This window comes from Pseudomonas sp. RV120224-01b (assembly GCF_003208145.1).
In the GTDB taxonomy this organism is placed as follows: domain Bacteria; phylum Pseudomonadota; class Gammaproteobacteria; order Pseudomonadales; family Pseudomonadaceae; genus Aquipseudomonas; species Aquipseudomonas monteilii.
In genome coordinates, this window is sequence record NZ_QKMQ01000015.1 from 57,672 (window position 1) to 115,342 (window position 57,671).

The 57,671-nt window shown below is 63.0% G+C and carries 43 protein-coding genes (2 of these 43 cut by a window edge); 20 read left to right on the top strand and 23 right to left on the bottom strand.

What is annotated here, in order from left to right; all coding sequences use genetic code 11:
* A protein-coding gene (locus N436_RS20945; protein ID WP_110741862.1) for a TonB-dependent receptor crosses the window boundary here: on the top strand, window positions 1-1,481 show its 3' portion. Its footprint begins 934 nt before the window's first position; only the last 1,481 of its 2,415 coding nucleotides appear in the window; its start codon lies off the left edge, out of view; the stop codon is at window positions 1,479-1,481.
* A 53-nt stretch (window positions 1,482-1,534) separates the two neighbouring features.
* Entirely contained in the window at window positions 1,535-1,822 is a 288-nt protein-coding gene (locus N436_RS20950) for a chorismate mutase (RefSeq protein WP_110741863.1), read from the top strand.
* 56 nt (window positions 1,823-1,878) lie between these two features.
* Here the strand turns inward: N436_RS20950 and N436_RS20955 are convergent, their stop codons facing one another.
* Window positions 1,879-13,218 carry a peroxidase family protein gene (locus N436_RS20955; RefSeq protein WP_110741864.1) on the bottom strand — a complete coding sequence of 3,780 codons (11,340 nt, stop codon included), beginning with the start codon at window positions 13,216-13,218 and terminating at the stop codon, window positions 1,879-1,881.
* Between the two features lie 543 nt (window positions 13,219-13,761).
* Here N436_RS20955 and N436_RS20960 point away from each other — a divergent pair.
* The 4 genes from N436_RS20960 (at window position 13,762) to N436_RS20975 (ending at window position 19,118) form a co-directional block, all read left to right on the top strand.
* Window positions 13,762-15,498 carry a type I secretion system permease/ATPase gene (locus N436_RS20960; protein ID WP_105946784.1) on the top strand — a complete coding sequence of 579 codons (1,737 nt, stop codon included), beginning with the start codon at window positions 13,762-13,764 and terminating at the stop codon, window positions 15,496-15,498.
* Between the two features lie 6 nt (window positions 15,499-15,504).
* Window positions 15,505-16,845, top strand: coding sequence for an HlyD family type I secretion periplasmic adaptor subunit (locus N436_RS20965; protein WP_110741865.1), 1,341 nt, complete (start codon window positions 15,505-15,507; stop codon window positions 16,843-16,845).
* 1 nt (window position 16,846) lies between these two features.
* Entirely contained in the window at window positions 16,847-18,175 is a 1,329-nt protein-coding gene (locus tag N436_RS20970; RefSeq protein WP_110741866.1) for a TolC family outer membrane protein, read from the top strand.
* Between the two features lie 79 nt (window positions 18,176-18,254).
* Complete coding sequence (locus N436_RS20975; protein ID WP_105946781.1) at window positions 18,255-19,118, top strand: sensor domain-containing diguanylate cyclase; 864 nt, start codon at window positions 18,255-18,257, stop codon at window positions 19,116-19,118.
* A gap of 32 nt (window positions 19,119-19,150) precedes the next feature.
* Here N436_RS20975 and N436_RS20980 read toward each other — a convergent pair whose 3' ends face one another.
* The 3 genes from N436_RS20980 to N436_RS20990 form a co-directional block, all read right to left on the bottom strand.
* Window positions 19,151-21,577, bottom strand: a complete 2,427-nt coding sequence (locus tag N436_RS20980) for a TonB-dependent receptor (protein ID WP_110741867.1) — start codon at window positions 21,575-21,577, stop codon at window positions 19,151-19,153.
* 105 nt (window positions 21,578-21,682) lie between these two features.
* Complete coding sequence (locus N436_RS20985) at window positions 21,683-22,666, bottom strand: FecR domain-containing protein (protein ID WP_110741868.1); 984 nt, start codon at window positions 22,664-22,666, stop codon at window positions 21,683-21,685.
* Window positions 22,667-23,179, bottom strand: coding sequence for a sigma-70 family RNA polymerase sigma factor (locus tag N436_RS20990; protein WP_110741869.1), 513 nt, complete (start codon window positions 23,177-23,179; stop codon window positions 22,667-22,669).
* A gap of 90 nt (window positions 23,180-23,269) precedes the next feature.
* Here N436_RS20990 and N436_RS20995 point away from each other — a divergent pair, with 90 nt between their 5' ends.
* On the top strand, window positions 23,270-23,938 hold the full coding sequence (locus N436_RS20995) for a bifunctional 2-polyprenyl-6-hydroxyphenol methylase/3-demethylubiquinol 3-O-methyltransferase UbiG (RefSeq protein WP_110741870.1): 669 nt from the start codon (window positions 23,270-23,272) through the stop codon (window positions 23,936-23,938).
* Window positions 23,939-23,966: 28 nt separating this feature from the next.
* Here N436_RS20995 and quiC read toward each other — a convergent pair whose 3' ends face one another.
* Complete coding sequence (gene quiC, locus N436_RS21000; protein WP_105946776.1) at window positions 23,967-25,874, bottom strand: 3-dehydroshikimate dehydratase QuiC; 1,908 nt, start codon at window positions 25,872-25,874, stop codon at window positions 23,967-23,969.
* Window positions 25,875-26,161: 287 nt separating this feature from the next.
* On the opposite strand from quiC, the gene N436_RS21005 reads away from it, so the two are divergent.
* Window positions 26,162-27,535 (top strand): MFS transporter, encoded by a 1,374-nt coding sequence (locus N436_RS21005; RefSeq protein WP_105946775.1) that lies wholly within the window; start codon window positions 26,162-26,164, stop codon window positions 27,533-27,535.
* 35 nt (window positions 27,536-27,570) lie between these two features.
* Here the strand turns inward: N436_RS21005 and N436_RS21010 are convergent, their stop codons facing one another.
* From N436_RS21010 to N436_RS21030, 5 genes are all read right to left on the bottom strand, one after another.
* Entirely contained in the window at window positions 27,571-28,983 is a 1,413-nt protein-coding gene (locus N436_RS21010; RefSeq protein WP_105946774.1) for a DOPA decarboxylase, read from the bottom strand.
* An 81-nt stretch (window positions 28,984-29,064) separates the two neighbouring features.
* Window positions 29,065-30,009, bottom strand: a complete 945-nt coding sequence (locus N436_RS21015) for a LysR family transcriptional regulator (protein WP_105946773.1) — start codon at window positions 30,007-30,009, stop codon at window positions 29,065-29,067.
* A gap of 144 nt (window positions 30,010-30,153) precedes the next feature.
* Window positions 30,154-30,864 (bottom strand): YebC/PmpR family DNA-binding transcriptional regulator, encoded by a 711-nt coding sequence (locus tag N436_RS21020; protein ID WP_019097814.1) that lies wholly within the window; start codon window positions 30,862-30,864, stop codon window positions 30,154-30,156.
* A gap of 97 nt (window positions 30,865-30,961) precedes the next feature.
* Window positions 30,962-32,353: an FAD-dependent oxidoreductase gene (locus N436_RS21025; RefSeq protein ID WP_110741871.1), complete on the bottom strand. Its 1,392-nt coding sequence runs from the start codon at window positions 32,351-32,353 to the stop codon at window positions 30,962-30,964.
* Window positions 32,354-32,367: 14 nt separating this feature from the next.
* A complete protein-coding gene (locus N436_RS21030; RefSeq protein ID WP_019097816.1) occupies window positions 32,368-33,684 on the bottom strand; it encodes an MFS transporter in 1,317 nt (438 codons plus the stop codon).
* Between the two features lie 243 nt (window positions 33,685-33,927).
* Here N436_RS21030 and N436_RS21035 point away from each other — a divergent pair, with 243 nt between their 5' ends.
* A complete protein-coding gene (locus N436_RS21035) occupies window positions 33,928-34,797 on the top strand; it encodes a LysR substrate-binding domain-containing protein (RefSeq protein WP_025752728.1) in 870 nt (289 codons plus the stop codon).
* Between the two features lie 155 nt (window positions 34,798-34,952).
* Window positions 34,953-35,324 (top strand): DUF2784 domain-containing protein, encoded by a 372-nt coding sequence (locus tag N436_RS21040; protein WP_110741872.1) that lies wholly within the window; start codon window positions 34,953-34,955, stop codon window positions 35,322-35,324.
* On the opposite strand, the gene tam is transcribed toward N436_RS21040, so the two are convergent.
* From tam to N436_RS21060, 4 genes are all read right to left on the bottom strand, one after another.
* Window positions 35,314-36,096, bottom strand: coding sequence for a trans-aconitate 2-methyltransferase (tam, locus tag N436_RS21045; RefSeq protein WP_105946769.1), 783 nt, complete (start codon window positions 36,094-36,096; stop codon window positions 35,314-35,316). The two genes, N436_RS21040 and tam, sit on opposite strands and share 11 nt — an antisense overlap.
* A gap of 90 nt (window positions 36,097-36,186) precedes the next feature.
* The gene (locus N436_RS21050; RefSeq protein WP_105946768.1) at window positions 36,187-38,592 is read right to left on the bottom strand and encodes a TonB-dependent siderophore receptor; all 2,406 of its coding nucleotides are present in this window, start codon (window positions 38,590-38,592) and stop codon (window positions 36,187-36,189) included.
* 184 nt (window positions 38,593-38,776) lie between these two features.
* Window positions 38,777-39,619: a FecR family protein gene (locus N436_RS21055; RefSeq protein ID WP_177410276.1), complete on the bottom strand. Its 843-nt coding sequence runs from the start codon at window positions 39,617-39,619 to the stop codon at window positions 38,777-38,779.
* Window positions 39,616-40,152, bottom strand: coding sequence for an RNA polymerase sigma factor (locus N436_RS21060; RefSeq protein ID WP_105946798.1), 537 nt, complete (start codon window positions 40,150-40,152; stop codon window positions 39,616-39,618). The genes N436_RS21055 and N436_RS21060 overlap by 4 nt, the downstream gene beginning before the upstream one ends.
* A 116-nt stretch (window positions 40,153-40,268) precedes the next feature.
* Between N436_RS21060 and N436_RS21065 the strand changes: the two genes are divergently transcribed.
* The gene (locus N436_RS21065; protein WP_105946767.1) at window positions 40,269-40,448 is read left to right on the top strand and encodes a hypothetical protein; all 180 of its coding nucleotides are present in this window, start codon (window positions 40,269-40,271) and stop codon (window positions 40,446-40,448) included.
* 3 nt (window positions 40,449-40,451) lie between these two features.
* Here the strand turns inward: N436_RS21065 and N436_RS21070 are convergent, their stop codons facing one another.
* Complete coding sequence (locus N436_RS21070; protein WP_019097820.1) at window positions 40,452-41,864, bottom strand: amino acid permease; 1,413 nt, start codon at window positions 41,862-41,864, stop codon at window positions 40,452-40,454.
* Between the two features lie 325 nt (window positions 41,865-42,189).
* Between N436_RS21070 and N436_RS21075 the strand changes: the two genes are divergently transcribed.
* Complete coding sequence (locus N436_RS21075; protein ID WP_105946766.1) at window positions 42,190-43,614, top strand: PLP-dependent aminotransferase family protein; 1,425 nt, start codon at window positions 42,190-42,192, stop codon at window positions 43,612-43,614.
* A gap of 123 nt (window positions 43,615-43,737) precedes the next feature.
* On the opposite strand, the gene N436_RS21080 is transcribed toward N436_RS21075, so the two are convergent.
* Window positions 43,738-44,103, bottom strand: coding sequence for a hypothetical protein (locus N436_RS21080; protein ID WP_105946765.1), 366 nt, complete (start codon window positions 44,101-44,103; stop codon window positions 43,738-43,740).
* A 336-nt stretch (window positions 44,104-44,439) separates the two neighbouring features.
* Window positions 44,440-45,450, bottom strand: a complete 1,011-nt coding sequence (locus tag N436_RS21085) for an aldo/keto reductase (RefSeq protein WP_105946764.1) — start codon at window positions 45,448-45,450, stop codon at window positions 44,440-44,442.
* 118 nt (window positions 45,451-45,568) lie between these two features.
* On the opposite strand from N436_RS21085, the gene N436_RS21090 reads away from it, so the two are divergent.
* The 6 genes from N436_RS21090 to N436_RS21115 all read left to right on the top strand — a co-directional run bounded on the left by N436_RS21090 (window position 45,569) and on the right by N436_RS21115 (window position 50,682).
* A complete protein-coding gene (locus N436_RS21090; RefSeq protein WP_105946762.1) occupies window positions 45,569-46,480 on the top strand; it encodes a LysR family transcriptional regulator in 912 nt (303 codons plus the stop codon).
* Between the two features lie 86 nt (window positions 46,481-46,566).
* Window positions 46,567-47,364: an SDR family NAD(P)-dependent oxidoreductase gene (locus N436_RS21095; protein WP_105946761.1), complete on the top strand. Its 798-nt coding sequence runs from the start codon at window positions 46,567-46,569 to the stop codon at window positions 47,362-47,364.
* A 21-nt stretch (window positions 47,365-47,385) separates the two neighbouring features.
* Window positions 47,386-47,793: an SRPBCC family protein gene (locus N436_RS21100; protein ID WP_105946760.1), complete on the top strand. Its 408-nt coding sequence runs from the start codon at window positions 47,386-47,388 to the stop codon at window positions 47,791-47,793.
* Window positions 47,794-47,923: 130 nt separating this feature from the next.
* On the top strand, window positions 47,924-48,910 hold the full coding sequence (locus tag N436_RS21105; protein WP_110741873.1) for a zinc-binding dehydrogenase: 987 nt from the start codon (window positions 47,924-47,926) through the stop codon (window positions 48,908-48,910).
* A 196-nt stretch (window positions 48,911-49,106) separates the two neighbouring features.
* Window positions 49,107-49,649 (top strand): WYL domain-containing protein, encoded by a 543-nt coding sequence (locus tag N436_RS21110; protein WP_110741874.1) that lies wholly within the window; start codon window positions 49,107-49,109, stop codon window positions 49,647-49,649.
* A gap of 97 nt (window positions 49,650-49,746) precedes the next feature.
* Window positions 49,747-50,682 (top strand): cyclase family protein, encoded by a 936-nt coding sequence (locus tag N436_RS21115; RefSeq protein WP_110741875.1) that lies wholly within the window; start codon window positions 49,747-49,749, stop codon window positions 50,680-50,682.
* A gap of 129 nt (window positions 50,683-50,811) precedes the next feature.
* Here N436_RS21115 and N436_RS21120 read toward each other — a convergent pair whose 3' ends face one another.
* Genes N436_RS21120 through N436_RS21130 form a run of 3 tightly spaced genes read right to left on the bottom strand, consistent with a single transcriptional unit; the run spans window position 50,812 to window position 53,121 of the window.
* A complete protein-coding gene (locus tag N436_RS21120; protein ID WP_110741876.1) occupies window positions 50,812-51,588 on the bottom strand; it encodes an SDR family oxidoreductase in 777 nt (258 codons plus the stop codon).
* Window positions 51,589-51,621: 33 nt separating this feature from the next.
* On the bottom strand, window positions 51,622-51,936 hold the full coding sequence (locus N436_RS21125; protein WP_105946755.1) for an NIPSNAP family protein: 315 nt from the start codon (window positions 51,934-51,936) through the stop codon (window positions 51,622-51,624).
* A 21-nt stretch (window positions 51,937-51,957) separates the two neighbouring features.
* The gene (locus tag N436_RS21130; protein ID WP_110741877.1) at window positions 51,958-53,121 is read right to left on the bottom strand and encodes an iron-containing alcohol dehydrogenase; all 1,164 of its coding nucleotides are present in this window, start codon (window positions 53,119-53,121) and stop codon (window positions 51,958-51,960) included.
* Between the two features lie 266 nt (window positions 53,122-53,387).
* Between N436_RS21130 and N436_RS21135 the strand changes: the two genes are divergently transcribed.
* Window positions 53,388-54,692, top strand: coding sequence for an MFS transporter (locus N436_RS21135; RefSeq protein ID WP_110741878.1), 1,305 nt, complete (start codon window positions 53,388-53,390; stop codon window positions 54,690-54,692).
* Between the two features lie 39 nt (window positions 54,693-54,731).
* On the opposite strand, the gene N436_RS21140 is transcribed toward N436_RS21135, so the two are convergent.
* The 3 genes from N436_RS21140 to N436_RS21150 form a co-directional block, all read right to left on the bottom strand.
* Window positions 54,732-55,652, bottom strand: a complete 921-nt coding sequence (locus N436_RS21140) for a LysR family transcriptional regulator (protein WP_110741879.1) — start codon at window positions 55,650-55,652, stop codon at window positions 54,732-54,734.
* Window positions 55,653-55,768: 116 nt separating this feature from the next.
* Complete coding sequence (locus tag N436_RS21145) at window positions 55,769-56,491, bottom strand: hypothetical protein (RefSeq protein WP_105946751.1); 723 nt, start codon at window positions 56,489-56,491, stop codon at window positions 55,769-55,771.
* Window positions 56,492-56,568: 77 nt separating this feature from the next.
* Window positions 56,569-56,871, bottom strand: coding sequence for a DUF3077 domain-containing protein (locus N436_RS21150; protein WP_060497247.1), 303 nt, complete (start codon window positions 56,869-56,871; stop codon window positions 56,569-56,571).
* 199 nt (window positions 56,872-57,070) lie between these two features.
* On the opposite strand from N436_RS21150, the gene N436_RS21155 reads away from it, so the two are divergent.
* Window positions 57,071-57,671: the 5' portion of a glutathione S-transferase family protein gene (locus tag N436_RS21155; RefSeq protein WP_060497248.1), read on the top strand. Its footprint extends 23 nt past the window's final position; only the first 601 of its 624 coding nucleotides appear in the window; its start codon is at window positions 57,071-57,073; its stop codon lies off the right edge, out of view.

The following is a 57,671-nucleotide window of genomic DNA, read 5'->3' on the forward strand; positions in this document are numbered from 1 at the left end:
TCATGGATTGGTACGACCAGAAGCGGGAGATCGTCTATGGGGTAGCCGAGGCCGACCTGACCGACACCACATTGGTGCGTCTTGGTGTCGACTACCAGAAATACCGGTCAACCGGTGCGCCTGGTGTACCGCTGATCTACAGCAATGGCCAGCAGACCCACTTCTCCCGCTCAACCAGCTCCGGTGCGCGGTGGATGTATGATGATTTCGAGACACTGAACTACACCGCGACCCTGGAGCAGCAACTGGCCGATGACTGGAAGCTGCGGGTGGTGAGCAATTACATGGATGTGGATCGCGATGCCGACCTGGGCTGGTTCCGCAGCACCACAGGTAACAGCTTCCTCAACCAGCAGACCGGGGTTGCCAGCGCCGAACGGGCAATGATATCTGCCAACCAGGTGCAGAAAGGTGTGGATGTAAACCTGCAGGGTAGCTATGAGCTGTTCGGTCGCTCCCACGACCTTGTGGTTGGCTACAACTATTCGGATTACAAGAACCACCATGACTCGCTGAGTGGTGGCAACACCGATTTCAACTTCTACACTTGGGACAACTACCTGGCCCGTGACGGTTATCGACCTTCGGTACTGCTGGATATCAAGACGCGACAAAGCGGGTATTTCGTCGCCAACCGCTTCAACCTGAGTGACGAGCTGCACTGGTTGCTGGGTGCACGGGTTTCGAACTACAGCTACGACTACAACTTCACCTCGCGGATCACAGGGCTCAATACGCCACGCAAGATGCGTGAAACAGGTGAAGTTACGCCCTATACCGGCCTGGTCTATGACCTGACACCTGAACAATCGATCTATGCCAGCTACACCGATATCTTCCAGCCCCAGTCATCACAAGACAAAAACGGCCAGGTACTCGCCCCGGTGATTGGCAAAAACTACGAAATGGGCTGGAAAGGCGAGTTCTACGAGGGTCGCCTGAATGCCAGCGCGGCACTGTTCGTGGTCGAGCGGGACAACTTTGCTGAACTGGACCCTGGGCAAATCACGCCGTCGCGTACATCCGCCTACCGAGCGGTGGACGGTGCCAAAACCAAAGGCTTCGACCTAGAAATCAGTGGCGAAGTCGCTCCGGGGTGGAACGTGCAGGCCGGGTACAGCCATGCTCGTACCGAAGACGCTGACGGCAAACGCCTGAACACCCAACTGCCGATGGACACCTTGCGCCTGTGGACGACCTACCGGCTTACAGGTCACTGGGACAAGCTGACCCTTGGCGGCGGTGTTAACTGGGACTCCAGCAAGTCCCTGACGTTTGCTGACCTGGACAATGCCAAGGCCAAGGATGAAGACTATGCCGTTGCAAGCCTCATGGCCCGTTACCAGGTGACTGATCACTTTGCGGCAACGCTGAACGTGAACAACCTGTTCGATGAGAAATACTACGCAGGCATGGCCGGCAGCTACGGGCATTACGGTGCACCGCGCAATGCGATGCTGGATTTGCGCTACGACTTCTGAAACGGGACATGTGCCGTAGTACTGTCCCGCAACCCCCTCAAGGAGCTTCACACATGGACGTACGCTGCACATCGATCGAAGACGTTCGCGCTCGCATCGATCACATCGATCAGAACCTGCTCGCCCAGCGCGGCCAGCTGGTAGCCCAGGCGGCCACTTTCAAAAAGACCACCGATGACGTTCGCGCACCCGCACGGGTCGAGCAAGTGATTGCCAAGGTGCGAGGGATTGCCGAAGAAACGGGGGCTTCGCCAGAGGTGGTGGAGCGGGTTTATCGGGCGATGATTGCAGCGTTCATCGATGAAGAGTTGAGCGTGCATGCCGGTTTGGCCGGTAAATAAACCGGGGCTGCTCGGCAGCCCCGGTATTTGAAGCCAACAACTTACCCTGGGGCTCCTCAACTGGCCAAGGTGAAGTCCGCTGCGGTTACTGTGGTTGCATCCGCCACCCCTACCAGGCGGATGGAGTCGGTGGCGCCAATGCTGACCAGCGTATCGTCGCCAACATCGGCGATGGTGACGCTGGCGGCAAAGGTAGCCGCAGTGATGTTGAAGGCAGTGATATCCAGCCGGTCCTGACCGCCCACCGCGTTGCTGTCGAAGTTGATGATCAGGTCATTGCCGAAGCCAGCGGCGAACTGGAAGACATCATTGCCGTCAGTGGCCATCATCGTGTCATCCCCGGCGCCGCCGTTGACGATGTCGTCGCCAACATCACCGTTGAGGAAGTCACTGCCGCTACCACCCGACAGGATGTCGTTGCCAGCGTCGCCGAACAACGTGTCGCTGCCAGCCCCACCGTTCAGGATGTCGTTGCCAAGGCCACCATCGAGGCTGTCGTTGTCATCGCCGCCGTTCAGGGTGTCGTTGCCACTGCCACCCAACAGTTGGTCGCTACCTGCACCACCGTTGAGTTGGTCGTTGCCAGCGCCTGAGGTGATGATGTTGTCCAGCGCGTTACCACTACCGCTGAAGTTACCCACCCCGGTATAGGTGAGGTTTTCGACGTTGGCACCCAAGGTGTAGCTGGCCAGCGCGGTACGCACGGTGTCCGTACCGGCTCCAGTGGCCTCAATCACCAGATCCCCAGCATTATCCACCACGTAAGTGTCGTTACCGAGACCACCCACCAGGCGGTCGGCACCTTCACCACCATTGAGCTGGTCGTTGCCAGCGCCGCCGAAGAGGATGTTGTCCAGCGTGTTGCCACCACCGATGAAGTTGCCTACCCCGGTATAGGTCAGGTTTTCGACATTGGAGCGCAGGATGTAGCTGGTCAACGTGGTACGCACGTCATCCGTACCGCCTCCCGCATTCTCGAACACCAGATCCCCTGCGTTATCCACCACGTAGGTATCGTTGCCGAGCCCCCCCACCAGGCGGTCAGCACCTTCACCACCATTGAGCTGGTCGTTACCAGCGCCGCCGAAGAGGATGTTGTCCAGCGTGTTGCCACCACCGACGAAGTTGCCCACCCCGGTATAGGTCAGGTTTTCGACGTTGGCACGCAGGATGTAGCTTGTCAGTGAGGTACGGACGTCATCCGTTCCGGCCCCCGCATCCTCGAACACCAGATCCCCAACGTTATCCACCACGTAGGTATCGTTGCCGAGACCGCCTACCAAACGGTCGGCACCTTCACCGCCATTGAGCCGATCGTTGCCAGTGCCACCGAAGAGGATGTTGTCCTGCGTATTGCCACCACCGACGAAGTTGCCCACCCCGATGTACGTCAGGTTTTCAAGGTTGGCACGCAGGATGTAGCTGGTCAGCGTGGTACGCACATCATCCGTACCGCCTCCCGCATTCTCGAACACCAGATCTCCAGCGTCATCCACCACGTAGGTATCATTGCCGAGCCCCCCCACCATCCGGTCTGCACCTGCGCCGCCATTGAGCCGATCGTTGCCAGCACCGCCGGTAATGGTGTTGGCCAGAGCGTTACCACCACCGATGAAGTTGCCCGCGCCGGTATAGGTCAGGTTTTCGACGTTGGCACCCAGGATGTAGCTGGCCAGGTTAGTCTGCACCAGGTCAACGCCGCCATTGAGCGCTTCGCTCACCGTGTCGCCGACGTTGTCGACCACGAAGGTGTCGTTGCCACCGCCGCCAGTCATGGCATCCGCGCCAAGCCCGCCGTCGAGGATGTCATTGCCAAGCCCACCAAACAGCTGGTCGGCGCCGTCCAGGCCCAAAATCACGTCATTGCCCGCGCTCCCGACCAGGATATCGGCACCGTTGGTGCCAACCAGTGCCAACCCTGGCACTGCCGTTGTCGCCGCCGAGGTGAGGGATTCCAGCGTGCCGAAGGCGTCGGTGTAACGCACAATCACCTGCAATTGCTGGCCGCCCTGGTTGAGGCCCGGGGTGAAGGTGGCCGCAGTGGCACCCACGATGTCGCTGAAGACGCCGCCAGTACCTTGCTGCCACTGGAAGCTGAATGCCCCCAGCCCATCCAGGTCGGCAATACTGCCGGTAAGTGCCGTCAGCGTCTGCCCGATGTCTGGCGTGGTGTCGCTGATCAACACCGCACCCGTCGGTGCATCATTGACGTTGGCCACCGGGTCGAGGATGTCGGAGGCAACACTTTCCTGCACACCGAAGTCATCCACGTAGTTCACCACTACGCGCATGTTCTGCCCCACTTGCGCCTGGGTCAGGACAAAGGTGCTGCTGATGGCGCCAGCGATGTTGACCCAACCAAGGCCCCGGTTGGACTGCCACTGGAAGGTGAACTGCGGGTTGCTCAGGCCGTCGGCATCGACAATGGTTGCCGTGTTGGCTGTCAACGTCTGGTTCTGCACCAGCAACCCGGTCACGGTCGGGCCGGCACTCGGCGCGCTGTTCGCCGACGAGTCGACGATTTCCAGCGTGCCCTTGGCGTCCTGATACACCGCGCGAACGCGGATGCTCAAGCCGGCCACGTCATCGGTTACGCGGTAGGTGGTGCCAATGGCCCGCGAGACCTCGCCTGCCGCAACGAAGGTGATGTCTTCGTAAACCCCCGACCCCGGCAGCGTTTCGACTTGCCAGTAGTACGCTACCGGGCCGTTGACTGCACCGGTAGGGTTGGCCGCACTGACGTTGTCCGCATCGCGCACTGCCAGCGGTGTTACACGCAGCAGCTGACCACTGACGGGGGTATCGTCACGTAAACCTGTGGCCGCATCGAGGATCGCCAGGTGCCCCGTAGGGCCGGCGTTCACGGCTGTGCCCACACCAGACGCCTGCGAGCGGTCAGAGAACTGCAGGCGCTCGATACCGGTCAGGCGGTCGACACCATCACGCCCGGCCACCAGGTCGGTGACGATCACCGCGTTGCCATCGACCACCACGCTGTAGTCGGTGGCCACCCCCGAGAACACCGCCGTGTCGTAGCTGTCGGTGCCATTGAGGATCTCCCGGATGATAACCAGCTGGCCCGGGTTGTAGGTGCCATTGAGCATGAACGGCACCATCGGCTCCATGCTGTCGAAACTGGCGATTTCCGGGCCGGTGCCATCGCTGTTGGCGCGCACGCTGATGCGCACGTTCAGCCACTTGTCACCGTCGAGGATGTCGTCGCCACCACGGCCTTCGATCAGGTCGCTGCCGCTGCCGCCGAGGATGATGTTGCCGCCATCGTAGAACGTCGCCCCGGCAGCCAGCAGGCTGGACAGGCCGTTGATCAGGTTGATGTTGGTCAGCACGCTGCCCGTGGCGCCATTGGTCGGCAGGCTCGCGGCGTCTTCGTTGTCACCGCGCAGGAAGTCGCCATGGGACGAGCCGGAAAGGCCTTCCATGATGTCGAAGCGCACCAGCGCCGACGCGCCCGAGCCCGGTACCGGCGGTACATCGAAGAAGCGGTCGCTGTAGTCGACGGTCACGCCCTGGGCCAGGTCCTTGAAGGTCGCCCAGTCGTAGCCGGAGCCGCCGATATAGCGGTCGCCGAAGCCCAGGCTGCCGACCATGATGTCGTCGCCGCCTTCACCGTTGAACTTGTCATTCTCGTTGCCGCCGATGAACACGTCGTTGCCGATGATCGGGTCGTTGCCGAGCGGGTCGAAGTTGTCGCCAGGCGCACCGTCCGAGGTGCCCTTCTCGATCCAGTCGTCGCCTTCGTTACCCATGTCCTGTTCGTTGGCCTTGCTGCCCAGGATAAAGTCGTTGCCCTGGCCGCCGATGGCTTCGGAAGCGTCCTCACCGGTGACGATGAAGTCGTTGCCGAAACCGCCGATGATCAGGTTGACGCCATTACCGCCGTGCAGCACATCGTTGCCGTCGCCGCCCTGGATATTGTCGTCACCGCCCATGTCGCTGATGATGTCGTCGCCGGCGCCACCGCGCAGCTGGTCGTTGCCGTCGCCACCCTCGATGCGGTCGTTGCCGCCATCGCCCCAGACCGTGTCGTCACCCTCGCTGGACACCAGGATGTCGTCACCGTTGGTGCCGCCCAGCACGATGTGCTCGGCACCGGCATAGCGGATGTAGTTGGTGTCCGGGCCAGCCGTCAGCGGGCTGTCGCGGAACACCACCTGCTCGCCGTTCTCGCCCAGCGGGTCGGCGTTGCCCAGGCCGTCGTTGTATTGCTTGCTCTGGTCCAGCTCCAGGTAGAAGCCCGGGTCGGAGAACACCAGGCCCGGCAGGTGGGTGGCCGAGGTGTTGGCCATGATCAGCTTGGCGAACGAGTTGCTTTCCAGCTCGGCGTTCATCGACAGGCCAGAGGTGCGCTCCAGGTAGTAGAAGCGGTCGCCGTCCTGCAGTTTCTCCATCTGGTTTTCGAACACGAAGTTGAAGGTACTGCCGAGCATGCCGCCGAACGGGGTTTTCGCTTCGGCCAGGCCGCCGATCCACAGGTCGATGGCATCGACACCGGTCACGGTCACAGCCTTCAGGTCATCGGCGGTACCCAGCACGCCATCCTTGCCCGGCAGGGTCACGTTGGCCCAGGCACCACTGCTGTTGAGGAAGTCCAGGCGATCGGCCGGCGCGCCATCGCCGCCGAACACCAGGGCCATGGCCGCCGCGCGTTTTTCCAGCAGGGTGGTGGCACCGGTGATGCTGCTGTGGGTGCCATAAGCCGCAATGAAGTTGATCAGCGACTCAGGGTGCTTCAGGTGCTGCACCAGGTCGACCCAGCTGGTGTACGGCTTGAGCTGGGTGTCGCCGGTTTGCCCGAAGATGTCGCGGCGCACGGCGTTCAGCGAGGGGATGCCGACATCACGGCCACGGGCGATGTTGATCGCCGGCAGGTCGAGCGGCAGGCCGAGCAGGTTGTTGCGCAGCGCCTCGGTGACGAACTCGTCGATTTCGTTACCGGCCTGGCGGGTGACCCCGCGCACGATGGCACTGGTGGCATCCTCGGGGGTGACGCCACTGGCGGCATAGGCCAGCGGGTTGAGGAACGCCGCGATCAGGCCCAGTTGCTGCTCGGGGTTGGCGCTGGCCGGGTCCTGGATGACGTTGAAGTCGACGTCAAAGCGGTCGACAGTTTCGGTCAGCATCGAGTGGCCGAAGCGGTACACGGTATGGGCGAACTCGGCCACGATCGACGCATCGAGGTCCACGTCGTACACCTGGGTCGGGGCGAAGAACAGGTCGACCCGAGGCTGCACGGTACGGGCGAACTCCTCGAACACCAGGTGCTGATACTGCATCTCGGTACCGAACTTGGCCGCCTGGAACAGGCGTTCGCCGTTCCATACCAAGGCGTCGATCTCGGCCGGGGTGACCGGCAAGGCGGTGACCGGGTTGAGCAGCCACTCGTTGAGGAACGCCAGGTCGCCCGAGTCGAGCACGGTGTCCATGGTCTGCGCCACCAGCCGGTTGTGCTCGGAGTGGAAGATGGCATGCACGGCGGTCAGGCCGATGTTCTCGTTAACCCGGCCATCACCGGCGATGTAGTGCGCATCCAGCAGTTCGTTGTCGTAGGCCAGGTTGGCACCGGTCTGCGGGTTGACGGGCACGGCGTTGCCGGCCACGTTGTCGGCATCCGGCGCCAGCACGCCACCGCTGAACACCGGCACAGCATTGTGTGCGATGTCGGCGAGGAACTGGTGCCCCGTGCGCACGGCGTTGGTCAGGTCGAGCGGCGCCAGCGGGTTGCCTTCGACCTGCTGGTCATCGGCCGTGCCGGCAATGCCGTCCAGGCCCTTCATCACCACCATCGGATAGCCGTTCGGCCCCTTGATGAAGTTGCCGTAGGCGTCGGTGGCCAGCAAAGGCACGTTGTCGACATCAGCGTCGGTCAGGTTGATGCCGAGCAGGTCGCGGGCCTGGGCCTTGACCACCTTCCAGGTGGCCATGCCACCGATTTCGGTGTCGTCGGCGGTGCCGAACTTGCCATCGGCGCCCAGGTCACGGTTGGTGATCAGGCGGCCTGTAGCGACAGGGCCATCATCGGTCATGATGTAGGCGCGCAGGAACACCTGGTGCGAGGGGTGCGAGCTGTAGGTCTGGTTCTGGTCCACGAACGGCGTGGTGGTGTTGGTGTGCTCGTGAATGTCATCGGCGTTGCCGAGGATGCCATCCGGCCCTGGCAGGTTGGTGGCGCGGGTTACCACCATGAAGTTGGTGAAGCCACCCTCCACGTACAGCGGGTCATCCGGCTGCAGCGGGATGTAGATGGTACCCGAGCCGCCCTTGGTGACCAGGTCCAGACCATGGTCGAAGAACTGCCCGAAGAAGGTCATCCAGGCGTTGAATGGCGCGGACAACCCGGCATCGGCAGCGGTGTTTTCGAACAGGTACACATCGTGGTCGTCGGTGGTACCGAACTGGCCATCCATGCCTGGGCTGGCGACGATGCGCACGCCATCCTTGAGCACGTCGTCATTGCCAGGCGTGCCGAAGTTGAGCACGCCATCCGCACCCGGGTCATAGGCGGTGGCATAGGCCGCCGGGTTGTTGGAAGTCTGGTCGACTACCAGGTTACTGATGACACGCGGCTGCGAGTCGAACACCGGGCCGCTGGTCTGCTGGTACGAAGAGCCGGGAATCGCCGGTGAGCCTGGGCCGAAGAAGCCGGCCGGGGCACCTTCTGCCGGGTTGAACACCGGGTCGGTCAAGCGCGGGAAGACGTTGTCGGCAGCACCAAACTGGGTGTTGTTGTTACCGTTGAGGTTCATCAGGTTGTTGTTCGAACCATCGACCGCGCGCAGGCCCAGAGGTGCACGGATGTTGGGGATGAGCGAGAGGATGTCCTGCCCGGCGGCATCAGCCTCGGCAATCTTGATCTGGGCAAGGATGAAGTTGAGGTCGGAGCGCACCATGTGCAGCCCCTCCCCGCCAGCAGTGGCGTCCACAACCGGGGTGGCCGGGGTCGGCACCACAGGTGCGCCCGGCTGTACCACGGCCGTGGGCTGCGAGAACAGCACTTCGGTGGTGCCATGGGCGTCCTGGTAGATCGCCTTGACCCGCAGGCTCAGCCCGGCCAGGTCTGGCGACACCTTGAACGACGTACCGTCGGCGCTCTGGAACGCCAGGTCGCCGGCCGGCAGCAGGATGATGTCCTGGAACACACCACTGCCCGGGTCGGCCTCGAACTGCCAGTAGTACGACACCGAACGGTCGGCAAGCGTGCCGGTCGGGTTGCCCGCACTGATGTTGTCGGCGTCGAGCACGCCCGCCACGCTCACTGTCAGCATGTCACCCACAATGATCGCACCGCCGTTGCCATCGAGCACGGTCGGGCTGCCGGTGGGTTGCGCGTTCACCCCTTCCACCAGCACGCGTTGGCTGTCGGCGAACTGCAGGCGCTCGATGTGCAGGAGGGTATCCACGCCATCGCGGCCGGCCACGGTATCGGTCACCGTCCACACGTCATCGGCAACGTCGGCGGTGCCTTTGGTGTTCTGGGTCACCACATATTCGCTCTGCACCCCGGAGAATATGGCGGTGTCAAAGGCCGCGCCGCCGGTCGAGGTACCCGGCAGGATTTCCCGCACGGCTTTGAGCTGACCTGGGTTGTAGGTGCGGTCGAGCATGAACGGGATCATGTCGACCATGCTGTCGAAGCTGGCGATCTCTGGCCCGGTGTGGTTGACGTCGCCTGGGGCATACACCGCAATGCGCACGTTCAGCCATTTATCGCCGTCGATCAGGTCATCGCCACCACGGCCTTCGATCAGGTCGCTGCCATTGCCGCCGAGCATGATGTTGCCGGTGGCAAAGCCGGTGGTCGGCAACCCGGCATCGGCCAGGAACTGCTGCAGGCCGCGGATCAGTGCCACGTTGGTCAGGGCGCTGCCGGTGGCACCGCCATGGTTGAGGATGGTCACAGCATCGACGTCATCGCCCTTGAGCACATCGGCGTAGTTCGAGCCGGACACCCCTTCCACCTCGGCGAAGCGGTCGAGGATGCTGGCCGGCGAGGCGCCGACCGGGTTGAATACACCAGCGTTCTGGTTTGGCGCATTGCCATGGGGCTGGGCCAGCGCGGCCAGGCTCAGGTCAACGGTAACGCCGACCTTGTCGTTCTTGTTGGTAATCCAGTCAAAGCCGGACATGCCGTCCATCTTGTCCTGGGCATCGCTGCCGACAAAGATGTCGTCGCCGCCTTCACCGATCATTTCGTCAAAGCCACCGCCACCGACGAAGATGTCGTTGCCGACCACTTCGTCACCCAGCAGCGGCGCAAAGTTGTCGCCGGGCGCACCGTCCTGGGTGCCCTTCTCGATCCAGTCGTCGCCCTCGTTGCCGGTGGGTGGCAGGTTGGTCTTGGCGCCGAGGATGAAGTCATCGCCCTGGCCACCGAAGGTGGTGGAAATGTCCTCGGTGGTGATGATGAAGTCCTGGCCGTCGCCGCCCAGGATCAGGTTGCCAGCCGCCAGCATGCTGCCGGCGACGATCACGTCGTTACCCGCGTTGCCTTCCAGCCGGTTGTCACCGAACGAGTCGGTGATGATGTCGTCGCCTGCGCCACCCAGTACGGCATCGTTGCCTGCGCCGCCTTCGAGCACGTCGTCGCCGGCATCGCCGTAAACGGTATCGTCACCTTCGCCGGAAATGATGATGTCGTTGCCGGCAGTGCCGCCCAGCACCACATGGTCTTCACCAGTGTAGTGCAGGAAGTTGCTGTCTGGCCCCACAGTGTCGGGGTTGTCGCGAATCACCAGCGGTACGATTTCCACGCCGTTGATTTCGATGCCGCCCGTTGGGTCGGCCTTGCCGTCGGCACCCAGCCCGGTGAACTGGTTGGCCTGGTTCACTTCCAGGGTGAAGGTGGGCGTGAGGAACACGGTGTTGGACAGGTGGGTGACGTCGGAGTTGGCCATGATCAGCTTGGCAAAGGAGTTGTTCTCCAGTTCCGTGCCGAAGTTCATGCCCGCCGTGCGCGACAGGTAGTAGAAGCGGTCACCGTTCTGCAACGCTTCCAGCTGGGTTTCGAAGACGAAGTTGAAGCTGGAACCCAGCATGCCGCCGAAGGGCATCTTCTTCTCGGCCAGGCCGCCCACCCAGAAATCGATGGCATCGACACCCGTCACCGTCACGCCGGCAATGTCGTCGGCCGTACCGGCGATACCGTCTTTGCCGGCCAGCGTCACGTTGGCATAGGCGCCGGTGCTGTTAAGGAAGTCCAGGCGATCGGCAGGTGCGCCGTCGCCGCCAAGCACCAGCGCCACGGCGGCGGCGCGCTTGGCCGCTTCGGTAGTGGCCCCGGTGATGGTGGCGTGGGTGCCGTAGGCAGCGATGAAGTTGATCAGCGACGCCGGGTGCTTGAGGTGGTCGGCAAAATCGACCCAGCTGATGTAGGCCTTGAGCTGGCTGTCGCCGGTTGCGCCATAGAACTCGCGGCGCGCCTCGTTCAGGCTGGGGATACCGGTGTCACGGCCACGGGCAATGTTCAGCGCAGGCAGGTCCAGCGGCAGGCCAAGCAGGTTGTTGCGCAGGGCCTCGGTGACGAACTCGTCGATTTCGTTGCCCAGCTGGCGGGTCACGCCGCGAATGATCGCACCGGCTGCCTCATCGGCGGTGGCACCGCTGCCGGCGAAGGCCAGCGGGTTGAGGAAGGCGGCGATCAGGCCCAGTTGCTGATCCGGGTTGGCGGGGTCTCCCGACACAGGGTTGAAGTCGGGGTCGAAGCGGTCGACGGTTTCGGTCAGCATCGAGTGGCCGAAGCGGTACACCACGTGGGCGAACTCGGCGAGGATGGCCGGGTTGATCGACGTGTCGTAGCCGTTGGGGGCCAGGAACTCATCGATCTGCGGCTGAATGGTGCGCGCGAACTCTTCGAACACCAGGTGCTGGTACTGCATTTCGGTGCCGAACTTGGCGGCCTGGAACAACCGCTCGCCGTCCCATACCAGCGCGGCGATGCCGGCTGGCGTGGTGGGTATGGCGGTGACATCGTCGACCAGCCACTCGTTGAGGAACGCCAGGTCGCCCGAGGCCAGCAAGGTGTCTTTGGTCTGCTGTACCAGGCGGTTGTGCTCGGAGTGGAACACATGGTGCACGGCCGTGAGGCCAATGTTTTCGTTCACCCGGCCGTCACCGGCGATGTAGTGGGCGTCGAGCAGTTCGTTGTCGTAGGTCAGGTTGTTGCCGCCTGGGCCAACTGGCTGGGCGTTGCCTACTGCGCTGTCGGCGTCAGCCTGCAACACGCCACCCACCACCACGGGCGCGGCGTTGTGGGCAATGTCGTCAAGGAAGCCATGCCCGGTGCTCACGGCGTTGGCCAGGCTGATCGGCGCGTTGCGGTCGCCTTCGACCAGTTGGGTGACGTCGTCGGCCGTGCCGGCAATGCCGTCGGCACCATTGTTCACCCGCATCACCACCTGCGGCATGCCATTGGGCCCGCGCAGGAAGTTGCCATAGGCATCGGTGGCCAGCAGCGGCACGCTGTGCACGTCGGCGTCGGTCAGGTTGATACCCAGCATGTCACGGGCCTGAGCCTTGACCACCGCCCAGGTGGCCATGCCGCCATTCTCGCTGTTGCCATCGTCGGCCGTGCCGAACTTGCCGTCCGCGCCCAGATCGCGATTAGTGATCAACCGCCCGGTGGCCACCGGGTCGCCTGCGGCATTCAACGCATATTCGCGCAGAAACACCTGGTGCGAGGGGTGCGAGCTGTAGGTCTGGCTCTGGTCAACGAACGGCGAGGTGGTGTTGGGCTGGCTATCGTCGGCGGTGCCCACCACTCCATCGGCGCCGGCGGTGCGTACGGCGCGTGACAGCACCATGAAGTTGGTCGGGCTGCCGGCCACGAACAGCGGGTCGTCCGGGCGCAGCGGAATGAACACGATATCGGTGCTGCTTTTGGTCACCAGGTCCAGACCGTGGTCGAAGAACTGGCCGAAGAAGGTCATCCAGGCGTTGAAGCCAGCCGTCAGGCCCACGTCGGGTGAGACATTGGGAATGAAGAACACAGGCTTGTCATCAGCGGTGCCGAACACCCCATCGATACCCGGGCTCATCACCGGGGCAGCGCCGCCATTGGCCTCGACCGCAGCCGGGTTGTTCGCCGTCTGGTCAACGATCAGGTTGCTGATGGTGCGCGGTTGCGAATCGACGACATTGCCGGTGCCCACATAGTTGGCGCGGTAGGAGGCATCGAGCAAGCGCAGGAACGCGTTGTCAGAGGCGCCAAACTCGCTTTGCCCGGCGACCAGGTTGTTGAAGCTGCCATCCACGGTGCGCAGGCCGAACGGCACCTGACTGTTGGGCAGCAGGTCGATCAGGCTGGCGCCATCTGCGTGGGCTTCGGCGATGAAGATCTGTTTGAGGATGAATTCCAGGTCTGACTTGCTGAAATTGGCCATTTCAATTGCCCTCGATCATTCAAGAGAAATCACAGGGCAACAGGGTCCTTCCCGCGCCCAGTCAGTGTTGACGTGCGCAGTATCTGGTTCTTTTTTAAGGGCTCGGCAGCTCAACGCTGTTGTGTTGGCGCCCCAGCCTCATTTCTCGAAAGCCGGCCCCACCGCTCCGGGAGGGCCTGTTAATCGTGCGATACAGGTGTAACGCACGTGCATCGACCCCAGCTTGCACAGGGCCCGAATACTTCAGACTAAAGTCGTAGGGCAAAAGCTTGTCAATATCCCGTCAAAAAAATCGTTCGATGATGATAATGCGATGCAACTAGCTGTTTTTCTGGTACTTATGAAAAGTTCAAAGTATTTATAGAGCAAAATGATATTACTGAATGTTTCGTTGCAACCTACGCTCCAGCATGTGGGAGCAACGCAGCGTTTTGGACTATTCGCCATAAGAGCGACCCGCCTGCGAGCCGACCAAGAAGCCACAACTACCGTTGTACGGGGCGCCGCAAGGGCTTCCCGACTTGTAACGAAGGGAGGCCCCCGATGCCTAAGCCACCACGCACCCGCTCCGAGCTGGCCGACGTGCTCTTTCGCTTGCGCCGCAGCTTCTATGCCTTGGCCGCCTTCAGCGGCGTGATAAACGTCATGATGTTGACGCCAGCTATTTATATGCTGCAGGTGTACGACCGCGCGCTGGTCAGCCGCAACGTCACCACCCTGGGCATGCTCACGCTGCTGGTGGTCGGGTTGTTCCTGTTGATGTCGGCACTGGAGATGACCCGTACCCGCGTGCTGATCCGGGTGGGCAACTGCCTGGACATGGACCTCAACCGGCGCATCTTCAGCGCCGCGTTCGAGCGCAACCTGAGCCGCGCCGGCGGCAACCCGGCCCAGGCCCTGCAGGACCTGGCGCAAGTGCGGCAGTTTCTGACCGGCAATGGTTTGTTCGCCTTTTTCGATGCGCCGTGGACGCCGATCTACCTGGTGGTCTGCTACCTGATCCACCCTTGGCTCGGGCTGGTCACGATGATTGGCTCGCTGATCCTGGTGGGCCTGGCCTACCTCACGGAGAAGGCTACGCAAAAGCCACTGGCCGAAGCCAATCAGGCCGCCATGTCGTCGGCCAGCTACGCCAACAACAACCTGCGCAACGCCGAAGTGATCGAGGCCATGGGCATGCTGCCGTCAATCGGCAAGCGCTGGTACCAAGGGCACTTGCGCATCCTGCAGATGCAGACCCTGGCCTCCGACCGCGCGGCGCTGATCAGCAGCACCGGGCGTTTCGTGCGCATCACCTTGCAGTCGTTGATCCTCGGTACCGGTGCGTTGCTGGCAATAGAGGGCAAGATCACCCCCGGCATGATGATCGCGTGTTCGATCCTGACCGGCCGCGCCTTAGGCCCGGTGGAGCAGGTGATTGCCTCCTGGAAGCAGTTGCTCGGTTGCCGCTTGGCCTGGGGCCGGCTCAACGACCTGCTGCAAGACTATCCGCAGCGGCCACCGAGCATGTCGCTGCAGCGGCCGATGGGCATGCTGGCCGTGGAAAACGTGATCGCCGGTGCCCCCGGCACCACCACCAGCATCGTGCGCGGGGTCAGCTTCAGCCTGGTGCCGGGTGAAAGCTTAGGCATCATCGGCCCTTCGGCTTCGGGCAAGTCTACCCTCGCCCGCCTGCTGGTGGGTGTGTGGCCGGCGCAGGCCGGCAAGGTGCGCCTGGATGGTGCAGACATCTTCACCTGGAACAAGGCCGAACTCGGCCCTTGGCTGGGCTACCTGCCGCAAGACGTGGAGCTGTTCGAGGGCACCATCGCCGAAAACATCGCACGCTTTGCCGAAGTGGACAGTGACGCGGTGATCCGCGCTGCCCGCAGCAGCGGCGTACACGACATGATCCTGCACTTCCCGCAGGGCTACGACACGCGCCTGGCCGCCGACGGCACGCCGCTGTCCGGCGGCCAGAAGCAGCGTATCGCCCTGGCCCGCGCCCTGTATGGCGAGCCCAACCTGGTGGTGCTGGACGAACCCAACGCCAACCTCGATGACGTCGGCGAGAAGGCCCTGGTGGATGCGCTGGCCGAGTTGAAGGCGCGCGGCGCCACGGTGATCCTGATTTCCCATCGGCCCAATGTGCTGTGCGCCGTGGACAAGATACTGATGCTGCGCGACGGCGCTGTGCACATGCTCGGCAGCCGCGACGAAGTGTTCGCGGCGCTGCGCAAGGCTGCCGTGATTCCAGCGGCCGGTGCGGCACCGCTGGCTTCGGTCAAAGTAAGGGAGTAGCCGATCATGCAGATGACTCAACACGCTGAATTGATCCCCGCCGAAGCCAAGAACCTGATCGACCTGGATGCGGCCCGGCCAGTACGCTGGGGCGTATGGATGGTGATTGCCGGCTTTGGCGGTTTCCTGCTGTGGTCTTGCCTGGCACCACTGGACGCAGGTGTGGTGGCCACCGGCACGGTGAAGGTCACCAGCAACCGCAAGGCGGTACAGCACCTGACCGGCGGCACGGTCGAGGCGATCCTGGTGCGCGAAGGCGATCTGGTAAAGAAAGGCCAGGAAGTGGTGCGGCTCGACGCCCTGCGCGCGGTCGCTGAACAAGGCGCGCTCAGCGCCCAGTACATCGTCAGCAAAACAGTGGAAAACCGCCTGGAAGCCGAACGCGACGGCCACGACACGGTCACCTTCGACCCTGCCCTGCTCCAGCACTACGCCAATGACCCGCGCTTGCTGGCCGCCATGGACTTGCAACAGCGCCTGCTCGACACCCGCCGCGCCGGCCTGGCAGGTGAGCTGAGCATCCTTGAGGAAAACCTCACCGCTTCGGCGGTGCAGCTCAAGGGCCTGCAGCAGGTGTACGGTGCCCGCGCCTCGCAGATCGGCTTCCTCAACCAGGAACTGCAAGGCACCCGGGTGCTGGCCGCCGAAGGTTACGTACCGCGCAACCGCCTGCTGGAGCTGGAGCGCAGCAATGCCGACCTGTCCGCCGGCCAGGCAGAAAACCTCAACAACATCGCCCGGGCACGCAGCCAGGCCACCGAGATCAAGCTGCGTATCCTGCAGCGCCAGCACGACTACCTGAAGGAAGTGGAATCGCAACTGACCGACACCGCCAAGGAAAACACCACCCTCGCCGACCGTTTGCGTGCACTGGACTACGAAGTGACCCATACGGTGATCCGCTCGCCGATCGATGGCATGGTCCAGGGCCTGAGCATTGCCACGGTCGGCGGCATCATCCAGCCCGGTGCCAAGATCATGGAGGTGGTGCCACTCGACCAGCCCCTGCAAGTAGACGCGATGATCCCGGTGCAGGCCATCGACAAGATGGTGCCAGGCCTGGACGTGGACATCGCCTTCCCGGCCTTCAACCACGCACAGACGCCGAACATTCCGGGGCGGGTGAAAACCATTTCCGCCGACCGCCTGCTCGACGAAGAAAGCAAGCAGCCGTTCTACCTGGCCCAGGTGGAAGTGACGCCCGCCGGCATGGGCCTGCTGGGCAGCAACCATATCCGCCCCGGCATGCCCGCCACCGTCACCATCAAGACCGGCGAGCGCAACCTGCTCAGCTACTTGCTCAAACCCATGCTCGAACGCGTCGACGCCGCGTTCAAGGAGCAATGACATGAAACGCCCGTGCCTGATGTTGTGCCTGCTGGGGGTTGCCGTACAGGCCAGTGCCATGGACCTGAAGCAAGCCTGGGACCTGTTGCAGTACCAGGGCCCGATCTACCAGGCCGCCGTGCATGAGAAACAGGCCGGCAGCGAAAACCGCGCCATCGGCGAAGCCGGCTTGCTGCCACAGATCAACGCTTCGGCCTATTTCAACAGGGTCAATGGCAGCCAGCGCCAGAATGGCCAGGACAACGACCTGGACTATGACTCCAAAGGTGCCAACGTGCGCCTGCGCCAACCATTGTTCAACAAACAGAAGATGGCCGAGTACCGCCAGGGCCAGCAGCGGGCCGACTACAGCGTGGCGGTGTTCGATGCCAAGAGCCAGGACGCCGCCGTACGCCTGGCCGACGCCTACTTCGACGTGCTGCTGGCCAGCGAAACCATCACCCTGGCCAAAGCCAAGCTGAACGCTTTCGAAGAGCAACTGGCTTCGGCGAAGCGGCGCAAGGAACTGGGCGCTGGCACCATCACCGATGTCGACGAGTCGGTCGCTCGCCGTGACCTGGCCGAGGCCGACCTGATCGACGCCCAGGACAACCTGGTCAATACCCGGCGCAAGCTGGAGGAGTACATTGGTGAAACCCCACAGTCGCTGACCACCTTGCAGCCAGGCTTCAGTACACCGCCGCTGATGCCAGGCAACCTGCAGGACTGGCTGGTCAAGGCCCAGGCAGACAGCCCGTTGATTCATGCACGCCGGCACAGCTACGAGCTGGCCGAAGAAGAAGTGAAACGTGCCCGCGCCGGGCACTACCCGACCCTGGATTTCGTGGCCGGCTACACCGCCGGCAGCAGCCAGTCGATTTCCGAGATCAACCAGCGCAACCACTACAGCTCGATCGGGCTGGAGCTGAACATTCCGCTGTACAGCGGTGGCAGCACCAGCGCCCTCACCCGCCAGGCCAGCGCCAACAGCTCCAAGGCCCTGGACGAGCTGGACGCCACGCGCCAGGAGGTGATTTCCGACACCACCCGCGAGTACCGCGGTGTGCAGAGTGGCGCCTTGCGCATTCAGGCGCTGGAAAAAGCCGTGGCTTCCAACGAGCGCTCGCTGACCTCCACCCGCAAGGGCTTCAAGGAAGGCGGTACCAGCACCAACTCGGATGTACTCAATGCCGAAGAGTTGCTGTACGACGCCCGTCACGACCTGTTCGAGGCGAAGCTGAACTACCTGATGTCGCGGCTGCGGCTGGCCTCGTCGGTGGGTAGCCTGGGCGATGACGACATCGAGCAGATCAACAATTACCTGGGGCCGGAACTGATGGTTAGCAATTGATCGGAGCACACACGGTAGCGGTGGCCGGTTTATTGGCGTCAGGCTATGATCGGTCACCCTTCCGCGGACACCCTGCCCCATGCCCGTAGACCTGCAAGCGTTATACCCCAGGCTGATCCACCTGATGCTGGACACCGTGTTCGTGGTCGACAGGGACAACCAGATCGTCTTCGTCAGCGATGCCTGCGAAGCGCTGCTGGGTTACCAGGCCCGCGAGCTGATCGGCACACCGATCACCGACTACATGCACCCGGACGACCTGGCCATCACCCGCGCGTCGATTGTAAGGGTGATGAACGGGCAGCCCCATTACGACTTCCGCAACCGCTATGTGCGCAAGGATGGCGGGATCGTGCATATCCTGTGGGCAGCCAGCTGGTCCGATGAGGCGCAAGCACGCATCGGTGTGGCGCGGGATGTGACGGCACTGCACCAGGCAGAAGAAGAGCTGCGCTTTCTGGCCCATCACGACCCGCTGACCCGGCTGGCCAACCGGGCCATGTTCAACGAACGGCTCGACAATGCCCTTGCCGCAGCCCGGCGACACAGCCGTCCGTTGGCGCTGCTGTTTCTCGATATCAATGACTTCAAGGACATCAACGATAACCACGGGCACAGCGTGGGCGACCGGGTACTGTGCACCCTGGCCCGGCGCCTGGAGCGCTGCGTGGGCGCGGGCGACACGGTAGCGCGCATGGGCGGTGACGAGTTCACCGTCCTGTTGACCGACTGCCCGTCGCCGGAAGCCATTGCCGAACACATGGCGAATATACTGGCGGCCATGGCCGAACCGCTCGGCGCAGACATGCCGGATATCGACACACCCTCCTGCAGCATTGGCCTGGCCTGTTTCCCGCAGGACGGCCACGATGCCGACATGCTGTTGCGTCATGCCGACGGGGATATGTACCGGGTCAAGCGAAAACACACTGCAACCGGGTGACGATACCCCCTGCCCTCTGTCCGGCCTCTGCCTCAGAAGTCGACAGTAGCCGACAGCTGCAACGCTCTCGGGTAACCCGGCGATATCGCGCCGTACGATGCCACACCCGACCAGTACTCACGGTCGAACACGTTCTGTACTGTCGCCCGGAACGTTGTAGGGCGGCCATCGATCCGGGTGGCGTAGCGCGCACCGATGTCAAACCGAGTCCAGGCGTCAAGTTCCTGGGTGTTGGCTTGGTCAACGTACTGGCTGCCCGTGTGGATAGCGCCACCGGTCAGCGTGACACCTTCAGCCCATGGGGTGTCCCACTCAGCCCACAGGTTGGCCTGCACATCGGGTACACCTACTGCCTCGTTGCCCTTGTTGGCGGCCGTGGCCGAATCGGTCAGCTTGCCGTCCAGCACGGTAACGCCACCCAGCAGGCGGGTGCCCGGCGCGATTTCCCCGAACATGCTCAGTTCGATACCGCGGTTACGCTGCTCTGCCTCGACCGAGAAGCGGCCGTCAGTGCCCAACTCACCACTGGGTTTTTCTATCTGGAATACCGCCAGCGTGGTCATGAACGTGTTGTGCTCGTACTTCACGCCCAGTTCTTGCTGCTTGGTCGTGTAGGGCGCAAACGCATCGCCGACGTTGGTTGCCCCGGCCGGTGCGTTATCGCCTTTGCTCAGGCCTTCAACATAGTTGTAGTACAGCGAGACGTTTTCCCACGGTTTGACCACTACACCTACGACGGGTGTGGTTGCACTTTCGTTGTAGTGCTTGGCTGAAGCGGTCGGCAAGTAGTTGCGCGATTCGACTTCCTGCCGGCGCACGCCCAGCGTCAATTGCACGCGGTCGTCGAGGACCGCCAAGGTGTCGGTCAGGGCAACGCCAGACAGCTCGGCCTCAGACACCCGGCTCACCTTCGGTGCAGCGATGTATTGCTTGGGCACATCAACCGGGTGGTAGATGTTCGAAAGGATTGGCGTGCCATTATTGATGCCGCGTGACAACTCATCCTGATAGCGAGTGGCCATGGCCGTAACCGTGTGATTGACCGGTCCGGTTTCAAACAGCGTACGCAGCCCCACATCGGCCGTGGAACGATCGACGTTGAACTTGTAGTAACCGGGGGTATTGCTGGTGTCGCCTGCCGCATTGAGAACTCTGGGTACCTGGTCGGACATCCGCGCCACATCCGCCCTGCCGCCACCTGCGTGGGCAAACACCGTCAGTGAGTCGCTGATGTCATATTCACCGCCCAGCAACGCTGATTGCTCGCGGGTTTTCGACCACCCCCAGTCCTGTGGCAGGTTGGTGCGACCGCTGGCGGCGGAGGGCACGCCGAAACCTGGGGCCACGGTGAAGGGGCGTGAAGCGGCATCCCAGCGCTCCTCCTGGCTGATGAAGTCGAGGTTCAGACGCAAGCGCTCACCTTGATAGTCCAGGGCGATGGCGCCGATGTCCAACGCACGCTGCTGGTCATCGATAGCCGTATCGCCTTGGGCCAGGCTGCCATTGAAACGCACGCCCCACTGCCGCTGATCGCCGAAACGGCGGCTGATGTCGAGGTGGCCACCCACCTGCGTGTCAGAGCTGTAGCTGGCGGTGACACGCGTCAAATTCTCGGCAAGTGCACGCTTGGGCACGATGTTGATGACGCCACCGACGCCGCTGTTCGGGGAGATACCGTACATCAAGGCACCCGGCCCCTTCAGCACTTCGACCCGCTCGGCATATTCGGTGAACACCCTGTAGTTGGGGGCTACGCCGTACACGCCATCGAAGGCCAGTTCGCCCAGGTTGCCCTCACCCACCGGGAAGCCGCGAATGAAGAACGAGTCGACGATGCCGCCCGTTTGCCCGGTAGAACGCACGGACGGATCACGCTCAAGGGCGTCAGCCACGGTCACCGTCTGCAAGTCGGCAAGGGTTTTTGCGGTGTAGCTGGTGACGTTGAACGGCGTATCCATCACATCCTTGTTGCCAAGCATGCCAAGCCGGCCGCCGCGAGCCACCTGCCCCCCTGCGTAAGCTTCAGGCAGTGTTTCGTGGCGCATGCTGTTGGCATCGATGGTGGTGGCGGCCAGTGTGAGGCCTTCTCCACCGCTTGCCTGACGAGCGAGTTGGTAACTGCCGTTGCTCAATTCCACCAACTCAAGGCCACTGCCGGCAAGCAAGCGGGTCATACCGTCGCGCGCCGAATAGGCACCGCTCAGCCCGGGGCTGTGCAGGCCCTCTGTCAACGCTGGTTCAAACGACAACGCTACCCCCGAGGCCAGCGCGAAACTGGACAATGCCCGCCCCAAAGGGCCCGGGGCAATTTCGTAGGTGCGGATGGTCACGCTATCCAGGGGTTGCGCGACGGCGGGCAAAAGGTAACCGGCCCCTGTCACCAGAACGGCACCGAAGAGTGTGTTGCGCACCGCTACAGCTAACGCACGCTCACGAAATGGACGACTTGCAACAGGCATGACAGGCGGGTCCTTCTGGCTGGGAATGGAAGTGTTCATTCCTGTTGCCAGCCGAGACTGAAAAAAGTATCACCCGGACAGCAGTTTTTTTCCGCGCCTTACATTTCAGGACTCTGCAGGATAAAGCAGGGTCCAGTAGCCATTCATGTGCGCGGACACCCGCAACGCATAGGTCGACTCCAGCATGCTCAGGCTGCGCGGGGTGTCGCTGACCGGAAAGGCCCCCGAAATGCGCAGGTCGGCAATGCGCGGATCGCAGCGAATGAAGCCGCGCTGGTAGCGCGTCAGCTCGGCAGCAAAATCAGCCAGCCGCATGTTGTCTGCCAGCAGCATGCCTTCGGTCCAGGCCGTCGCGCTGCTATCAACCGGCATCGGCCTGCCAACCGCATGAGCGTTGAAATCGGCACGTTCACCGGCCTGCACTACGGTGGCTGCATGGGCTGTTGCACGGGAAGGCTCAATCCGGATGGCCCCCTCGATAACGGCCAGGTAGGTACGCCCATCCCGTTCTCGCACGCTGAACCGTGTACCCAGCGCTTGCATGCGCCCTTCCCGTGTGCCCACCCGCAGAGGGCGCGCGGGCACTACGATATCGGGTGCTGTCTGCACCAGGATTTCGCCACGAAGCAGCTGAATGAAGCGCTCGTCGGCATCGAAGCGAACGTCGATTGCCGAGTCGGTATTGAGGAAAATCTGCGTGCCATCAGCCAGCGCAAGCTGACGGCACTCGCCTATGCCCGAGCGATAATCGGCAGCCCAGCCTTGTCTGTCGGTCAGCGTCCAGCCGGCCCACCCTGCCGGGAGCACGGCCAACAGCAACGCCAATCGGCTGATCATCGCGCGACGGCCAGGGTCGGTCGGGCGGTCGAGCGCAGACATCGACAGCGCCGGGGGCAAGCCATCCAGCTTGCCCATCAGCCGCTCGGCACGTTGCCAGGCCTGCGCCCGCTCAGGGCTGCTGTTGCGCCAGGCCTGCCAGTCGGCCCTTTGCGCATCGGTGACATCACCGGCGCTCAAGGTCATCAACCACTCGGCCGCCTCTTCAAGCACCTCGGGGGCCGCCGACGTGACACGCTGGACATCAGCCATTCAGTCGACCAGCCTCAGACACTGGAGAAATGCCTGTTTCATGTAACGCTTGATGGTGATGAGCGACACGCCTAGCTGCTCGGCAATGGCTTCGTACTTCATGCCGCCCAGCTGGGACAGCAGAAACGCGCGCCTGACCAATGGCGGCAAGGTGTCGAGCATGGCGTCTATTTCGTGGAGGGTTTCCAGAATCAGCAAGCGGGACTCAGGCGAAGGCACCTCAGGCGCTGGCAGGTGCTCAAGCGCCTTGAGGTAGGCGCGCTCCAGAGACTTGCGCTGGCACCAGTTGGCAAGGATGCCCCCTGCAACACAGCTCAGGAAGGCGCGCGGTTCATCGAACACCACCGTTTTCGAGGCCAGGATACGTGCGAAGGTATCCTGAACCAGGTCAGCCGCATCGACTGCATTGCCCAGGCGCCTGCGAAGTTTGGCATGCAGCCAGCCTTGGTGGCCGTTGTAGAGTGCCTCTACATTGCGCAGGTGATTGTCGGAACCAGGTAGCACGTCGCTCATGGGGGCGATTCTGTTTGCGCAAGTGAGAATTGTTTTCAATATTAAGGTAGCGTTTCAAGACAACGCAAGTTCAACCACCAGGACACCACCATGCCTGACCCTGAAAGCACCCTGCTCGACAGTTGGCAGCACAACGCGCAAGCCTGGATTGAAGCCGTGCGCAGCGGCGCCATCGAAAGCCGCCGCCAGGTCACCGACCAGGCGATCCTGCTGGCCATTCTTGGCCGCCAGCCCGAACGGGTGCTGGACCTGGGCTGCGGTGAGGGCTGGCTGCTGCGCGTACTGGGTGATCGCGGGATCGAAGCCGTGGGCGTCGACGGTGACAGGACATTGGTGGATGCCGCGCGGGCTGCGGGCTCGGCCGAGGTGCACCTGGCCAGCTATGCGCAGTTGGCCGAGGACCACGTCTACGTAGGCAAAGGCTATGACCTGATCTGCGCCAATTTTGCGTTGTTGCACCAGGACATCATTCCGCTGCTGGCGGCAACGCACAACCTACTGGTGCCTGGCGGTGCGCTGGTGATCCAGACGCTGCACCCTTGGAGCATGGCGGGTGGTGACTATCAGGATGGCTGGCGGGAGGAGTCATTTGCCGGCTTCACCGGGGATTGGCAGCCAATGCCCTGGTATTTCCGTACCTTGGCCAGTTGGCTGAATGCGCTGGACATGGCAGGGTTGCGATTAGTCAGCCTGCAGGAGCCGCAGCACCCGCAGAGTGCGGTGCCGCAGTCCTTATTGATGGTGGCTGAGCGCCCTTGAGACGCTCAAGCCCCACACAGCTCAAGCTTCAGAGCACCGGCTTGCGCACCGCCCCGCTGCGGGCTTTGGCCATGGCCGCCAGGCGCACTGCCACGTTGGCCGCGCCGTAACCGGCATAGCCACCCTTGCGCTGGATGATCTCGAAGAAGAAGCGCTCCTCGAACGGTTCGGTGTACACGTGGAACAGCTCGCCGCCCTGGGCATCGCGGTCGTACAGCACGTTGTAATACGCCAGCTCGCTGAGGAACTCGTCGTCGAAATCGAAGCGTGCTGCCAGGTCGTCGTAGTAGTTCAGCGGGATTTCCAGCAACGGCACACCGGCCAGCTTGGCGCGCGCCACTTCGCGGAAGATATCATCACAATCGAAGGCGATGTGATGCACGCCCGAACCGCGGTAGCTGGACAACGCATGGGCGATGGCGGTGTTGCGGTTTTCCGAAATGTTCAGCGGCAGGCGCAAGGTGCCGCACTGGCTACGTAGCGCGCGGCTCTTGACCAGGCCGTACGGGTCGGGCAGCACCACTTCGTCATCAGCGGCGAAATCGAACAGGCTCTTGTAGAACAGGACCCAGCTGTCCAGCGACTCGGCCGGCAAGGCCAGGGCCATATGGTCGATGCGGCGCAGGCCACCAGTGGCGGTGGCGTTCTTGTCCAGGCTGAAATCGGTATCGTACAGGGTCTGGCCGGCAGTGCCCTGTTCTACCAGGTACAGCAGGCTGCCATCCGGCGCACGCACCGCCGGTACTTCACATTCGTTAGGGCCGACCAAGCCCCGGAACGGCTGGCCACGGTAGGCAGTCGCGCGCTTCAGGGCTGCCTGCTGGTCCTTGACCCGCAGCGCGGTGGCGCACAGCGACGGGCCGTGGGCCTCGAAGAAGTTGTGGCCGAAGGAATACGGTTCGGCGTTCAACACAATGTTGATATCGCCCTGGCGCAGCAACTGCACTTCTTTGCTGCGGTGTTTGCCGGCTTCGGCAAAACCCAGGCGTTTCAGCCAGCTGGCCAGACGCGCGCCAACGGCTTCGTCAACCGCGAATTCAAGGAACTCCACACCGTCATAGGTGCTCGCCGCTGGCGGGGTGAACAGCACGCCAGGTTCGATCGGCGTGTTTTCCTGCTCCAGGCGCAGGCGGGTCTGCTCTTCGAGGTACAACAGCGAGCGCAGGCCATCAGCGGCATTTTGCCGTGGCGGCGCAGCGCGGAACCCATCGTTGAAGATTTCCAGCGATAGCGGGCCACGGTAACCGGTGGCGAGGATCGGCGCCAGAAAACCGGCCATGTCCATTTCACCCTGCCCCGGGAAGCAGCGGAAGTGGCGGCTCCACTCCAGCACATCCATGGCCAGAATCGGCGCGTCGGCCATCTGCACGAAGAAGATCTTGTCGCCGGGGATGTCGCGGATCGCGCTGGGGTCGCCCTTCAGGGACAAGGTATGGAAACTGTCGAGGATCACCCCGAGGGCCGGGTGGTCGGCCTGGCGCACCAGGTTCCACACTTGCTGGTAGGTGTTGACGTGGCGGCCCCAGGCCAGCGCTTCGTAACCAATGCGCAGGCCGCGCTTGCCGGCGTGCTCGGCCAGCAGGCGCAGGTCATCGACCAGCAACTGTTCTTCGCCCAGGGCATCGGCCTGGACGTTGCTGCACACCAGCACCAGGTCGGTGCCCAGCTCCTGCATCAGGTCGAACTTGCGTTCAGCGCGGTCGAGGTTTTTCTGCAGGCGGTCGCGGCGACAGCCTTCAAAGTCGCGAAACGGCTGGAACAGGGTAATGGCAATGCCAAGATCAGCGCACATCTGGCGCACCTGGCGCGGGCTGCCGGCGTAATAGAGCAGGTCGTTTTCGAAGATCTCGACGCCGTCAAAACCGGCGGCGGCGATGGCTTCGAGCTTTTCCGGCAGGGTGCCGCTCAAGGACACGGTAGCGATCGAACGCTGCATGGCGGGAGTTCCTTGTTGTTAGAAAATGACGGTGCCAGTCAGGTAAAAACCACTGTCACAGTTTATGGCACGATCGATTATTCGCAGGTAAAGTCGCCGCTTCAATCTCTTTGTACGGAATGGTTAGTTTTGCGTTCGATTATCGCACAAAACCCAATTTAGCGAATTGCTAGACCGCAGCCCCAGGGTCAACATGACACCCAGACGCAGACACACCGACCACTGCCTCCTGCCTTGGCGAACGTATGGCGGAACCTGCGCAAACAACAATAACAACGGAGACAACGATGGCTCACTCCAGCTCGCAAGCCAAAAAAGCGACCGCCAGTGGATGGATAGGCTCGGCACTCGAGTACTACGACTTCTTCATCTACGCCCAGGCCGCTGCGCTGATTTTCCCGCAGATCTTCTTCCCCAATACCGACCCGAAAATGGCCATCATTGCCTCGTTGGCCACGTACGGTGTGGGCTACCTGGCGCGCCCGGTCGGCGCCTTCGTACTGGGCCACTGGGGTGACACTCGCGGGCGCAAGAACGTCCTGCTGCTGTGCATGTTCCTGATGGGCCTGTCGACCATGGCCGTCGGCCTGCTGCCCACCTACCACGACATCGGTTACCTCGCACCGGCCTTGCTGGTGGTGCTGCGCCTGATCCAGGGCTTTGCCGTGGCCGGGGAAATCTCCGGTGCCAGTTCCATGATCATGGAGCACGCGCCATTCGGCCGAAGAGGCTATTACGCCAGCTTTACCCTGCAAGGCGTGCAGGCTGGCCAGGTACTGGCAGCGGCGGTGTTCCTGCCACTGGCCTACTTCATGCCTAGCGAAGCCTTCACCGAATGGGGCTGGCGCATTCCGTTCCTGATGAGCGCCATTGTGCTGATTGCCGGTTTCATCATCCGTAAGGAAGTGCACGAAACCCCGGCGTTCGTGAAGGAAGAGAAGCAGGACAAGGTTGCCAAATCGCCCATCAGCGAGGCCTTCCGCCACAGCTGGAAGCACATGGTGCTGGTGATGTTCATGGCCCTGATGAACGTGATCCCGGTGGTGGCCACCATCTTCGGTGCGGCCTACGCGGTGCAGCCGGCCTATGGCATCGGCTTCGACAAGAGCGTGTACCTGTGGATCCCGGTAGTCGGCAACATCGTCGCGGTGCTGGTGATTCCGTTCGTGGGTAACCTGTCGGACAAGATCGGCCGTCGCCCGACCATGATCGCCGGTTGCCTGGGCTCTGGCCTGCTGGCGTTCGTCTACCTGTATGCAATCAGCATCCAGAACGTGCCATTGGCATTCACCGCCTCGATCGTGATGTGGGGCATGGTCTACCAGGGCTATAACGCGGTGTTCCCAAGCTTCTACCCAGAGCTGTTCCACACCCGCTACCGCGTTTCGGCCATGGCCATCGCACAGAACATCGGCACCATGCTGACCGCCATGCTGCCGGCGCTGTTCGCCCTGGTCGCACCGCCTGGCTCGGACAACATCCCGCTGGTGGTGGGTAGCCTGGCGTTCTTCATTACCTGCGTGTGCGCCCTGGCGGCCTACATTGCACCTGAAACCCATCGCCTGGCGATGGAAGACCTCGGTAACCCGGACGCCAAGCCGATGGAAAAGGATGCTTACGAGGCTAGCCGTAAAGGCAGCTTTCAGGCAGTGAGCCACTGACAGATGGCCGGGGCCGCGTTGCGGCCCCGGCACTTTCAACCTTCAACCACTTCCTGCAAGCGCGCCCACAGTCGCTCGACATCCCCTCGCTCAGTCGGCAGGGCACCAATCGAAACCCGCACCATCCACCGCCCATCCAGTGTCGCTGGCGTCACATAGGCATCGCCAGAAGCATTCAGCCGGTCGGCCCACCCCTTGGTATGCGCATCCAGTGCCTCCCCCTCCAGCCCCGCCGGTCGATGGCGAATGCACAGGGTCTGCAACTGCACCGGTGCCAACACCTCCCACTCAGCCGCCGCCCCAACCTGCTCCGCCAGCCATCGGGCATTGTCCAGATCGCGCCGCAACCGCGCCTGCAATGCGTCAACGCCCTCGCTGCGCAGCATGAACCACAGTTTCAACGCGCGGAACCGCCGGCCCAGCGGGATGCCCCAGTCACGCAGGTTCTTCACCTCGCCATCCACCGCCGATTGCAGGTAGCTGGGGTTGGTGCTCATCACCCGAATCAGGTGCTGCGGATCGCGCACGTAATAGATCGAGCAATCGAAGGCCACACCCAGCCACTTGTGCGCGTTGACCACCACCGAATCGGCCAGCTCGATGCCATCCCACATCCAGCGGCACTCAGGCAGGATCATCGCGGAACCGGCCATGGCCGAGTCCACATGCAGCCACAAGCCATGGGCCTGGGCGATTTCACCGATCGGGCGCAGCGGGTCAAGGGCGGTGGTGGTCGTGGTGCCAGTGGTGGCCACAACCGCGCAAGGTTGGTTGCCTGCAGCCAGGTCCTGCTCGATCGACACCCGCAAGGCCTCTGGACGCAAGGCGTAATGTTCGTCTGTGGGGATGAGGCGGATATTGTCGCGGCCAAAACCCGCCAGCAGCGCGGCCTTGTCTACCGAGCTGTGGGCATGGGCACTGACATACACGATCAAAGGCCTGGCTTCGGCCTGCAGGCCGCCGCGTACCAAGGCGTAGTCGGTGGCGCGTTCACGGGCACTGATCAGCGCCACCAGGGTGCTGGTCGACGCGGTGTCCTGGATCACCCCGCTCCACTGGCCAGACAGGCCCAGCAGCTGACGCAGCCAGTCGAGGGTGGTTTCTTCCAGCTCGCTCAGTGCCGGGCTGGATTGCCAAGACAGGCCAAGCACGCCCAAGCCGGTGCTGAGGAAATCGCCCAATACGGAAGACAGGGTGCCATTGGAGGGGAAGTAGCCGTAGAAGTCCGGGTGCTGCCAATGGGACAGGCCGGGCATGACCAGCTGGTTGACGTCATCGAGGATGGCCTCGAAGGGTTCGCCCTGCTGGGGGGCGGTTTCAGGCAAAGCAGCCTTGAGGTAGCCGGGCTCGACCTGAGCCATGACCGGGCGTTCGCCGACGGTCTGGCGGTAGTCGGCGATCAGGTCGATCAGTTGGTGGCCGTACTGGCGGAATTGTTCGGGGGTCACGTGGGGGCTCCTGTGATTTTTCCACTGCCCCCAGTCTAGGCACCTGTGCCAAAGCGAATAACCCCGCCTTGCGCATACCTGCTATGGCAAACCCGCATGCCCACCCTGCACGCCAAACTGCGACTGTCGCCACAGCTCGAACACCCGGTTGCGCAACCAGCGGTGCTCGGCCGAGGCCTGCAGGCGCTGGTGCCACACCACCCAGTAGCGCTGGCTGTGGTCGATGAAACCCAGCGGCCGCCAGGCCAGATCATGCAAGCGGCACAGTTGCCGGGCAATGTGCTCGGGCACGGTCGCCACGGCCTGGCTGTTGGCGATCACCTGCACAGTGGCGGAGAAAAACGGCACTTCCAGGCTGACCCGCCGCTGCAAGCCTTGGGCGCGCAGGTGGCGGTCGATGAAGCTGTCCTTGTCGCCGCCGCCGGAAATACGTACATGCTTGTGCGCCAGGTAATCACCCTGGCTGAGTGCGACATGGGCAGCTAGCGGGTGGTCACGACGCATCAGGCACACGGCGCGGTCCTCGCCCAGCAGACGCCCGTGCAGGTTGGGCGGTGACTCGTCGAACAGGGTGGTGGCCAGGTCAATCTCGCCGCTGGCCAGCAAGGCGTACTGGCCGGCCTGCCAGGTACGGTACTCCAGCGATACGCCCGGTGCTTCACGCTCCAGCGCGGCCACCAGCAGCGGCAGCATGTGCTCGGCCACGTAGTCCGAAGCAGCCAGGCAGAAACGCCGCTCGCAGCGTGCCGGGTCGAACACGGCGGGCTGACGCAGAGCCTGTAGTTCTTCGAGAACCTGGCGCAGGGGTTCGACAAGGGCTTCGGCGTGTTCGCTCAATACGTAGCCACGGCCCTGGCGTACCAGCAGCGGATCGTCGAAAGCTTCGCGAAGGTGGGCCAGCTGGCGGCTCAGGGCCGACTGGCTGACGCCCAGGCGCTCGGCGGCGTGGCTGAGGTTTTTCAGCTGTAGCAGGTGGTCGAGGGTGCGCAGGTGGGCGAGGCTGAGGGAGGCGAAGGTGGGGTTCATGCAGGCTCCCTTCTAGTGAATCGACTGGCCCAATCGCCGGCAAGCCAGCTCCCACAGGTACAGCACAACCTTGAAGGTTTGTGCTGTACCTGTGGGAGCTGGCTTGCCGGCGATTGGGCCGCAAAGCGGCCCCGGAAAAGCAGATCAGTCAGTCAGACCAACGTACACGTTCTGCACGTCATCGTTCTCGTCGATCGCCTCGAGGAACGCTTCCACCTCAGCCAATGCGTCAGCGCTCAGGCTGGCCGCACTCACCGGGTTTTTCGGGGTGTAGCCAATCTTCGCCGAGGTCACGGTAAAGCCATGCTCCGGCAGGGCCTTCTGTACCGCGTCCAGGTCGGTGGTGTCGGTAATGAACAGGGTCGAACCCTCTTCTTCACCTTCCTCGAAATCCTGGGCGCCGGCTTCGATGGCTGCCATTTCCGGGTCGGCGTCGCCTTCCGGCGTGGCTTCGATCAGGCCGACGTGGTTGAAGTCCCAGGCCACCGAACCACTGGCACCCAGCTGGCCCTTGCGGAACAGTACGCGGATTTGCGCGACGGTACGGTTGACGTTGTCGGTCAGGCACTCGACGATCAGTGGCACCTGGTGCGGTGCAAAGCCTTCGTAGCTGACGGCGTGGTACTGCACGGCATCACCGTCCAGGCCCGCGCCCTTGCGAATCGCACGCTCCAGGGTCTCGCGGGTCATCGAGGCCTTTTTGGCTTGCACGATGGCCAGGCGCAGGCGCGGGTTCATGTCAGGATCGGCGCCCGACTTGGCCGCGATCTGGATTTCCTTGGACAGCTTGCCCATGACCTTGCCTTTGGCATTGGCCGCTGTTTCTCTATGTTTGGCTTTCCACTGTGCGCCCATGTCGACTCTCTTGTTTCAGCGGCCGGTTCAGGAAGCGACCGGCCAAAAGTGGGTGCATTTTATACGCCCTCACGCATGGGATCGACAAGAAATCTCATCAGCCTTTATCGGCCTTGCCTGCTGCCGCGGCAAACCGCGCCAGACGCACATCCAGCCGTCGTGGCCGCATGCCGAGGTCTTCGGCGCGCTCCTTGCGGCGGATGGCATTGCGCACCATCAGCGAACCCAGGTAACGCACCGGCTCGGGCGGGAACAGCCCCAGCGGCCCCTTGACGAGCGGCGAACGGGTCCATGGGTTATCCAGCCCCAGCGCCAGCGACGACAGAATCTGCCCGCCCATGTGGCACGGCCCAACGCCACTGCCGGAATAGCCAAAGCCATAGAACACGTTGCCCTGCCCGTCCAGCCGGCCAAAAAACGGCAAGCCGGTCACCGAGCGGTCCGACGGCCCGTTCCAGCTGGCCGCCAGCGGCACTTCGGCCAAGGCCGGGAAAAACCCGCCCAGGCTTTCGCGCAGCAGCGGCCGGTATGGCGACGGCTGGTCGAACACCGGCAGCATGCGCCCGCCATAGGCAAAGGTATTGCCGCCTTTGCCAAGCATCAGCCGGCCATCGGAGGTGTTGTGGTAGTAGTGCACGAAAATGCGCGAGTCGAGCACGCTGATGCCACTGTCCAGGCCAATCTCGCGCAACAGCTCGGGGCACGGCTCGGTAATTACCATGTCGCTGGAAACGATCGCCACGCTGCGCTCGAACTGCGGGAAAGCCCGCGCCATCCAGGCATTCAGGCCCAGCACCACGCGGTCGGCGCGCACCGTGCCATGGGCCGTGCGCACCTGCACCGGGGCGCCGTGTTCCAGGCCACTCATGGCCGTGCCTTCATGAATGCGCACGCCGCGCTGTAACGCCACCCGGCGTAGGCCACGCACCAGCTTGCCCGGCTGCACCGTGGCGGCAGCTGGCGAGAACCAGCCCTCCAGGTGCCGTGCCGAACCCGCCAGACGCCGGACTTGGTCCAGCGGCAGGCGGCGAAACGAGTTGATGCCCTTCTGCTCCAGCGCCGCGATCACTGCATCGGTGGCGCCGACCTGAGCGGCGTTGGTGGCGGTGTACAACGTGCCATCCAGGCGGTAGTCGCAGTCGATGCCGTTGGCCGCGCAGAACGTACCGATATCACCGATGCTGCGTTCCGACTCGCGCACCAGGCGCACCGCCTCGGCCACCCCGAACAGGCGTTCGAGGGTGAAGTACTTGGCCGACCAGGACAATGCGCAACCGCCGTTGCGGCCACTGGCGCCGGCGCCGCAGATATCGGCTTCGATCAGCACGACATCCAGCGCCGGCACCGCTTCCTTGAGCATCAGCGCCGTCCACAGGCCGGTGTAGCCGCCGCCGACGATGCACACATCGCAACGGGTATCGCCTTGCAGCGGTGGGCACACCGCCTCCTGCGCCGAATCCAGGGCCTGTTGCAGCCAGAAGGGTCTCATTCGCTCGCTTTCCTTTAGGTACGCAGTGGCTTGATTGCCATGCTGGTATTCGGTGCCACGTCAGCGCTTTGCGGGGTGCTGGCCGGGCGGCTGTTCCAGTGCGGCAGCAGCACCAGCGCCGAGAACAACGCGCAGCCGGCGAACACGATAAACACCGTGACGCCATCGAAGTACCCCGGCAGCAGCCCACCCAGCACCGCCCCCACCGAACCACAGCCGTTGACGAAGCCCGCTGCAGTCGCACCGGCCTTGGCGGTGCCGAAGTCGATGGCCGCCGCGCCGCTGATCATCGAATCTGGCCCGTACAGGGTCAGGCCCATGACGAACAGCAACGCCACCACCAGCATCACGCTACCGGTGTGCATGGCCGCCATGAAGGCCGCCAGGGTCACCGTCAGCAACACCAGGCTGATCACGCAAGCCGGCATGCGGCGGGCGCCGAACAGTTTGTCGGAGGCCAGGCCAATGATGATCGGGCCCAGCAGCCCGGCCAGTTCGAAGGCGGTCGGGATGATTGCCGCACCCACCTTGCCCACCGAAGGCATCTGCTCGAAGACGATCACCGGCCCCCACAGCAAGATGGCGTAGCGCGCGGGCTTGAGCAGGAAGTACGCCAGGCCTAGCGTCAGCACGGTGCGGTTGCGCAGGATCTCTTTCAGCGGCGCCCACACACTGCACAGGTTGCCGGCCGGGGCCATGCTCTGCGGCTCGGGCTCTACCGCCGGCAGGCCGACATCTTCAGGTTTGTTGCGCTGCAGGATGAAGAACAGCACGGCCACCAGCGCCACCACGGCGGCACTGGAGAAGAACGCCGCGTGCCAGGTGCCGACCAGTGTGTAGGCCCACCAACCCGCGAACGGCGAAGCCACCAGGCCGCCGAAGGCATAGCAGGAACTCCACAACCCCAGTACCCGCCCGCGCTGCGAAGCCGGGAAGAAGCTGCCGATGTTCTTGCACAACCCGGCCCAGCCGGTGGACTGCGCCAGGCCCTGCACCAGCATGCAGGTGGCAAAGATCGGGAAGGTGGCGTAACTGCCCATCACCACCGCCGCCACGGCGGAAATCAGCAACCCGCCCAGCACCACCACCCGTGGGCCAAAACGGTCGGCGAGCATGCCCCAGGTGAACTGGCCCACGGCATAAGCGGCCAGGTAGATGGCGTCGAGGTTGGCCATGGCGGCTTTGTCGAGCATGAAGTTGGGGTCTTCGGCGATGCCCAGCTTGGCCACCGAGAAGGCTTTGCGGGTGAAGTAGAAGGCGGCGTAGGCCAGCCAGGTGATGGCGAAAATCTGGATGCGCCAGCGTTTGAACGCGGCTAGTGATTGATTCATGTACGTCTGACCTCTTGCTCAAGTGTGCCGGCAGAATGTGAAGAAACGCCTGTCTTGTTCTTGTGTTACGCACAGCGATGACGAGGCTGTCATCGGGTCAGATGGCACCGTGTGGGCACCATGGCCCTGGCGGCATTCGTGGTGCCAGCGTCGGGCTGACATGCATGGAAACAGTTGCGCTAAGATAAATAAAATCGATTTATCGTATTTCACACATAAGCTCAGCTTGTTACTGAGGTGGTCATGTCGGTTTCCCACGCACAACTCAAGGCCTTTCATGCGGTGGCCGTGCACGGCAGCTTTACCCGCGCAGCGGAAAAGCTGTTTCTTACCCAGCCTGCGGTGTCGGACCAGGTGCGCAAGCTGGAGGAACGCTTCGGCGTTTTGCTGTTCCACCGCAACAAGCGTTCGGTGCAGTTGACCGACCTCGGTGAACGCTTGCTGGGCATCAGCCAGCGCCTGTTCGCCTGCGAAGCCGAGGCCCATGACCTGCTGCAGGATTCGCGTGCCCTGCACACCGGCAGCCTGGTGCTGGCGGTGGATGCGCCGGTGCACGTGCTGCCGCAGATCGCCCGCTTCTGCCAGCGCTACCCGGGCATCCAGGTGAAGATCGAGACCGGCAACACCGATGAGTCGCTGGCCCGGCTGTTCAGCTACCAGGCCGACCTGGCGCTGCTAGGCCGGGATGTGGACGATGAGCGGCTGCATTGCCTGCCGCTGCGCCGCGACCCGATGGTGGCGTTCGTTTCCCACCACCACCCCTGGGCCAGCCGTGGTTCGATCAGCCTGGCCGACCTGGACGACACACCGCTGGTGCTGCGCGAGCCTGGCTCGGTGACGCGCCAGACCCTGGAAGAAGAAATGCAGCGGGCCGGGCTGCGGATTCGCCCGGCGATCCAGGTGGAAGGCCGCGAGGCGGCGCGGGAAGCGGTGGTGGTGGGGATTGGCGTGGGGGTGGTGTCGGCGGCAGAGTTTGGCGCCGATGCGCGGGTGTGTGCGCTGCCGATTGTGGATTGCCAACGGCATTTGACCGAGACGCTGGTTTGCCTTAGCGAACAGCGCACGCGACGGGTGGTGGCGACCTTTTTGCAAATGGTCGAGGAAGGGATGTAAACCTGTGCCGGCCTCTTCGCGGGCTTGCCCGCTCCCACAGGTACTGCACAGCATTCAAAACCTGCGGTGATCCTGTGGGAGCGGGCAAGCCCGCGAAGAGGCCGGCACAGGCAACCAACTATGCTGGGGTAACTTCAACCCCTGGCACACTGCCCATGTTCTACCGCCTTGCCGCCGACGCCCTGGTCCTGCTGCACCTGGCCTTCATCCTGCTGGTGCTGTTCGGCGGCCTGCTGGTGCTCACGTGGCGCCCCGCCCTGCTCGTCCACTTGCCAGCCCTGGCCTGGGGCCTTGCGGTGGAGTGCCTGCACCTGGGCTGCCCGCTCACCACCTGGGAAAACCGCATGCGTAGCGCGGCGGGTGACGCAGGCTACCAAGGCGGTTTCGTTGAGCACTATATCTGGCCGCTGATCTACCCCGCCGGGCTGACGCCGCACATCCAGCTGCTGCTGGGTTGCGTTGTGCTGCTACTCAACCTCGGCGTTTACAGTTACGTGGCCTGGCGCTGGCGCCACCCTAGCGGGTAGCGATCACGAACAAGCGCGGGAACGGCAGCAGCACCTTGCCATCGGTGGCCGGTGGGTAGTCTCGCTGCATGGCCTGCAGGTACATCTGCAGGAAGTCGGCTTGCTCCTGTTCATCAAGCCTGGCCAGATAAGGCCGCAGGGCCGAACCCTTGAACCACTCCACCACCGCTTCGGCGCCACCCGGCAACGGGTGGTGATAGGTGGTGCGCCACACATCCACCCGCGCGCACAGCGGGCTGAGCAGGTCGTAGTAGAATGCTGCGCTGTGCCGTGGTGGCAGCTGGAAATCGGCGAACTTGGCCGCCCAGGGGCCTTGGCTGGCAATCTCGCGCAATTGCCGGTGCGCCGGTTCGTCGAGGTTGTCCGGGGTCTGCACGGCCAGGCTGGCGCCTTCGCTCAACTGGCGCACCAGGTGCGGGTACAGCGAGGCGTGGTCGGGTACCCATTGCAGCGAGGCGTTGGCCAGGATCAGGTCTTGCGGTTCCGGGGCGGACCAGCCGGCGATGTCCGCGATGGCCGTGCGTACCCGGGGGATGCACAGCCGTTTGCGCTCACGGGCCTTGTCGATCATGTCCGGGTCGCTGTCCAGGGCGATTACCTGGGCATCGGGGTAGCGTTGCAGCAGCACTTCGGTGGAATTGCCCGGGCCGCAGCCCAGGTCGGTGGCGTGGCGCACCGGGCGCGGCGGGGTCGGGATGGCAGCAAGCAGGTCGCGCACAGCGCGGGTGCGTTCATCTTCGAACAGGGAATACTGGGTGGCGGACCAGGCCATGTGAGGCTCCTTGGGACGGACAATGTTCTCAGCATATGCCATCTGTCGCCGGTGAGGGCCCTATCTCCGGCAATAGGGCCGCACTTGCAATCAGAAATCCCAGCGGGTGGTCACCATGACGTTGCGCGGTTCGCCGTAATAGCCACTGTAGAACGTGGTATCCAGCGCACTGAGGTACTTCTTGTCGAGCAGGTTGTTCACGTTCAGCGTGGTCGAAAGCTGGTCGGTGATCTGGTAGCGGCCCATCAGGTTGAACACGGCGAACTGCCCTTGCTTGGCCTTGACGGTGCCCAACTCGCTTGGTGTGGCAGTGAAATGGGTGCCGCTCTGCCAGTTCATCCCGCCCCCCACGGTCAGGCGTTCCAATTCACCCGGCAGGCGGTACGTGGTCCACAGCTTGACCATGTTGGCCGGAAACACGGTGTTGATGCGCTCACCATCAGCATCCTTGATGATGCTGTGGTTGTAGCTGGCGCTGAGGTTCCAGCCTGGCTGCAGTTCACCACTGGCCTCCACCTCGAAGCCACGCGTTGTAGCGCCGGAAATGGCGCGATACGCGGCAGTGGTGGTACCTGGCACGACCTGCCCCGGGTCGACCACGGCCAGGTTGTCCTGCTTGATCTCGAACGCCGCGACACTGGTTTGCAGGCGCCCGCCAAAGTACTCGCTCTTCAGGCCGACTTCGTAGTTGTCGCCTTCACGCGGCGCCAACGTTGCACCGCTGGCATCACGCACCGTCTGCGGCTTGAAGATGCTGGTGTAGCTGGCATACACCGAATGGATGTCGTCAAGGTCGTAGACCACGCCGGCATAGGGCGTTACTACGCCGCTTTCACGGTTGCCCGGGATCTTGTTCGGCTGGGTGGTGAGGTCGTAGCGGTAACGGTAATTGCTGACCCGGGCCCCAAGGATGACCGACAAATCGTCGGTGGGTCGCAGACGCGTGGCCAGGTAAGTGCCGCTCTGGTAGATGCTGGTGTCGCCGTCGTACAGCTTGCCGTTACCGGTGTTGGGCTTGGTGGTGTAGTTGTCCCAGGTGTAGAAATTGACCCGCGTACCTTCGATGGCGGTGCCACGCAGTGGGTCGTGGTGGTTCTGGTAGCGGGAGAAGTTGTAGCCCAGCACCAGCTCGTGCTCGCGGCCGAACGCCTGGAATGGGCCCTTGAGCTGGGCATCCACGCCAACCTGCTTCTGCCAGGTGCTGCCGGCACCGCCGTAAAGGCGCACGCCTTCGCCGGTCTGCTTGTCGGGGAAGCCCCAGCTGGCGGTCGCCAGTTGGTAGTCGTCGCGGTTGATGTACATCTGGTTCACCGCCACCCGCAGGCTCCAGTCGTGGCCCAGTTGCTGCTCAATGCTGGCGAAGGTGTTCAACGCGTCCTGAGGGTTGCTGCTCCAGCGTGCGGCGCTGTTGGTGGAACGGGAAAAATCGGTTTGCTCGCCGTTGCTGTAGAACAGCGGGAACGCCACCGACGACGAACCCTCCGGGCGGTTGCGTTGATAGTCAGCCCCCACAGTGAGCAAGGTGCTGTCGCTTAGGTCGGCTTCAAGGATGCCGTAGAACACCTGCTTTTCCTGGTGATAGTGGTCAACGAAGCTGTCGTTCTGCTGGTAGGCGGCGACCATGCGCCCGCGCACATTGCCGGTAGGCGTCAGCGGACCGGACAGGTCGACCTCGGTGCGGTACTTGTTCCACGACCCCAGCCCCGCACTGACATGCCCCTTGAATTCAGCGGTGGGCCGCTTGCGCACCAGGTTGATGGTGGCCGACGGGTCACCTGCGCCGGTCAGCAGGCCGGTGGCCCCCCGTAATACCTCGACATGATCGTAGATGGCCATGTCGGCCAGGCTCTGGGCTGATACCTGGCTGACGATATCAAGGGTGGTGGGGATGCCGTCGAACTGGTAATTGTCGACCGAGTAGCCACGCGAATAGATATTGAAACGCTCGCTGCCCAGGCTTTGCACCGACAGACCTGGGGTTTGCTGCAAGACCTCGGTGAGGTCGTTCAGGCCTTGGTCGTCCATGCGCTGGCGGGTGACCACGCTGATCGACTGTGGTGTTTCACGCGGCGACAGGTTCAGGCCAGTACCGGCGCGCGTGGTGCCCAGGGTGTAGGCGCCGGTGCCGTCTGTGCTGTTGCTGTAGCGCTGGCTGTCGATGTTGGTAGCACCCAGCTCCAACGCGGTGCCACTGGCCGGCGCGCCAATCAGGTAACCCTCCCCGGCACGCTGCAGCTGCAAGCCCGAGCCTGCCAGCAGCTGTTGCAAGGCCTGCGCGACACTCATGCGCCCTTGCACGGCGCCGGCCTGCCGGCCCTCGGCGGCATCGGTGGAAAACAGGATGCGGGTGCCGGTTTGCTGGGCCAGGGCGTTTAGCGAGCGGTCCAGACGTTGTGCCGGGATATCCAGGGCGAAGATGGCGTCCTGCGCCTGGACGCTGGCGCAAGTAAACAGGCTGGCGGCCAGAAGCGTCAGCGGTGAGAGGTGGTTACCCATGTGTTCCCCATACGATTCAAGTGACTTCATGGGAATGGCGATTGGGCATGGGCGGATGTTGATGTGCTAATGAAAATAATTATTGGTTGGCTGTTCTGGCCCTTTCGCGGGCACGCCCGCTCCCACAGAATTTATGTGATTCCTGTGGGAGCGGGCGTGCCCGCGAAAGGGCCAGAACAGGCGATCAATCAGTCCGGCCAATGACCAGGCCACCATCAGCACCGCGCACCACCGTCACCGGCAACACCGCCGGCAAGTGCTCCAGCAACGCCCGCATCTGCCGGCTGTCGAACTCACCCGACAAGCGCAAGCTACCGGTGCGCTCGTCCGCCAAGCGCAACGGCACCTCGCTGTAGCGCTGCAAATCCACAATCGCATCGCGCAACGGTGTACCGTCAAAGCGCAACACCGAGCTGCTCCAGGCTGCCATCGCGCTCGGCTGCACTGCCTGCACCGCACCCAGCTCACCGGCGACCGCAAGCAGTTGCTGCCCGGCCGTCAGTTGCTGCACGGCGCCGTGCGCACTGCCGACTTCTACTGCACCTTCCTGCACCCCTACCCGCACGCCACGCGCATCGCTACGCACGTCGAACACCGTACCGATATCACGCACCCGCACGCCTTGGCTGCGGACAATGAACGGCGCATCAGCATGCACTACGGTAAAGCGCGCCTGCCCTTCGACCAGCTCCAGCTGCCGGCTGCGCAGGCGCCGTTCGATCAGCAGGCTGCTGCCGGAGTCCAGCAGCACCTGGCTGCCGTCCGCCAGCACCAGCTCGTGCGTTGCGCCAACAGCCACCTGCACGTGCTCGGTCTGCCAGGCCGGGTCCACCCACCACAGGCCACCTGCCAGCAACAGCGACAACAGGCTTGCCTTGGCCGCCTTGGCTGCCTTGCGCCGGTGTGCAGTCATGGCCTTGCCTTCAGCGATCAATGCCTCGCGGGAGGCTACCCGCGCGCGTAGGGCTTCGCTGAACGCGTCCAATGGGTCGGCCTGAGGCTTGTTTTCACGCTTGTCCTGGCTCATGCCCGCCCCTCGCCACGCACACGCCGGGCCGGTTCCCAACGGCTAGCGATGGCGTGCAGCGCACGGTTGAAATGCTGGGTCACCATGTTGGTCGAAATTTCAAGCTCGGCAGCGATGTCTCGCTGGGCCATGCCGTGGATGCGATGCAGCAGGAACACCTGGCGCTGACGTGCAGGCAAGGCTTCGATAATCGCCAGCAGGGCATGCAGCTGTTGCTCGAAGTCCAGCTCGCGGGCGCCGTCCCAGCTGTCCAGGGCCGGTTCGTCATGGCTGGCGGCGGCCAAGTGAGCCGCACGCAGCGACTCGGCGCGCACCCGGTCGATGGCCCGGTTGAAGGTAACCTTGCGCAGGAAGGCCAGCGGCAGCGAGATGCGCTGGCGTGGCGGTTTGTCGAGGATCTGCAGGTAAACGTCATGCACAAGGTCGCGGGCAAAATGCCGGTCGCGAAAGCGCTGCTTGATGTAGCGAACCAGGTCGTCATAGTGCAACGCCAGCGCGTCAAGCAGTTCCTGGTTGGGCGGTGTGGTGGACATGACGAGCCAATGCCAAGTGATAATGCTTCGCATTGTAGAGGGCGACTCATGCATTTGTCAGCCAAGGGCCAGCATCCGCGCCGGAACTGACTGGCTATGCTTCAGGTCATTCCTGCATGCGCACGCCCATGAAAACCTACATCGCCCTCGCCATCCTGGCCCTGATCGCCGCCGCCGCCCTGCTCGGCTCGCCCTGGATGAACCAGCGCTTCCACATGCCCGCAGAAAAAGCCCAGGCCCAACAACGCGAAACGGCCGGGTCCCCAGGGGAGCCGGCCGTTTCGAAAAGCAAGTGACGCTTAGTGCTGCTTGCTGCCAGAACGGATCTGGTGCACCACGCCCATCGCCACTACGATCGCCGCAGCGATACCGGTGGAGATCACCAGGATCTGGTAGTCAGGCATGAAGGCCATGGTCACCAGGGCAGCCACGATGAACGCGATCACCAGGTAGGTCAGCCACGGGAACAGCCACATCTTCAGGCGTACTTCCTTGCCTTCGGCAATCAGCTTGCGGCGCATGCGCAGCTGCGAGAAGGCGATGACCAGGTACACCAGCAGGGCAATCATGCCGGTGGTGTTCATCAGGGTTTCCAGTACGTCTTTCGGGCGCAGGGTCTCGCTGAAGTTGATCAGCGCACACACCACGGCCACGGCGCACGAGCCCATGATCGCGTACACCGGTACACCGGTGCCGGCGCGGGTAATCTTGAAGAACGACGGCGCATCGCCACGCTGGGCCAGGGAGAACAGCATGCGCGAAGCGGTGTAGTGGCCGGAGATAAGGCAGCTGCTTACCGAGGTCAGCACCACGAAGTTCATCAGCAGCTCGGCATACGGCACGCCCAGCAGCTCCAGGGTACGGCGGTAGGCGCCATAGCCGGAAACGCCCAAGTGCGGGTCGTTCCACGGTACCAGGCAGACGATCAGGAAGATCGAACCCACGTAGAACAGGCACACACGCCAGACGACCGAGTTGGTGGCCTTGACGATCTGCGCGGCCGGGTCTTTGGCTTCGGAGGCAGCGATGGTAACGATTTCAGCACCCAGGAAGGCAAACATCACCCCGAGCAAGGCACCGATCACGGTGGTGATGCCATTGGGCATGAAGCCTTCGGCGGTAAGGTGGCTGATGCCACGCACTTCACCGAACTGCCAGACGTTCAGCACGGCAGCGGTACACACGATCAGGAAGCAGACGATCGCGATCACCTTGATCAAGGCGAACCAGAACTCGAACTCACCGTAGTGTTTGACGTTGAAGAAGTTGACGGTGATCAGCAACAGGGTCGTGGCCAGCACGAACACGTTGACGCTGACGTCGGGGAAGAAGCCATGCAGGATCTTGCCCGCCACATAGGCTTCCCAGGCCATGAGGATGACCCAGTACCACCAGTACAGCCAGCCGATGGTGAAACCGGCCCAGCGGCCGATGGCGCGGTCGGCGTAGGTGGAGAACGAGCCGGTGTCTGGCGAGGAAGTCGCCATTTCACCCAGCATGCGCATGATCAGTACCACCAGGATGCCGCCCGCCAGGTAGGCCAGGACAGCGGCTGGGCCGGCGCTGTGGATCACGCTGCCGGAACCGACGAACAAGGCGCCGCCAATAACCCCGGCGATGGACATCATCGTCAGGTGGCGCGACTTCAGCGAGGCACTGAGCTTGCTCTCGTGCCCGCTTTTCGCGGTGGTGGTTGTGGATGTTGCGTCCATCAGTTGTGTACCCCGTGCTTCTTTTTATCCAAGGAAAACTGTGAAACCCCGATGGCTGGCGGTTTCACCTGTACATCAGTGCTAATGCGGGCAGGAAGGTGTGAACGAACACACGCAGGCCTTCCATGGCGGCCTGCTGACGCGCCCCAGGGCGGCTGCCTGGAGCGAACTGAACATGCTTTATGTGGCGATATCCGACACCTAATGTAAAAATGTCCGACGCAGAGAGCCATGCACAGTGGCATGAAACTCGCACTGCACTGTACAGGTCGCCCATGCAGTACACCCTGCAAACGCCAGGCGATACGCACCCTGAAGGCCCCGAATGTTCGAATTACATCCAGACTCCTCAACCCCGCTGGTCAACCAGATCATTGACGGGCTGCGCGAGCTGATCGACAACCAGACCCTCAAGCCAGGCGCCAAGGTGCCGTCGATCCGCGCCTTTGCCGCGAGCTATTCGGTGAGCACCTTCACCGTGGTCGAGGCCTACGACCGCCTGGTCGCCCAAGGGCTGCTGGTAAGCCGTGGCAATGCGGGGTTCTTCGTCAACCGTGCGGCGGGCGAACTGCTGGACACGCACAACGCCGAGGCTGATACCAGTCGACCAACGTTCAACTCCGAGTGGTACCTGCAGCAGATCTTCGAGATCCGCCAGTTGCCGTACAAACCGGGGTGCGGGTGGCTGCCCAACGACTGGATGTACGAAGACGGCTTGCGTCGCGGCCTGCGCCAGGTGGCCGGCAGCCCGCTGGAATTGTCCGGCTACGGCGACCCCATGGGGCTGATGGAGCTGCGTGCACTGACCGCGCAGAACCTGCAGCAAGAGCTGTCGATCGTCGCCAACCCTGCGCAACTGATGCTCACCCACGGCGCCAGCCAGGCCCTGGACCTGGCCGCCCGCACGCTGGTGCGCCCAGGCGATGTGGTGCTGGTGGACGACCCTGGCTACCCCAACCTGATGAGCATTCTGCGCACGCAGGGCGCCACCCTGGTCGGCGTGCCACGCACCCCGGCCGGTTACGACCTGAACCAGCTGGAGCACTTGCTCACCCACCACCGCCCGACCGCGTTCTTCACCCAGCCGCACCTGCACAGCCCCACCTGCTCCCGCACCCCGCTGCCGCAGTTGCACCGCCTGCTGCAACTGGCCAGCCAGCACGGCTTCCGCCTGGTGGAAAACAACCTGTACGCCGACATGGTCGCCGAACCGCAGCCCTGCCTGGCCAGCCTCGACCACCTGCAGCAGGTGGTGTACGTGGGCAGCTACTCCAAGAGCATTTCGCCCAACGTGCGGGTCGGCTACATGCTGGCCAACCCCGAGCTGATGCAGAAACTGTTGCACCTGAAGATGCGTTCGGGCCTGACCACCTCACAGGTGATGGAGCGCGTGGTGTACGCCGCGATCATCGACGGCCGCTGGCGCAAACACCTCAAGCGCCTGCGCCAACGCCTGGCCGAGGCGCATCAGGAAGTTGGCCGGCATTTGCATCGATTGGGCTTTGAACTGTTCATCGAATCGGATGAAGGCATGTACATCTGGACCCGCCATCCGGCCATTCCGGACAGCGCAGCGCTGCTGGATGATGCGCTGGAAAAAGGCATCATGCTCGGGCCTGGGCAGTTGTTCATGGTGGATGCCAAGGCGACCGGGTGGATGCGGTTCAATGTGGCGTTCAGTACCGAGCCTGCGATGTGGGAGTTGTTGGAGAAGGTGCTGGTGAAGCATGTGCGGCGGGGTGGGGTGTGAGAATGGCAAGCGTGCTCGCCATGGCATCCTCCCCCCGACCGCCATGCCACTGAATCGGCTTTTGACAAGGCGGAACCGGGATCGGCCTCTTCGTGCCTCACGCCTGCTCCGTTATTGATCGGGCTACTTCATTACCTTCAGCACGTCCTTGACGATCAGGGTCTTATCTTTACTTTTATCCTCAAGGATAGCTGTTATCAGCACGGCATTATTACCTGCGGAGTATTCGATAACGTCCGCGTAGTGCGCGATAGATTGTGCGTGCGGGGATGGCGCGATGCATCGGGCAGCGTGTGCAATTTCCCTTGCTAACTCGCTGAGATATTTAATGTTGCCTGCAATGAATGCCAAGGCTTCCTTATGTGAAGTTTTGCCATTGCCATCGAGATCCAACTGTTTGAGGATATTTGCTACAACCTCAGCTCTCGGATCAGCTTGCGTGGCCTTCTGAGCTGCCTGAGGTGTAGCTTTGCGGCTTTCACTGTCCATTTCAAAAACTCCTGAATAACCTGGTCGGTTGAACTACGCCAGAAGATTCCCATTGTTCGTGGTAAAGCAGCAACTGATAAAAATGCTAGTTTTTATCTGTTATCGGGAGCACTTGCACATCCAAAAAAACGGTATCGATCCACATCGAAGAGGCATGCGCCAAGGCGTTCGCGCACGAAACCTCCAGGCAAAACTGGCCCGAAACAAACATAGCGAGCAACGCTCGCGATGCGCCGCCTTAATTGTCGCGACACAAGGGGCGGCGCGGGCCAGCACGGCATTCAGCCGGCAATTACTTGACGTTACGCGGTCAGGAAGGCGCGGCTCATTGCACGCTTAGCCCTTGGGCAGTGGCGCATGCTGGGCAATCAGTCCCAGCGCTTGCAACTCGGCCCAGAACGCCGCCGGAATGACCGCCTTGAGCGCCGCCAGGTCCTGGTCGGCATGTTGCGGCCGGGTCGCCCCCGGGATCACGGCCGCCACTGCCGGGTGCGCCAACGAAAACTGCAATGCCGCCGCCTTGATGTCTACACCATGGCGCGCCGCCACTTCATTCAGGTGCTGCACACGGGCACGGACCTGCGGGCTGGCCTTCTGGTACTCGTAGTGCTCTCCACCGGCAATCACCCCCGAGTTGTAAGGGCCGCCGACGACAATCCCGAGGCCTTGCGCCAGCGCGCCGGGCATTACCCGTTGCAGGGCACGTTCGTGGTCCAGCAGGCTGTAGCGGCCAGCCAGCAGGAAGCCGTCCGGGCGCGCTTCTTCCAGGTCCAGGGTCAGCTCGATCGGCTCGACACGGTTCACACCCAGGCCCCAAGCCTTGATCACCCCCTCTTCACGCAAGCGGGTCAGCACGCGGAAGGCACCGGTACGCGCGGTTTCGAAACGGCTCAACCATTCATCACCGTAGAAGTCCTGTGCGATGTCGTGAATCCAGACAATATCCAGGTAGTCGGTGCCCATGCGTTCGAGCGTGCCCTCGATCGAGCGCAGGGTGGCATCGGCGCTGTAGTCATTGACGATGCGGTTACGGTTACCATGCTCGAACAGCCCGCTCTTCTCGCCCAGTTCACGGGATGATGGATCCTCCAGTTCGTCGAGGATGACACGGCCAACCTTGCTGCTGAGTACGTACTCATTGCGTGATCGCCGGGCCAGGGCCTTGCCCAGGCGAATTTCCGAGAGGCCGGCACCGTAGAACGGTGCGGTGTCGAAGTAGCGCACGCCATTGTTCCAGGCGGCATCTACCGAAGCTTGTACTTCGGCGTCCGGCACGTTGCGAAACATGTTGCCCAGCGGCGCGGTACCGAAGCCCAAGGGGTTGGCGATCAGGTCTTTCAAGCTCATGAAATGTCTCCAGAAAAGGTATGCAAGGTCGTCAACCGACGACGTGGACACATCCTAGGCTGGCCAAGTCGAGACCGTCCAAGTCATAATTCGTCATAGTTAAGTCCCTGGAGGTCTCATGCAGGATCTACGTCAGTTGCGCTACTTTGTGGCCGTCGCCGAATGCGAAAACGTCGGCCGGGCCGCCGAACAGCTGCACATTTCCCAGTCCCCCCTCAGCCGGCAGATCGCCCAGCTGGAGGACAACCTTGGTCTGGCACTGTTCGAACGGCGCAACCAGCGCCTGTACCTGACCAACGACGGGCGCACCTTCCTGGCCGAGGCGCGCGGCCTGCTCAAGCACGCCGAGCGCCTGGAATCGCTGGGTAAACGCCTCGGGCGGGGTGAGGAAGGCGGGCTATGCATCGGTTACGTCAACCATGCCATCCATGCCGGCGTTCTACCCGGTGCGGTGCGGACCATTCGTGGTGAGCGCCCGAACATTCACATCGCGCTATACAACATGCCTCCCAGTGAGCAGTTCGAGGGCCTGCGCCAACGCAGTCTGGACATTGCCCTGGTGTGCGAACCGCCGCCAACGCACGACCCCGATCTGCGTGCCCAGCCGGTGCTGGACGACCCGATGCTGCTGGCCATCCCGGCCGCGCACCCGCTGGCCAGCAAGGCCGAACTGGCCCCGGCCGACCTGCACGAGCAAGAGTGGATCATTACGGGTGGCCAGCCCGACCAGGTGAACAAGCGCGACGACTTCATTGCCCGCTGTGGCGATGCCGGCTTTACCCCGCGCCTGTCGCTTGAAGCGACCGACCCGCTCAGCGTGCTCGGCCTTGTCTCGGCAGGCCTCGGCCTGGCGATGGTGCAAAGCAGCCTGACAGCCAGTGCCGGACCTACCGTGGTACTGCGCCAGCTGGCGTGGTTCCAGCCCAGCGTGCAGTTATGGGCGGCCTGGCACCAGGTCGACCTGCGGCCAATCGTGGGTATTTTCCGTGAACGGGTACTGGCGCTGGCCAATAAGTCGCCAAAGGTCTGAACTAAGTCTAATTACGTCTTTTACAGTCTTAACGCGCTTTACTAGTATGGCTCCTATCGATGCAACTCATCCACAGGAGCCATTCCATGAACATCGACCTCGGCGGACGCACCGCCATCATCAGCGGCTCGACCGGCGGTATTGGTCTGGCCATCGCTCGCGGCCTGGCTCGCGCCAACGCCGACGTGGTCATTGCCGGTCGCACCCAGAAATCGCTGGATGCAGCCCTGGCCGAACTGCACGGGCAAGGCGGCCGTGGGCAGATTCACGGCGTAGTCGCCGACCTGGGCACCGCCGCCGGTGCCGAAACCCTGTTTGCCGCCCACCCTAAGGCCGACATTCTGGTCAACAACCTGGGCATCTATGACGACGTCGACTTTTTCGACGTGGCCGACAGCGAGTGGGCACGCTTCTACGACACCAACGTGTTGAGTGGCGTACGCCTGGCCCGCCACTATGCCCCGGGCATGGTCGAGAAAGGTTGGGGGCGAATCCTGTTCATTTCCTCGGAATCGGGCATCGCCATCCCTGCCGACATGATCAACTACGGCGTCACCAAGGCCGCCAACCTTGCAGTGTCGCATGGCCTGGCCAAGCGCCTGGCCGGCACCGGGGTTACCGTGAACGCGGTGTTGCCCGGCCCCACCCTGACCGATGGCGTGGCCGCGCTGGTAGCCGATGCGGCCCAGGCGTCCGGGCGCAGCATTCGTGAAGAGGCCGACCATTTCGTGCGCACTGCGCGGCCGAGTTCGATCATCCAGCGCGCCGCCGATGTCGACGAAGTCGCCCACCTTGTGGTGTACCTCGCCTCCCCTTACTCCTCCGCCACCACCGGCGCGGCCCTGCGGGTCGACGGCGGTGTGGTCGACAGCCTCGCTATCTGATTCCAACTGGAGAACTACTTCATGGCAACTGCCTATGCTTCCCTGCAAACCAAACACAGCCCTGAACATGTCTGGGCATTGATCGGCGGTTTCGACAGCCTGCCCGACTGGCTGCCGTTCATCCCCGAGAGCATTGCCAGCGAAGGTGGCCGCGTGCGCTCGCTGAAAGACCCGGACGGCAACCGCATCGTCGAGCGCCTGATGGCCTTTGACGAGAACGCGCGCAGCTACAGCTACGCGATCATGACCAGCCCGTTCCCGGTCACCGGCTACCTGTCGACCCTGCAGGTCAAGGCAGATGGCCAGGGCAGCCTGGTGGAGTGGTCGGGCGAGTTCACCCCGGTCGGGGTAAACGATGCCGAGGCCCAGGCGCTGTTCAAGGGCATCTATGAAGGTGGCCTGCAAGCCTTGGCAAAAACCCTGGGCTGAGTGAACCGGGGTTGCACTGCAACCCCGCTTTTTTGCCCCTGAGTCAAAACACCTTGTCCCACCTCTACCTGTTTCCCCCGCCCGATCCCCGCTAGCCTGCCGCCCCCCCCGTCTCACAAGGACCCGCACCATGCCAACCGACCATCAAGCCTGGGCCTGGACCCCGAACGCCGGCCTCGACGGCCTGCAACTGCTCCGTAAACCCCTGCCGCAACCCGGCCCCGGTGAGGTGCTGGTGGCCAACCGCGCCATTGCCCTCAACCCGGTGGACTGGAAAATCTGCGAGTGGGGCCACCCGGCCTGGCAGCAAGGCACAGTCCCGGGTGTGGATGGTGCCGGCGTGGTAGTCGCCGCAGGCACAGGTGTCGACCTGCCCTTGGGCAGCCGCGTGGCCTACCATCAATCGCTGGCCCGCGACGGCAGCTTCGCCGAGCACTGCCTGCTTGATGCCAGCCTGGTGATGGCTATCCCCGGCACACTCAGCGACAGCGCCGCCGCTGCCCTGCCCTGCCCCGCCCTGACCGCCTGGCAGGCCCTGGCCAAAATACCCGCTGGCGCCAGCCGAGATGTACTGGTGATCGGTGCCGGTGGTGCAGTGGGCTTCTACCTGGCACAGCTGGCCGTGCAACGGGGCCTGCGTGTCTGGGCGACTGCCGGGCAAGCCCACCACCCTACGCTCAAGGCGCTTGGCGCAAGCGGCGTGTACGACTACCACGATGCCGACTGGCAGCAGCAACTGCAAGCCACCTTGGGCGAGCGCCCACTGCATGCTGTGTTCGATACCGTCAGCGGCCATCACGCCGGCAGCCTTGCTCATCTGCTTGGCTACAACGGGCACCTGGTGTGCATCCAGGACCGCCAGGAAAGCGCGCCAACAGTGGCATTCAGCACGGCAATTTCACTGCATGAGGTGGCGTTGAACAGCATTCATGCCTACGGCCGACTGGCAGATCGCCAGGCCCTGCGCGTGGCGGGTGAACAACTGCTGCAGGCGGTAGCTGACGGCCGCCTGATCGCACCACAACGCCGCGAGTTCGCCTTTACAGCACTGCCACAGGCATTGCGACAGCTGAAAGAAGGTACGGGAACAGGTAAATGGGTGACATGCATGAATTAAGCGCCACTACATCGCTACCCAACATTTTTGCCAGTAGCCCGTTGCCCTGTTACAACGTTGTCGGTTTCAACCCCGGCGCTTGACAGCGCTATGCAGGTGCGAAAACTTGGATCCCATTCAGCGAAAAGGTATGCTCGCGCAATAGCCAAACGCCACCACCAACTATGTGTGGCACCTGTTCTCAAGGACGAGCCCTTTGCCCAGCCACCCTACCCGCCATACCATCGCCCGTCAGTGGCAGCTGTTGAAGTTGCTGCCCGGTCGCCACCCGGGGATGAGCTCCACCCAGTTGCAGGCCGCACTGACAACCGTGGGCCATACCACCAGCAAACGCACCGTGGAGCGCGACCTGGTCGAGCTCGCCGCGCTGTTCCCGCTGCAGTGCAACAGCAAAGGCATGCCTTACGGATGGTATTGGCAACCAGGCCTGAGCCTGGGCGAAGCGCAGCGACTGCAACCTGATGTGCTCACGCCCCCGGCACAGGTTGAACTGCAAGCCTGGGTCGATGACACGCTGGCCCGCCGCCTGGAACAATCACCGTTGTCGGCAGACATGCGCCTGACGCCACAAGCGAGCGGCGGCGCCGCGCTGGTGGCCACCGTCGACGACAACCGGGCACTGATGGGCTGGCTGCTGTCCCAGGCAGGGTCAATCCGCGTGCAGGCTCCGCTGGCGCTGCGCGTGGCCATGCTCGAACAGTTGCGCCAGAGCCTGGCGCTGCATGGTGGCGGTTATTGACCGGCAGGCAAAAGTCATTGTCCCGCCGGCCGCTTTTTCACCTTGCCGGCCCTGCGCAAAATTCGCTCCTGACAACGTTTTCGTTCAGGAGTACACCATGAAACGCTTCAAGCCCCTGCTGCTCGCCGTCGCGCTGGCGACCACCGCCCAGGCCGCCCTCGCTGCCGACTGGCAGACCTCGCCTTACGGCAAGCAGGATGAGATCGGCGCCGCCAACCTGCTTACCCCGGAAGTGGTCAAGCAGGCTGTCGGCCTGGTCAAAACCGGCAAGACCTACCCGCTGGCCGTACCCGTGAGCAAGGACCTGCCGGCATTCCGCCATCGCAGCTTCCACCTGTACAACATCCAGCCCGGCGAGCAAGCCGGCCAAAAGTTGGGCCGCAACAAGTTCAGCTTCAACGATGAACTGGTCAACGGTTGGACCGGCGTTGGCACCCAACTCAACGGCATCGGCCACATCGGTATCGACAATGTCTACTACAACGGCAACAAGGCAGCCGATTTCGTCACCGTCGAAGGCGTAACCAAACTGGGTGTGGAGAAAGTGCCGCCGATGGTCACCCGTGGTGTGGTGCTGGACATGACGGCTTACTACGGCAAGGCCATCGTACCGGGCGGCACCGCGTTTACCGTCGCTGACATCAAGGCGGTACTGAAGAAAGAAGGCATTACCTTGCGCAAAGGTGATGTAGTGCTGTTCAACACCGGCTGGCTAGAACTGATCGGGAAGGACAACCAGCAGTTCCTCGCCACCGAGCCGGGCATCGACCTGCCGGCGGCCGAATGGCTGGCAGATCAAGGCATTGTCGCCTTTGGTGGCGATACCTGGGCCTCCGAGGTGTACCCAAACCCGAGCGGTGAAGAGTTCCCGGTCAACCAGTTCATGCTGGCCAAGCGCGGTATCTACAACCTGGAGCTGATCGACACCCGTCCGCTGGTGAAAGACAAGGCGTTCGAGTTCCTGTTCGTGCTGGGGCAACCGCTGTACAAGGGCTCGACCCAGGTGAACATCAACCCGGTGGCGATTCACTGATCACCACACCTGAAGGCTGACAGGGTACCGGTGGGAACGGGCTTGCCCGCGAAGGGCCGCAAAGCGGCCCATCGCCGGCAAGGCCAGCTTCCACAAGAAGACAGTTGCTCCCACGTCAGTCAGTCGCGCTCAGAACGTACCGGGGAACGCCCCGCCATCAATCAGCAGGTTCTGCCCGGTGATGTATCCGGCATGGGCACTGCACAGGAACGCGCAATACGCGCCGAACTCCCCGGCATCACCAAAGCGCGCCGCTGGAATAGCCTTGCGCCGCGCCTGGGCCGTGGCCTGCACATCACCACCCGCCGCCTTCAAGGTCTTTTGCAGGCGCGCCGTGTCGAAGGCCCCTGGTAGCAGGTTGTTCAAGGTCACATTGCTACCCACCAGGCGCTGCTGCCTGGCGAGGCCAGCAATAAAACCGGTCAGGCCACTGCGGGCGCCATTGGACAAACCCAGTATGTCGATCGGCGCCTTTACCGCGCCTGAGGTGATATTCACCACCCGCCCGAAACCGCGCTCGGCCATGCCATCTACCACCGCCTTGATCAGCTCGATGGGGGTGAGCATGTTGGCGTCCAGCGCCGTCAGCCAGTCTTCACGCCCCCAGTCACGGAAATCCCCCGGTGGCGGGCCGCCCGCGTTGTTGACCAGAATGTCGACCTGCGGGCAGGCCGCCAACAGCGCCTGACGCACCTCGGCATCGGTCACATCACCCGCTACGGTACGTACTTCGATACTTGGGCAGGCCACGCGCAGCTCACTGGCCGTCTGCTCCAGTGTGGCCCGGGTGCGAGCATTGATGACCAGGTTGACGCCTTCTTTGCCCAGGGCCTCGGCACAGCCTTTGCCCAGGCCCTGGCTGGCCGCGCAGACAATGGCCCAGCGGCCGGTAATGCCTAGATCCATCCGGTTGCTCCTTGATGCAATGCGGTTAACAGGTTACTGGATCGGCGAGAACGCAGCAGGCATCAGCAGCTTGGACTCCATCCGCACCAGCATCGGGAATGCCACGGGGATGAAACGCTCCAGCCATTGTGCATCGCGGTACAACGCAGCACGGCGCTCGATGCGCTCGTCAAGACTCTCGTAGGCCCAGATGTGCACCACCTGGTTCAGTTCGCCAATCTCGGTGTACCACCAGCCCACCAGCTTGGCGTAGCGCGAGATCACCGGCAAGCCTTCCTTTTCGAAGTGTTCGAGGTATTGCTTCATCTTGCCGATGTGCAGGGTGTAGGTACGCATTTCATAAAACATAGTCGTGGTTCCACTACAGGATCAGAGGGTGCCGTGGTAGGCGTCGGTAATCAGGCGCTCGACATCGCGTGCCGTGGTCAGCCGCGGGTTGACCAGCACGTTGCCGCTGCGCATCGAATCGCTGACCATCTGCGGCAGAAACGCCAGGTCCACGCCCAGCTCACGAATGGTGGCGGGAATACCGATGGCCTGGTTCAACGCCACCACCGCGTCCACGGCACGTGCCGCCGCCTGCTCCACGCAAAGCCCGGTCACATCAGCGCCCAGGGCTACGGCGATATCGCGGAATCGCTCCGGGCAGGCCGGCAGGTTGAACTTGATCACGTACGGCAGCAGCGCAGCGTTGGCGATGCCATGGGGGATGTTGAATACCCCTCCGAAGGTGTGGGAAATGGCGTGTACGTTGCCCAGCCTGGATTGCGAAAACGCCACACCCGCCAGGAACGAGCCCAGCAGCATCTGCTCGCGGGCTGCGATGTCGGTGCCGACGAAGTAGGTTTTTTCCAGGCTGCCTGCGATCAGGCGGATGGCTTGCAGGGCCATCGCCTGGCTGATCGGGTTGGCCTGACGCGACACATACGATTCGATGGCGTGGGTCAGCGCATCCATGCCAGTGGCAGCCGTGATGGCTGCAGGCAGTTTCAGGGTCAGAGCCGGGTCCAGGATGGCCAGGCGTGGGAACAGGCTCGGGCTGACGATTACCGTCTTGAACAGCGTGCGCTTGTTGGTGAACACGGTCGACGCCGTGCATTCGCTCCCCGTACCAGAAGTGGTCGGGATGGCGAAGATGGGTAGCGGCGGCTGGGTCAGCTTGTCGTAACCTTCGTAGTCGAGAATATTACCGGGGTTGGTGGCCATTGCCGCCACGCCCTTGGCGGTGTCGATGCTGCTGCCACCGCCCACGCCAATCACCGCTGTGCAGCCGCACTGCTTGAGCAGCGCCACGGCGGCATCCAGCACGTCGGTGCCGGGGTTGGCTTCAACGGCGCAGAACAGTTGGTAGTCGATGCCCGCCTGCTCCAGCGAGGCAAAGAAGCCCGCAAGGATGCCTGCGTCAAGCAAACCCTGGTCAGTGACCACCAGCAAGGGGCCGTCCACATAGGGCTTGAGCAGCGCACCCGCCTGGTCGGCAAGGCCCGCGCCGCATTTGGCAAGGGTGGGGAAGTGAAACTGAAATTGGCTCATGAGATGTCCTTGGGCAACTGCGTTGTTCTTGTTGTGCCCACCGTGGCGCTGGCGGGCCGTGCCGGAGCAATCTAGAGCGCGGGCCTGCACCGTCGATAATGAAAAGAGCTGATACGCCAATAACCAGTGCTTATCCCCGACCGGGGCAATAAGGAGGTGTTATTGGCGTATCAGCTCTTTTCATTACCCGCCCCATCGGCAGCGCTCCAACAATCGGCCTGCGTAGCCGCTACGCCTCCCGATAATCACAACAACGAGCTCCTGCGATGAAGACCTCACCCTCCCCGTCTGCCCTGACGCTGCCCACGGCGGCCCCGATGACCACGGTGCGCTGGCGCATCTTCCTGATCCTGTTGCTGCTGACCGCCATCAATTACATCGACCGCGCCTCGCTGTCGGTGGCACTGCCGCTGATTGCCCCCGAATTCAACCTGACGCCGGCCATGGAGGGGCTGATGCTCAGTGCCTTCTTCTGGTCTTATGCCCTGATGCAAATCCCTGGTGGCATGCTGCTGGACCGTTTCCACACCCGTGGCATCATCGGTGCTGCCACCGTCGCCTGGGGGCTGTTCCAGGCGCTGGGGGCGGCCTCGCACAGCTGGCTGGTGCTGCTGCTGACACGCATCGGGCTGGGCGTGGCCGAATCGCCGATCATGCCCGCCGGTGCCAAGCTCAACGGCGCCTGGCTGACACCCAACGAGCGCGGCCGCGGTGCCGTGCTGGTGGATGGTGGCGCGCCGCTGGGCAGCGCACTGGGGGCGATCCTGATTTCCGGCCTGATCGCCTGGTTGGGCTCTTGGCGCCTGGCCTTTGTGGTGGCCGGGGTCGGCACCGTGCTGGCCGGCATCCTGGCGTACAGGTACATCCGCAACCACCCCAGCGAACACCCAGGGGTGAACGAGGCGGAACTGCGCCACATCACCGAAGGCAACGCCAGTGCCCATGCTGCAGCGGCCCAAGCCAGCCTGCCGCTGCGCGAACTGCTGAAAGACCGCTCGATCTTTGCCATGTTCGCCGGCTACAGCTGCATCCTGGCCGTGTTCTACGGCCTGCTGACCTGGATGCCCAGCTACCTGCACAAGGCGCACGGCCTGAACATCTCGGCCATGGGCGGGGCAACCTTCCTGATCTTCATGTGCGGGTTTGTCGGCGAGCTGATCGGCGGCTGGATCGGTGATCGCTGGCGTGCCACCGGTGCCTCGCCAAACCTGGTAATGCGCAGCCTGTTCAGCGGCTCGGCCCTGGTGGCAGCGCTGTGCATCCTGGCGGCAGCCTACGTGGGCGAAACCGTTGCGGTGATCAGCCTGCTGTGCGTGGCGATGTTCTTCATTCGCTGGTGCGGGATGTACTGGTGCCTGCCGGCAATCATCGGAGGCCCGTCGCGCACCGGGGTACTGGGCGGTACGATGAATTTCTGCGGCAACATGGCCGGCGTGCTGGTGCCGATCGTCATAGGGCTGATCGTGCAGCTCACCGGGGACTACTTCTATGCGTTGATCTTCTTTGTCGCGGCAGCGGCATTGATTGCGGTGTTTTCCAGCCTCATCGATTACCGCGAGCGGCAGTTCTAAGGCCGTATTGCAAGTTGCCTGTGGGAGCCGCGTAATGCTTCAACCTGCCGCGAGCTCCTGCACCAGCAACCGCGCCGCCGGTGACAGCGGTGCGGCAACCCGGTGCACGATACCAAACGGTTCGCTCAAGGCCCGCAAGCGGACCGCCAGCGTTACCAGCAACCCGCGTTGCTCGGCAAAGGCCGCCACCGCACTGGGGATTACCGCCACCAGCGCAGGGTCATCCTCCAGCAGCATGAACGTGGCGAAGGTGGAGAAGGTTTCCAACGGATACCGCGGTACCTCCACCCCTGCCTCGCTCAACTCACGCTCCAGCGCCTGGCGCATGGGCATGTTGGCCGGGTAGACCACCCAGCGGTACGGGCTCAGGTCGCTGATATTCAGTGCCCCCGCCCCGGCCAGCGGGTGCTGGGGGTGCGCGACCACCGTCAGCGGCTCATGGGCCATTTCGACAAAGGCATAGTCTGCCGCATTGCGGCCCAGGCCCGGCCGGCAAATAGCCAGGTCGAGGCGCCCCTCGTCCAGTTGGGCGAGCAGGTTGGCGCTGGTGTTCTCGGCGATTTCCACTGCCAGCAGCGGCTGTTTGCGGCGCAAGCGCCCCAACGCACTGACCAGTATCGGCATGGCCCCCATGATGCTGCCTACCGCAAGCCGCCCACCCTGACCCTGAACGATACCCAGCACCTCTTCACGCAAGTGCCCCACGTCGCTGTGGATCAACCGCGCATAACGTACGACGCAACGGCCTACATCGTTGGCCACCAAGCCACTGGGCAAACGCTGGAACAGCGGCACACCCAGCACTTCCTCCACCTCCTGCAAGGCCTTGGTGGCCCCAGGCTGGGAAATGGCCATGGCTTCGGCCGCCTTGTGCAGCGAACCGCAGCGGTCCAGCTCGATAAGCAGGCGCAACTGGCGCAGGCGCAGGCGAGAAAAAATGGAATCCAGGGTGGGGATCATCAGGCAGGCTCGGCATAGGTCTTGTAATGCCGAGCACTATAGAGCGTCATCAACGGGTGATTTTTGAGTTTGCGGCAAATAACCTTTGCCGCAAGAACATGCATCCAACAGGTAGGTTATGGCGTTGGGCGCCGTGCCAGGCAGGCATAGCCCAGGGCCAGCACGCTAAATGCCAACACCCCCAGCAACACCATCAGCTCACGGCTGTAGCGGGCCACCGTGGCAGGAAAACCGATGACCTGGTGGTACACCTGCACATTGGCTACACCGTCGGCGTGGCTGATGCTGACCCCGCCTTGGCGGATCTGCGAAAAGTCGGCGTCGAAATACACCCATACCTTGCATGTACCACCAGGCTCGATGGCCGGGATATCTACCTGCGCGGTGGCGTTTTCCAGCAGCGTGTCGTTACCGGCAGCATCGCGCACTTGCACCAGCCCTTTGGCTGGCAAGCGAATGCGCACCTGGCGTACCTGGGCGTCGCCACTGTTGAGCAACTCGATGAGCAACCCCGTACGGTGATCGACCAGCCCGGCCTCGAACGGTTTGGCGAACAGCTGGGCATACGGTGCCTGGGCCATTTCGATCAGCCGCTCGACCTGGTCATGGCTCAACTCGCCCTGGTCGATGCTGTTGATACGCCCCTGCAACTGCTCGTACTTGAGCTGCTCGCTGGCCTTGCTGATACGCTCGCTGAACTGGCTGGGGTAAGTGAGGTAGGCATAGGTCAGTGACGCCTCCAGGCGCGGGTTGCCCCTGAGCAGCGCGTAGGCGGCCAACAGGACCATCAGGCCAATCAGCACGGCGACGAGAAGCTTCCCCACCTTGTCCCAGCTCAATGCATGCTTCCTTCTGTGGTGATACGCGATTCAAACCGCCCAAGGTTGCCAAGTTCGTGGCCCCCAGGCAAGCCTGGCTAGGCGTCACCTTCGCCTTCGCGCGCCTGACGCATCTGCAGCAACTGGCCATCGATCAGTGCCTTGGCCATGCCTGCCAGATAGAACGTGGCTTGCATCATCGCCTTGCGGTCACCTGGCCTGTCGATGGCCTTGCGGGTGATTTCGGTGATGCAACCCATGATGCTGGAAGCTTCCATCAGTGCGGTGCGCAATGGCAGCTGAGGTTTCATTTGCACCAGTTCGGCATTGGCATTGCCAAACCGGCTTGCCGCGCTCACGACATTGAGCTTGCTGCTGTTTTGGGGCGTGTCGTTGTCCATGTCCATTCCTCGGGGTTACGAGCGTGCCGAGACTAGGGGGCTGCCGGCGCGACCACAATGGCCAATGGGGTGGAAAGGGTTACTTTCGGAAATGGCCTACAAGAACCCGGCTGAAGGGGCGCTCGGTCGCTGATCTGCCCCTTGACCAGCCCCTGGGCAGTGGCGGACGATCAACTCCCCCTCTACAAGGACGAATACCATGCTACGGATACTGGGCCGAGCCTCTTCCATCAACGTGCGGAAAGTCCTGTGGGCCTGTGCCGAGTTCGAAGTCGCATTCGAGCGTGAAGACTGGGGCTCGGGCTTCCAGCCTACCGACCGTGCCGAGTTCCTTGCGCTTAACCCCAACGCCATGATCCCGGTGATCCAGGATGGCGACTTTACGCTGTGGGAGTCCAACAGCATCATCCGCTACCTGGCCAACCGCTACGGTGCCACTGCGTTCTACCCGAGCGAGGCGCAGGCACGGGCCAGGATCGACCAGTGGATCGACTGGCAGGCCTCGGACCTGAACCGCTCCTGGAGCTATGCATTCATGTCGCTGGTCAGGCATTCGCCCGCCCACCAGGACCCACAGGCGCTTGCCGCCGGCTGCGCCGAGTGGTCGCGTTACATGCACATCCTTGACCGCCAGCTGGCCAGCACCGGTGCCTATGTGGCCGGCAGCCAGTTCACCCTGGCCGACATCCCTATCGGCCTGTCGGTCAACCGCTGGTTCGAAACACCGTTCGAGCACCCGCACTTGCCGGCCGTACGTGATTACTACGAACGCCTGAGCGAGCGCCCGGCCTATCACCTGC

Excerpts from the sequence above, each read along its gene's own strand:
- N436_RS20950 (WP_110741863.1), top strand. The coding sequence starts at position 1,535 with ATGGACGTACGCTGCACATCGATCGAAGACGTTCGCGCTCGCATCGAT.
- N436_RS20955 (WP_110741864.1), bottom strand. The coding sequence starts at position 13,218 with ATGGCCAATTTCAGCAAGTCAGACCTGGAATTCATCCTCAAACAGATC.
- N436_RS20960 (WP_105946784.1), top strand. The coding sequence starts at position 13,762 with ATGCCTAAGCCACCACGCACCCGCTCCGAGCTGGCCGACGTGCTCTTT.
- N436_RS20965 (WP_110741865.1), top strand. The coding sequence starts at position 15,505 with ATGCAGATGACTCAACACGCTGAATTGATCCCCGCCGAAGCCAAGAAC.
- N436_RS20970 (WP_110741866.1), top strand. The coding sequence starts at position 16,847 with ATGAAACGCCCGTGCCTGATGTTGTGCCTGCTGGGGGTTGCCGTACAG.
- N436_RS20975 (WP_105946781.1), top strand. The coding sequence starts at position 18,255 with ATGCCCGTAGACCTGCAAGCGTTATACCCCAGGCTGATCCACCTGATG.
- N436_RS20980 (WP_110741867.1), bottom strand. The coding sequence starts at position 21,577 with ATGCCTGTTGCAAGTCGTCCATTTCGTGAGCGTGCGTTAGCTGTAGCG.
- N436_RS20985 (WP_110741868.1), bottom strand. The coding sequence starts at position 22,666 with ATGGCTGATGTCCAGCGTGTCACGTCGGCGGCCCCCGAGGTGCTTGAA.
- N436_RS20990 (WP_110741869.1), bottom strand. The coding sequence starts at position 23,179 with ATGAGCGACGTGCTACCTGGTTCCGACAATCACCTGCGCAATGTAGAG.
- N436_RS20995 (WP_110741870.1), top strand. The coding sequence starts at position 23,270 with ATGCCTGACCCTGAAAGCACCCTGCTCGACAGTTGGCAGCACAACGCG.
- quiC (WP_105946776.1), bottom strand. The coding sequence starts at position 25,874 with ATGCAGCGTTCGATCGCTACCGTGTCCTTGAGCGGCACCCTGCCGGAA.
- N436_RS21005 (WP_105946775.1), top strand. The coding sequence starts at position 26,162 with ATGGCTCACTCCAGCTCGCAAGCCAAAAAAGCGACCGCCAGTGGATGG.
- N436_RS21015 (WP_105946773.1), bottom strand. The coding sequence starts at position 30,009 with ATGAACCCCACCTTCGCCTCCCTCAGCCTCGCCCACCTGCGCACCCTC.
- N436_RS21020 (WP_019097814.1), bottom strand. The coding sequence starts at position 30,864 with ATGGGCGCACAGTGGAAAGCCAAACATAGAGAAACAGCGGCCAATGCC.
- N436_RS21025 (WP_110741871.1), bottom strand. The coding sequence starts at position 32,353 with ATGAGACCCTTCTGGCTGCAACAGGCCCTGGATTCGGCGCAGGAGGCG.
- N436_RS21030 (WP_019097816.1), bottom strand. The coding sequence starts at position 33,684 with ATGAATCAATCACTAGCCGCGTTCAAACGCTGGCGCATCCAGATTTTC.
- N436_RS21035 (WP_025752728.1), top strand. The coding sequence starts at position 33,928 with ATGTCGGTTTCCCACGCACAACTCAAGGCCTTTCATGCGGTGGCCGTG.
- N436_RS21040 (WP_110741872.1), top strand. The coding sequence starts at position 34,953 with ATGTTCTACCGCCTTGCCGCCGACGCCCTGGTCCTGCTGCACCTGGCC.
- tam (WP_105946769.1), bottom strand. The coding sequence starts at position 36,096 with ATGGCCTGGTCCGCCACCCAGTATTCCCTGTTCGAAGATGAACGCACC.
- N436_RS21050 (WP_105946768.1), bottom strand. The coding sequence starts at position 38,592 with ATGGGTAACCACCTCTCACCGCTGACGCTTCTGGCCGCCAGCCTGTTT.
- N436_RS21055 (WP_177410276.1), bottom strand. The coding sequence starts at position 39,619 with ATGAGCCAGGACAAGCGTGAAAACAAGCCTCAGGCCGACCCATTGGAC.
- N436_RS21060 (WP_105946798.1), bottom strand. The coding sequence starts at position 40,152 with ATGTCCACCACACCGCCCAACCAGGAACTGCTTGACGCGCTGGCGTTG.
- N436_RS21065 (WP_105946767.1), top strand. The coding sequence starts at position 40,269 with ATGCGCACGCCCATGAAAACCTACATCGCCCTCGCCATCCTGGCCCTG.
- N436_RS21070 (WP_019097820.1), bottom strand. The coding sequence starts at position 41,864 with ATGGACGCAACATCCACAACCACCACCGCGAAAAGCGGGCACGAGAGC.
- N436_RS21075 (WP_105946766.1), top strand. The coding sequence starts at position 42,190 with ATGTTCGAATTACATCCAGACTCCTCAACCCCGCTGGTCAACCAGATC.
- N436_RS21080 (WP_105946765.1), bottom strand. The coding sequence starts at position 44,103 with ATGGACAGTGAAAGCCGCAAAGCTACACCTCAGGCAGCTCAGAAGGCC.
- N436_RS21085 (WP_105946764.1), bottom strand. The coding sequence starts at position 45,450 with ATGAGCTTGAAAGACCTGATCGCCAACCCCTTGGGCTTCGGTACCGCG.
- N436_RS21090 (WP_105946762.1), top strand. The coding sequence starts at position 45,569 with ATGCAGGATCTACGTCAGTTGCGCTACTTTGTGGCCGTCGCCGAATGC.
- N436_RS21095 (WP_105946761.1), top strand. The coding sequence starts at position 46,567 with ATGAACATCGACCTCGGCGGACGCACCGCCATCATCAGCGGCTCGACC.
- N436_RS21100 (WP_105946760.1), top strand. The coding sequence starts at position 47,386 with ATGGCAACTGCCTATGCTTCCCTGCAAACCAAACACAGCCCTGAACAT.
- N436_RS21105 (WP_110741873.1), top strand. The coding sequence starts at position 47,924 with ATGCCAACCGACCATCAAGCCTGGGCCTGGACCCCGAACGCCGGCCTC.
- N436_RS21115 (WP_110741875.1), top strand. The coding sequence starts at position 49,747 with ATGAAACGCTTCAAGCCCCTGCTGCTCGCCGTCGCGCTGGCGACCACC.
- N436_RS21120 (WP_110741876.1), bottom strand. The coding sequence starts at position 51,588 with ATGGATCTAGGCATTACCGGCCGCTGGGCCATTGTCTGCGCGGCCAGC.
- N436_RS21125 (WP_105946755.1), bottom strand. The coding sequence starts at position 51,936 with ATGTTTTATGAAATGCGTACCTACACCCTGCACATCGGCAAGATGAAG.
- N436_RS21130 (WP_110741877.1), bottom strand. The coding sequence starts at position 53,121 with ATGAGCCAATTTCAGTTTCACTTCCCCACCCTTGCCAAATGCGGCGCG.
- N436_RS21135 (WP_110741878.1), top strand. The coding sequence starts at position 53,388 with ATGAAGACCTCACCCTCCCCGTCTGCCCTGACGCTGCCCACGGCGGCC.
- N436_RS21140 (WP_110741879.1), bottom strand. The coding sequence starts at position 55,652 with ATGATCCCCACCCTGGATTCCATTTTTTCTCGCCTGCGCCTGCGCCAG.
- N436_RS21150 (WP_060497247.1), bottom strand. The coding sequence starts at position 56,871 with ATGGACAACGACACGCCCCAAAACAGCAGCAAGCTCAATGTCGTGAGC.